35 protein-coding genes, 2 pseudogenes and 1 riboswitch are annotated in these 41,186 nt (G+C 51.7%); of the genes and pseudogenes, 17 read left to right on the forward strand and 20 right to left on the reverse strand.

Annotation, left to right across the window (positions count from 1 at the left end):
* Positions 1 to 1,505 (reverse strand): Ig-like domain-containing protein (locus DW47_RS16485; RefSeq protein ID WP_241430755.1); only part of this gene is annotated, 1,505 nt, incomplete at its 3' end.
* A gap of 12 nt (positions 1,506 to 1,517) precedes the next feature.
* Positions 1,518 to 1,898, reverse strand: a pseudogene (locus DW47_RS17910) (BapA/Bap/LapF family prefix-like domain-containing protein); the annotation flags it as partial.
* Between the two features lie 915 nt (positions 1,899 to 2,813).
* On the opposite strand from DW47_RS17910, the gene DW47_RS0113020 reads away from it, so the two are divergent.
* The 6 genes from DW47_RS0113020 (at position 2,814) to DW47_RS0113045 (ending at position 8,876) form a co-directional block, all read left to right on the forward strand.
* Positions 2,814 to 3,485 carry a YecA/YgfB family protein gene (locus DW47_RS0113020; RefSeq protein ID WP_029686856.1) on the forward strand — a complete coding sequence of 224 codons (672 nt, stop codon included), beginning with the start codon at positions 2,814 to 2,816 and terminating at the stop codon, positions 3,483 to 3,485.
* 65 nt (positions 3,486 to 3,550) lie between these two features.
* Positions 3,551 to 3,988, forward strand: coding sequence for a hypothetical protein (locus DW47_RS0113025; protein ID WP_029686857.1), 438 nt, complete (start codon positions 3,551 to 3,553; stop codon positions 3,986 to 3,988).
* A 290-nt stretch (positions 3,989 to 4,278) separates the two neighbouring features.
* Complete coding sequence (locus DW47_RS0113030; RefSeq protein WP_029686859.1) at positions 4,279 to 5,349, forward strand: sugar ABC transporter substrate-binding protein; 1,071 nt, start codon at positions 4,279 to 4,281, stop codon at positions 5,347 to 5,349.
* Between the two features lie 12 nt (positions 5,350 to 5,361).
* Complete coding sequence (locus DW47_RS0113035) at positions 5,362 to 6,603, forward strand: LVIVD repeat-containing protein (RefSeq protein WP_029686860.1); 1,242 nt, start codon at positions 5,362 to 5,364, stop codon at positions 6,601 to 6,603.
* A 241-nt stretch (positions 6,604 to 6,844) separates the two neighbouring features.
* Entirely contained in the window at positions 6,845 to 8,113 is a 1,269-nt protein-coding gene (locus DW47_RS0113040) for a flavin-containing monooxygenase (RefSeq protein ID WP_038027578.1), read from the forward strand.
* Positions 8,114 to 8,243: 130 nt separating this feature from the next.
* A complete protein-coding gene (locus tag DW47_RS0113045; protein ID WP_029686862.1) occupies positions 8,244 to 8,876 on the forward strand; it encodes a glutathione S-transferase family protein in 633 nt (210 codons plus the stop codon).
* Between the two features lie 16 nt (positions 8,877 to 8,892).
* Here the strand turns inward: DW47_RS0113045 and DW47_RS0113050 are convergent, their stop codons facing one another.
* The 4 genes from DW47_RS0113050 to DW47_RS0113065 all read right to left on the reverse strand — a co-directional run bounded on the left by DW47_RS0113050 (position 8,893) and on the right by DW47_RS0113065 (position 14,692).
* Positions 8,893 to 9,675 carry a hypothetical protein gene (locus tag DW47_RS0113050; RefSeq protein WP_029686863.1) on the reverse strand — a complete coding sequence of 261 codons (783 nt, stop codon included), beginning with the start codon at positions 9,673 to 9,675 and terminating at the stop codon, positions 8,893 to 8,895.
* Between the two features lie 105 nt (positions 9,676 to 9,780).
* The gene (locus DW47_RS0113055; protein ID WP_029686864.1) at positions 9,781 to 10,509 is read right to left on the reverse strand and encodes an amino acid ABC transporter ATP-binding protein; all 729 of its coding nucleotides are present in this window, start codon (positions 10,507 to 10,509) and stop codon (positions 9,781 to 9,783) included.
* Entirely contained in the window at positions 10,506 to 11,741 is a 1,236-nt protein-coding gene (locus DW47_RS0113060; protein ID WP_029686865.1) for an ArgE/DapE family deacylase, read from the reverse strand. The genes DW47_RS0113055 and DW47_RS0113060 overlap by 4 nt, the downstream gene beginning before the upstream one ends.
* Positions 11,738 to 14,692, reverse strand: a complete 2,955-nt coding sequence (locus tag DW47_RS0113065; protein WP_029686866.1) for an FAD-dependent oxidoreductase — start codon at positions 14,690 to 14,692, stop codon at positions 11,738 to 11,740. The genes DW47_RS0113060 and DW47_RS0113065 overlap by 4 nt, the downstream gene beginning before the upstream one ends.
* Before the next feature lie 90 nt (positions 14,693 to 14,782).
* On the opposite strand from DW47_RS0113065, the gene dapA reads away from it, so the two are divergent.
* From dapA to DW47_RS0113090, 5 genes are read left to right on the forward strand one after another with little or no spacing between them, the layout of a single operon-like run.
* Positions 14,783 to 15,679 (forward strand): 4-hydroxy-tetrahydrodipicolinate synthase, encoded by an 897-nt coding sequence (gene dapA / locus DW47_RS0113070; protein ID WP_029686867.1) that lies wholly within the window; start codon positions 14,783 to 14,785, stop codon positions 15,677 to 15,679.
* A gap of 15 nt (positions 15,680 to 15,694) precedes the next feature.
* Positions 15,695 to 16,528: an ABC transporter substrate-binding protein gene (locus DW47_RS0113075; RefSeq protein ID WP_029686868.1), complete on the forward strand. Its 834-nt coding sequence runs from the start codon at positions 15,695 to 15,697 to the stop codon at positions 16,526 to 16,528.
* An 18-nt stretch (positions 16,529 to 16,546) separates the two neighbouring features.
* Entirely contained in the window at positions 16,547 to 17,293 is a 747-nt protein-coding gene (locus DW47_RS0113080) for an amino acid ABC transporter permease (RefSeq protein WP_051150961.1), read from the forward strand.
* Positions 17,290 to 18,705 (forward strand): dihydropyrimidinase, encoded by a 1,416-nt coding sequence (hydA, locus tag DW47_RS0113085; RefSeq protein ID WP_029686871.1) that lies wholly within the window; start codon positions 17,290 to 17,292, stop codon positions 18,703 to 18,705. The genes DW47_RS0113080 and hydA overlap by 4 nt, the downstream gene beginning before the upstream one ends.
* A 45-nt stretch (positions 18,706 to 18,750) precedes the next feature.
* The gene (locus tag DW47_RS0113090; protein ID WP_029686872.1) at positions 18,751 to 19,431 is read left to right on the forward strand and encodes a GntR family transcriptional regulator; all 681 of its coding nucleotides are present in this window, start codon (positions 18,751 to 18,753) and stop codon (positions 19,429 to 19,431) included.
* A 36-nt stretch (positions 19,432 to 19,467) separates the two neighbouring features.
* On the opposite strand, the gene otnK is transcribed toward DW47_RS0113090, so the two are convergent.
* The 8 genes from otnK to rpsU form a co-directional block, all read right to left on the reverse strand.
* Complete coding sequence (gene otnK, locus DW47_RS0113095; protein ID WP_029686873.1) at positions 19,468 to 20,739, reverse strand: 3-oxo-tetronate kinase; 1,272 nt, start codon at positions 20,737 to 20,739, stop codon at positions 19,468 to 19,470.
* A gap of 72 nt (positions 20,740 to 20,811) precedes the next feature.
* Positions 20,812 to 21,510 carry a molybdate ABC transporter substrate-binding protein gene (locus DW47_RS0113100; protein WP_029686875.1) on the reverse strand — a complete coding sequence of 233 codons (699 nt, stop codon included), beginning with the start codon at positions 21,508 to 21,510 and terminating at the stop codon, positions 20,812 to 20,814.
* A 39-nt stretch (positions 21,511 to 21,549) separates the two neighbouring features.
* Positions 21,550 to 22,464 (reverse strand): AEC family transporter, encoded by a 915-nt coding sequence (locus tag DW47_RS0113105; protein WP_029686877.1) that lies wholly within the window; start codon positions 22,462 to 22,464, stop codon positions 21,550 to 21,552.
* Positions 22,465 to 22,501: 37 nt separating this feature from the next.
* Positions 22,502 to 23,140 carry a 3-oxo-tetronate 4-phosphate decarboxylase gene (gene otnC / locus DW47_RS0113110; protein ID WP_029686879.1) on the reverse strand — a complete coding sequence of 213 codons (639 nt, stop codon included), beginning with the start codon at positions 23,138 to 23,140 and terminating at the stop codon, positions 22,502 to 22,504.
* Positions 23,124 to 23,936: a DeoR/GlpR family DNA-binding transcription regulator gene (locus tag DW47_RS0113115; protein WP_241430757.1), complete on the reverse strand. Its 813-nt coding sequence runs from the start codon at positions 23,934 to 23,936 to the stop codon at positions 23,124 to 23,126. Before DW47_RS0113115 ends, otnC begins: the two co-directional genes overlap by 17 nt.
* 352 nt (positions 23,937 to 24,288) lie before the next feature.
* A complete protein-coding gene (rpoD, locus tag DW47_RS0113120) occupies positions 24,289 to 26,133 on the reverse strand; it encodes an RNA polymerase sigma factor RpoD (protein ID WP_029686881.1) in 1,845 nt (614 codons plus the stop codon).
* Between the two features lie 265 nt (positions 26,134 to 26,398).
* On the reverse strand, positions 26,399 to 28,144 hold the full coding sequence (gene dnaG, locus DW47_RS0113125) for a DNA primase (RefSeq protein WP_029686882.1): 1,746 nt from the start codon (positions 28,142 to 28,144) through the stop codon (positions 26,399 to 26,401).
* Positions 28,145 to 28,258: 114 nt separating this feature from the next.
* Entirely contained in the window at positions 28,259 to 28,474 is a 216-nt protein-coding gene (gene rpsU / locus DW47_RS0113130) for a 30S ribosomal protein S21 (protein WP_001144069.1), read from the reverse strand.
* Positions 28,475 to 28,757: 283 nt separating this feature from the next.
* Between rpsU and tsaD the strand changes: the two genes are divergently transcribed.
* Positions 28,758 to 29,777 carry a tRNA (adenosine(37)-N6)-threonylcarbamoyltransferase complex transferase subunit TsaD gene (tsaD, locus tag DW47_RS0113135; protein ID WP_029686883.1) on the forward strand — a complete coding sequence of 340 codons (1,020 nt, stop codon included), beginning with the start codon at positions 28,758 to 28,760 and terminating at the stop codon, positions 29,775 to 29,777.
* A 44-nt stretch (positions 29,778 to 29,821) separates the two neighbouring features.
* Here tsaD and plsY read toward each other — a convergent pair whose 3' ends face one another.
* Positions 29,822 to 30,421, reverse strand: coding sequence for a glycerol-3-phosphate 1-O-acyltransferase PlsY (plsY, locus tag DW47_RS0113140; RefSeq protein ID WP_029686884.1), 600 nt, complete (start codon positions 30,419 to 30,421; stop codon positions 29,822 to 29,824).
* Between the two features lie 104 nt (positions 30,422 to 30,525).
* On the opposite strand from plsY, the gene folB reads away from it, so the two are divergent.
* On the forward strand, positions 30,526 to 30,885 hold the full coding sequence (gene folB, locus DW47_RS0113145) for a bifunctional dihydroneopterin aldolase/7,8-dihydroneopterin epimerase (protein WP_029686885.1): 360 nt from the start codon (positions 30,526 to 30,528) through the stop codon (positions 30,883 to 30,885).
* A gap of 41 nt (positions 30,886 to 30,926) precedes the next feature.
* Here the strand turns inward: folB and DW47_RS0113150 are convergent, their stop codons facing one another.
* Entirely contained in the window at positions 30,927 to 32,156 is a 1,230-nt protein-coding gene (locus DW47_RS0113150; RefSeq protein ID WP_029686886.1) for a multifunctional CCA addition/repair protein, read from the reverse strand.
* 68 nt (positions 32,157 to 32,224) lie between these two features.
* Positions 32,225 to 32,848 carry a TIGR04211 family SH3 domain-containing protein gene (locus DW47_RS0113155; protein ID WP_029686887.1) on the reverse strand — a complete coding sequence of 208 codons (624 nt, stop codon included), beginning with the start codon at positions 32,846 to 32,848 and terminating at the stop codon, positions 32,225 to 32,227.
* Between the two features lie 198 nt (positions 32,849 to 33,046).
* Here DW47_RS0113155 and DW47_RS0113165 point away from each other — a divergent pair, with 198 nt between their 5' ends.
* From DW47_RS0113165 to hldE, 3 genes are all read left to right on the forward strand, one after another.
* Positions 33,047 to 34,363: a CYTH domain-containing protein gene (locus DW47_RS0113165; RefSeq protein WP_029686888.1), complete on the forward strand. Its 1,317-nt coding sequence runs from the start codon at positions 33,047 to 33,049 to the stop codon at positions 34,361 to 34,363.
* Between the two features lie 39 nt (positions 34,364 to 34,402).
* The gene (glnE, locus tag DW47_RS0113170; RefSeq protein ID WP_029686889.1) at positions 34,403 to 37,261 is read left to right on the forward strand and encodes a bifunctional [glutamate--ammonia ligase]-adenylyl-L-tyrosine phosphorylase/[glutamate--ammonia-ligase] adenylyltransferase; all 2,859 of its coding nucleotides are present in this window, start codon (positions 34,403 to 34,405) and stop codon (positions 37,259 to 37,261) included.
* Between the two features lie 72 nt (positions 37,262 to 37,333).
* Positions 37,334 to 38,764, forward strand: a complete 1,431-nt coding sequence (gene hldE / locus DW47_RS0113175) for a bifunctional D-glycero-beta-D-manno-heptose-7-phosphate kinase/D-glycero-beta-D-manno-heptose 1-phosphate adenylyltransferase HldE (RefSeq protein ID WP_029686890.1) — start codon at positions 37,334 to 37,336, stop codon at positions 38,762 to 38,764.
* Positions 38,765 to 38,827: 63 nt separating this feature from the next.
* Here the strand turns inward: hldE and ubiK are convergent, their stop codons facing one another.
* Positions 38,828 to 39,121, reverse strand: a complete 294-nt coding sequence (gene ubiK, locus DW47_RS0113180; RefSeq protein WP_029686891.1) for a ubiquinone biosynthesis accessory factor UbiK — start codon at positions 39,119 to 39,121, stop codon at positions 38,828 to 38,830.
* A gap of 187 nt (positions 39,122 to 39,308) precedes the next feature.
* Positions 39,309 to 39,457: riboswitch (FMN riboswitch) on the forward strand.
* 98 nt (positions 39,458 to 39,555) lie between these two features.
* Between ubiK and ribB the strand changes: the two genes are divergently transcribed.
* Positions 39,556 to 40,212: a 3,4-dihydroxy-2-butanone-4-phosphate synthase gene (gene ribB, locus DW47_RS0113185; protein WP_029686892.1), complete on the forward strand. Its 657-nt coding sequence runs from the start codon at positions 39,556 to 39,558 to the stop codon at positions 40,210 to 40,212.
* Between the two features lie 87 nt (positions 40,213 to 40,299).
* On the opposite strand, the gene DW47_RS0113190 is transcribed toward ribB, so the two are convergent.
* Both DW47_RS0113190 and DW47_RS17620 read right to left on the reverse strand, forming a co-directional pair.
* Complete coding sequence (locus DW47_RS0113190; RefSeq protein ID WP_029686893.1) at positions 40,300 to 40,968, reverse strand: DUF2931 family protein; 669 nt, start codon at positions 40,966 to 40,968, stop codon at positions 40,300 to 40,302.
* Between the two features lie 32 nt (positions 40,969 to 41,000).
* Positions 41,001 to 41,186: pseudogene (locus DW47_RS17620) on the reverse strand (DUF2931 family protein); the annotation flags it as partial.

The following is a 41,186-nucleotide window of genomic DNA, read 5'->3' on the forward strand; positions in this document are numbered from 1 at the left end:
GCCAGTGCTGGCAGAGTGGCACTCCAGTTGCCGTCTTTGTCGGCGGTGGCGGTGCCAATGACCTTGCCGTTATCCAGAATGGTGACGGTATCGCCCGCTTCAGCACTACCTTTAAGGATCGGCGTGCTGTCATTGCTGGTTTTGCCACTCAGATCATCACCGGCCGCATCCGTCAGGGTGATCCCTGAAGCCGCCGCCGGAGCGGTGGTATCAGTGGTCAGGGTAATGGCCGCAGAAGGCTGGCTGGTATTCCCGGCCGCATCGGTGACGGTGGTGGTGAAACTGTGCGCACCGTCGGCAAGGGTCGGCAGAGTAGTACTCCAGTTGCCGTCTTTGTCGGCGGTAGCCGTGCCAATCACCTTACCGTTATCCAGAATGGTGACGGTATCTCCCGCCCCAGCATGGCCTTTAAGTACTGGCGTACTGTCGTTGCTCGCTTTACCACTCAGATCATCGCCCGCCGTATTGGTCAGGGTGATCCCTGAAGCGGCAGCCGGAGCGGTGGTATCGGTAGTCAGGGTAATGGCCGCGGAAGGCTGGCTAGTATTACCCGCGGCATCGGTCACGGTGGTGGTGAGGCTGTGGCTGCCATCCGCCAAGGTCGGCAGGGTAGCGCTCCAGTTACCGTCTTTATCCGCGGTAGCCGTGCCAATGACCTTGCCGTTATCCAGAATGGTGACGGTATCGCCCGCCTCAGCGCTACCTTTAAGGATCGGCGTGCTGTCATTACTGGTTTTGCCACTCAGATCATCACCGGCCGTATCGGTCAGGGTGATCCCAGAAGCCGCCGCCGGAGCAGTGGTGTCGGTGGTCAGGGTAATGGCTGCGGAAGGCTGGCTGGTATTACCGGCCGCATCGGTGACGGTGGTGGTGAGGCTGTGCGCACCGTCTGCCAGTGCTGGCAGAGTGGCACTCCAGTTGCCGTCTTTGTCGGCGGTGGCGGTGCCAATGACTTTGCCGTTATCCAGAATGGTGACGGTATCGCCCGCCTCAGCGCTACCTTTAAGGATCGGCGTGCTGTCATTACTGGTTTTGCCACTCAGATCATCACCGGCCGCATCCGTCAGGGTGATCCCAGAAGCCGCCGCCGGAGCGGTGGTATCAGTGGTCAGGGTAATGGCCGCAGAAGGCTGGCTGGTATTCCCGGCCGCATCGGTGACGGTGGTGGTGAAACTGTGCGCACCGTCGGCAAGGGTCGGCAGAGTAGTACTCCAGTTGCCGTCTTTGTCGGCGGTAGCCGTGCCAATCACCTTACCGTTATCCAGAATGGTGACGGTATCTCCCGCCCCAGCATGGCCTTTAAGTACTGGCGTACTGTCGTTGCTGGTTTTGCCTTCGATATTATTCCCTGACGCATCAACGAGATTAAGATCACTTGCAGTTTCCGGGGAAGAAGAGTTTGACTGGCTGGAATTAGTCGTGCCGGAATGATGGTTGTTGGCCCCAACCATCATTGCCCCACCCCCCAGTAATACGGCGCCAGCTAACAATGCTGTATCAAACATCGTTGAACTTCCGGAGGCCGGAATGGCATCAAGGCTGGATATTTGAGAAAAATGAGGACTGTTTCCACTACTGTCCAGCCACCATAAAGCGCCGTGATTATCTTCTAGCACTAGATCACTGTGCTGACCATTATCTGCGACAACATAAAAATTTTTTACTGTCAGATGCTCGCCCGAGGTTGTAACGATGAGGAGATCATTACCCTGCCTACTTAGTGATGCTATTTGTTCACGGCTAAGATGAAGCAGAACAGTGCTTTGAGTTGAAAGCGTGACATTTGATGAGTTCAGAGTGAGTTTCTCACCAGTGCTTTTTATCGTAATAGAGATATTATCCATAGTAATAACAGTACCTGTAAAATATTCATAGAACTGAATATGACCAGGCATCATGCTTTTTACGCATATAAAATACGAAAAAAGCAATGACAGCTTCTGGTCTGTAATGTTTACCTGGAGTAAAAATTATTGTTTAAAAATCGATCTGAACAAAAATGACACGGTATTCGTTAATCAGTCACTGGTTTATCTGATTTAATTTTTTATAAATTATAGTGTAGTGAAACTTATATGATGGTGGGTTTTGTTAGCAAGTTCTTTTGGAAAACTCACTTTTCAGCATAATCCTATACTCTTTTTTTTGTTGTTTTTTTTCATAAAAAACAACAGGATACTAAATTGTTTCATAATGTTACTGCCATTTGTTGATCTAAATCAACACGTGAAAAAATTTTCAGTGGTAAAATTAGATTGGCATATATAATGCATGTAGGTATGTAATTTGTTGATTTATATGGCCTTTTGTTTTATTTGCACTCACTCCCACCGACCATAGTCACTATAGTAATTATTCTTAACTGTTAATTTTTTTAACTGCTTTAGGGGGGATGCCCCTTTGTTATGGGCCTATGGTAGTCTCTATGGAGGAGTGTAAATTCTCACTCAGTTTAGGAGGGAAAGCAGTACGTTAGGAGCAGTAATAAAAAACTTTGTGCAGAATTTTTTTCGAACCATATTTGATAATTAACATTTCATTTTTTTCGATATAATTACCTCTGTTTATTATTTTAAGAACACCCTGTACCTCGGTCAGTAATTAATCCTGTGCGTATTATATGTGCGTTCAGATAAGTAAACACTGATGGTGATATATTAGAGTGAGTATATAATAGTCTTACTTTTAATAGGGTTTAAAGAACTATAAATACCTTTTAACCCTTCAAGTTATTATTTTCTAGTTTACCACCAGTAAGGTAACAGGCTGTTATAATCGGTGATTAACCGGCAGCAGAAAACAGGAGTAGGAAAATGGCAGAAGGTCCGTTAACAGAAAAAGAGCTGGAATGGCTGGATGAGGTATTTGCACAGTACGGTGATGAGGCCTCTGTGCTGGATGTCTCTGGGCTAGATGGCTATTTGACCGCTATTCTCTCCGGGCCGCAGATACCGGAACCGGAGCGCTGGCTAGTCGAAGTATGGGGTGGAGAGAGAAAGCTGCCTCGCTGGCGTTCTGAACGGGAAATGGACCGCTTTATGGCGCTGACCTTCCAGCATATGGACGATATTGATCAGCGACTGTCACAGTATCAGGATCAGTTCGAACCGTTGTTTGGTAGCCAGGAAGTGGAAGGCGACGAGTACATCGTGACCGAAGAGTGGTGTTACGGTTACCTGCGCGGTGTTTCGGTGGCTGGCTGGCCAGCATTACCTGAGCATATTCAGTCAGCCTTCGAAACCATTGCCTTACATGGGCGGGAAGAAAACCTGCAGCAGCTGGAAATTCTAACCCCGGGTGAGTACCAGAAATCGGTCGATGCTATCACTCCGGCAGCACTGGCCTTGTATAACTACTGGTTGGAGAACCGCAGCGAGACTGAAACGGCCGTCAATGTTCCCTTTGTCGCCGAGGTCACCGCTGGACGGAACGACCCTTGTCCTTGTGGCAGCGGTAAAAAATATAAACAGTGCTGCCTGCACTGATAACACGACGGGGCCATCGTGGCTCCGTCAGACTGAAAATCGCCATTACCTCACGGAGTCCCTCTATGACGGTCTGCTTTTTTTCGATTACGGCCCATGCGGTGAGCTTTCACACTGCGCAGCAGCAGTTGCTCTGTGAACTGAACGGCGGCTATGAGGATGCTGGTGCTGGGATAATGGCCGCTGGGCAAGTCGATAACTATCAGTTGGAAATGCTGATTTATCGCATTGAAGAAATTCTAGAATCTCAAGGTGAACAATTACCTGCCGGTGCCGAAGCGATCAGCAACGACCCCTTGATCCATCAAGTGTGTGAACAGTATTTGGGCGGAGAAAAAGTCATCAGCCAGCAGAGTATTGAAACAGCGTTTAATCAGCTGGCAGACCGTCTCTCTTATGCCCCAATAGCACTATCAGCGTCACAGATCCCTGTATTCTGTTATTTCGTCTTCCTGCGTGAAATGTCCCATCACCTGCATATTCTCAGTTTACAGGCCGGTTAATTCCCCCAGTCTCTGGGTTACGGCGGCACTCTGCCGCTGTGATCACCGTTATTCGTTACTAAAGAAATTTTTTTGCTAAGTTGTGGCTACCTGTAGCCAGTATCCCTGTGGTTATGTAATATGACGTCCAGACATCCAGACGGATATACGTTTATAGTGTCACTTTTAAGAGATCCCGGGCAGTACTCTGTGGGTAAGAGATGAACCTTCATTGTTCCCAACACAGCTCTCTGGACAGACAGACAATGACAATAATCAGCTTGATCACAGGCGGACAGACAGGACCGATCATGAAAAAAATTGCACTCTCTTTATTAGCACTCAGCCTACTGGGCAGCACTGCGGCATTTGCCGACACAACCACACCGACGCCTCTTCCGGCAGCCTACGCCAATCATCATGGTCCAATCCGTATTGCGGTGATCCGTAACCTTGGGTCTGATGACAACACCACACAGTTTGTGGCAGGCGCGATTAAACAGGCCAGAAAACTGGGCTTTAAGGTCAGCACTTTTCTGAGTAACGGTGACGATGCCCGTTTCCAGGATTTCGTAAACCAAGCCATTACCCAGAAATATGATGGGATTATTCTGTCACAGGGCCGGGCGCCTTATTCCGAGAGCCTGGTGAAACAGATCACCAAAGCTGGCATTGCGGTATCGGTATTTGATACCGCGGTTCCGGACACTATCCCCGGTGTGACCGTCACCCGTCAAGATGACGCCTCACTGACCGATATGTCCTTTGGACAACTGATTAAAGACTTCCATGGTAAAGCCAATATCGTCAAATTATGGGTGGCTGGCTTCCCACCGATGGATCGTCGTGAGAAAGAGTATCAAAAGCTGCTGAAAGAGAACCCAGGCATCAAACAGCTGGAATCTCTGGGGGCGGTTTCGACCGATGTTCAGGGTGATACCGCCAACAAAGTCGGCGCGATCTTGGCGAAATACCCGAAAGGGAAGATTGATGCCATCTGGGGGTCATGGGATGCCTTCAGCCAAGGGGCTTACAAAGCGCTACAGGAAAATGGCCGTACCGAAATCAAACTGTATAGCATTGATATCTCTAACCAAGATCTGCAGATGATGCACAGCAAAAACAGCCCTTGGCAGATGACGGCCGCCGTCGACCCGCAGATGATCGGCGCGACCAACGTCCGTCTGGTGGCACTGAAAATTGCTGGGGAAACGACTCCCGCGACCTATGAGTTTAAAGCCTCTTCGGTCTCTCAGGCCCTGCTTAATAAGCAGAGCGGTGATGTGAACATGGCTAGCCTATCGAAAATCATCCCTGGCTGGGGCCAGAGTAACGACTTCGTTGCCCCGTGGTTTGCCACCCTGGAAGCTAAAGCCAAATAAGGGGGAGTCGCCATGAGCGGGCTACCTCAGCCTGAATACAGCCGCAATATGCGGCTGATTGGCCACAGTGATCAAGGCGGTCGTCCCGACGGCGTTCAGCTGATGGTCCACCGTGGCTACGCCTATATCGGTCATATGGTCTCTGCCGGATTTTCGGTGGTGGATGTGCGTGATCCCTGTCATCCAAAGACGGTGAATTACGTGGCTGCGCCGCCAGGCACTTGGAATATTCATCTGCAGGCCCACGATGATCTGTTGTTGGTGATCAACGCCCGCGATCTGTTTGCGGATGCGCGCTTTGCCGACGAAAAAGTCTATTACACTCGCCAGGTGGGGGATACCGTCCGCGATGTGCAGGACAAAAGCTGGAGTGCTGGGCTGCGTATCTTTGATATATCGACCCCTGATCAGCCACGGGAAATCAGTTTTCTGTCGCTGGACGGGATCGGTATCCATCGTATCTGGTATGTCGGCGGGCGTTGGGCGTATGTGTCAGCTCTGATTGACGGTTTCACCGACTATATTTTTCTGACTATCGATTTGGCGGATCCTCTTCAGCCGCAGGTAGCAGGGAAATGGTGGTTACCGGGCATGAATCAGCAGGCCGGAGAAACGCCAGATTGGCCGGAAGGTAAGCGTTATGCCTTACATCACGCAATCATCAGCGGTGATACCGCCTATGGGTGCTGGCGCGATGGTGGCCTGACCTTATTGGATATTAAGGATCGTAGTCAGCCGAAACTGATTAGCCAGCGTAATTGGAGTCCACCATTTGGTGGCGGTACCCATACCGCGCTGCCCTTGCCGGACCGTGACTTACTGGTGGTGCTGGATGAAGCAGTACTCGATCAGCAGCAGGACGGTGAGAAGCTGATCTGGCTGTTTGATATCCGTGATCCGAGTAATCCTGTCAGTATCTCGACATTTCCTCAGCCAGAAGAGGCGGATTATCTTGCCAAGGGGGCCCATTTCGGACCGCATAATCTGCATGAAAACCGCCCAGGCAGTTTTATCAGTTCTACGCTGATCTTCGCCACCTATCAGAATGCTGGTGTCAGGGCCTATGATATCAGCAACCCATATCGCCCGGTGGAAACCGGCGCACTGGTACCGGCAGCCCCACAGAAAATGATGGACACCCGTCCCGGACGCCCACAGGTTATCCAGTCCTGTGATGTGTTTGTCGATGCCGAGGGGATTATCTACAGCACTGATTATAACGGTGGTCTGTCGGTGATCGAATACCTAGGCTAACGCATAGCCGGTCATTCGACCGGCTATGTTTTGTTTATCGGTCGACCATCCACCTCATTCCACTCGCTTGCTACAAGGCTTACCGTCGCATGCCGTATTACGGCCTATCCTCACTAATTTATCGCCACTAACCAGTTTTTAAGTATTTTACTAAATCTGGCAGCATCCTTACCTTGAAGTCATTGATGATTTTTTGGTGCGCAGGCAGGCCTGTGCCATAACCCCGACAGGGATAGAGCTGATGACGACTGAAATACTGAAAACCGATACGCTAGTAGTAGGGGCAGGACAGGCCGGAGTGGCGATGAGTGAACACTTGTCGGCACTGAATATTCCTCATCTGGTACTGGAGCGTAACCGTATTGCCGGTCACTGGCGTAGCCGCCGCTGGGACAGCCTAGTGGCGAATGGCCCGGCCTGGCATGATCGTTTTCCGAATATGACGTTTGCCGACGTTAGTCCTGATGGCTTTGCGCCAAAAGAGAGTGTGGCCGATTACTTTGAGGCTTATGCCGCAAAATTTAATGCGCCAATCCGCACCGGTGTCGAGGTCAAAAAAGTCACTCGTCATCAGGGGCGTCCTGGCTTCACCGTCGAAACCTCTGAAGGAACCATAGAGGCACTGCGTATCGTGGCGGCCACTGGGCCTTTCCAAAAACCGGTGATCCCGCCAGTGATCCCGGCCGATATTGGTCTGACGCAGATCCACTCTGCGGATTACCATAATCCTCAGCAATTACCGGAAGGTGGGGTGCTGGTGGTCGGGGCTGGCTCCTCCGGTGTTCAGATTGCTGAAGAGTTATGCCGGGCCGGTAAGCCGGTATGGTTATCGGTCGGTGCTCATGATCGCCCGCCGCGCGCCTATCGTGGTCGTGATTTCTGCTGGTGGCTTGGGGTGCTGGGAGAGTGGGATGCCACCACCACCAAGCCCGGCAAAGAGCATGTCACGATCGCCGTCAGCGGTGCCAACGGTGGTTATACCATCGATTTCCGTAAACTGGCGAATGAAGGGGTGCACCTGGTCGGTCTGACGCAGGGCTATTCGGAAGGTACGGTAAGCTTTGCCGATGATCTGACGCAGAATGTGACGAACGGCGATGCCAGTTATCTGGGCATGTTACAGGCGGCAGATCAATATATTGCCCGCAACGGCTTGGATCTTCCAGAAGAGCCGGAAGCTCATGAGATCTTACCGGATCCCGCCTGTATGACCAATCCAACGTTATCCCTTAACCTGAAACAAGCGGGGATCACGTCCATTGTTTGGGCTACCGGCTATGCCACTGATTTCAGTTGGTTAGAGGTGGATACCTTTGATGCGCAGGGGAAACCAATCCAACAGCGAGGGATCTCTGCAGAGCAGGGTGTCTATTTCCTCGGGTTACCCTGGCTTTCCCGTCGTGGCTCAACCTTTATCTGGGGAGTCTGGCACGATGCCAAATATATCGCTGACCAGATCGCTATTCAGCGTCAGTATCTGAATTATCAGCCTCAGGGGCACGGCGAGTAATTTGCTGGGCGGTCTTTCAGAGAATAGGGGGCCGCCCAGATGATCACACAGAAGGTTAACGCCATTATGCTACAGTAAAAGTGTTTGCGGTTGCCTGTTGCCTCCGCCTGTCTTTTTTAATGGAAACCCTATGGTTACTCTGCATCATTTAAACGAATCCCGTTCTTTCCGTGTCCTCTGGCTGTTGCTGGAAGCAGATATTCCTCATCAGGTGATTTGGTATCAGCGTGATGCGGTGACTCACTTGGCACCTCCTGCCCTGAAGCAGATCCATCCGTTAGGGAAATCACCGGTCATTGAACTGGATGGTCGGGTGATTTCTGAGTCTGGGGCGATTGTTGAACTGTTGATTGAACGTTTTGCGCCACAGCTGCGTCCTGCTGCCGACACTGCGGCTTATGCGCAATACTATGAATGGATCCATTTTGCCGAAAGTTCGGCGATGGTGCCGGTTCTGATGCGGCTATTTAACAGCTTCGAAACCGCTGCCGGAACAGAATTACGCTGGTTGGAAAACTACGCCAATAACGAGTTCAGCAAAGTGTTTGATTACGTCGATCAGCAATTAAGCGATCGCCGCTATATTGCCGGTGAGCAACTGACCGGTGCAGACTTTATGATTGGCTGGGTACTGCTGTTATTACAGAAACGCGGCATGATCGATAATCGCTATCCGTCCATCCATCGTTATCTGCAGACCCTGTTGGCACTGCCTTCTCTACAGAAAGCCTTGGCGCAAGATAACGGTCCAGAGACCGAGTAATAGAACCTCCCGCCGCTTAATTAGCCGGCGGGGTGACGGTATTCAGGGCTGCCATTTGCTGACAGAGTTTCTCACGAGCCTGATCCAACATCTGCGGATTGGTGCGTGAAGACAAGCTATCGCGGCTTTTCCGCCCTAAGAAATAGTGGATCCGTTCGCTATTAGCGCCAGAAGGGTGGGGCAGGCCGCTGAGTATCCGGCGGCGGTCAATCAGCTGACGTTCGGCTAACATCTCAATCCCTTGGGTCGGCACCGGTCCGAGCGGCACAAACAGCGCATCGGGTAGCTGCTGTGCTTCTTGGGCAAAACCCCGTTCAATACTCTCTGCTAATAACGCGGAATGGCGGAACGACGGCGTATTATTGTAGTTTTTTCCCTGCACAAATAACGGTTGCGTAAACAGCGAAGTAAAATGCACCCGCGACAGATGGTGCGTGAACAGTTCAGCACAACTATCAATCTTCAGCCAGTCAGCCAGCCCGATAGCATCCAGTAACTGAGTAAGATTACGACGAATAGCGCCGCTGAACGCGCCATGTTGCTTGGCCTGATATAGCGCCTGCTCATCGCTGTCCCCCCGTAATAAGGCAGCCTGTGCAGCGGTCACCGCATTCAGCCACTGCTGATAGCCTGGGGTAATTCCCACCACCACCACCTGCGCCTGTAGGTTGAGATAGTCGAACGGAATATAGTATTCACTGAGTGCGCCCTCCTGATTCAGTAAAAAACGGTCTGGTACCCGGCGCACTGAATCGGGTTGAAAATCAATGATCGTTTGGCGAAACTGACTGAACATCATCAACGGGGGTCCTGGTGCCGAGTATGACGGGATCCTTATTCTAAAACCCCGATAGCGGTGCAGTCACGCCCTGATTATGCAGTGACTGCATGGCTATTGTCAGTACTAGTGGCTGATAATCTGACTCAGGAAATCTCTCGCACGCTGCGTTTTTGGTGCAGTAAAGAAGGCTTCACTTTCTGAATCTTCGATAATTTCACCGCTATCCATAAAAATGATCCGGTCAGCGATCCTGCGAGCAAAGCCCAGTTCGTGAGTCACGCAGCACATGGTCATCCCTTCGGCTGCCAATTCTGCCATCACTGACAGTACCTCGTTGACCATTTCAGGATCTAAGGCCGATGTGGGTTCGTCAAACAGCATCACTTTCGGTTCCATCGCCAATGCTCGGGCAATCGCCACCCTTTGCTGTTGTCCCCCAGAAAGCTGAGCCGGATATTTATGACTGTGTTGATCCATACCGACACGTTTAAGCAGAGCGTGAGCTTTCTCGGTAGCCTGCGCCTTACTGCGTTTCAGTATTTTGATTTGTGGGATCATCAGGTTATCCAGCACACTCAGATGCGGAAATAATTCAAATGATTGAAAGACCATGCCTGCTTTTTGACGCAGCTCAGGCAGATGTGTCTTACTGTCACCGCAGGACAGTCCATCGACGTAAATTTCGCCTTTCTGAAAGGACTCCAAGGCATTGATACATTTGATCAGCGTCGATTTACCCGATCCTGAAGGGCCGCAAATGACCACGACTTCTCCCTGCTTGATCGCCATTGAACAGTTTTTTAGGATCTGAACGGATCCATAATGTTTATCAAGATTTTTAACAGTGATCATAGTTTGCCTCCAAGAAGTGAATTCAGGCTGCTGGCGATAATATGTGTGGCATGGCGTAAGTCTTCAAGACCGACACGCTCGTCTGCACGGTGTCCATTGGCCTCAAGATAGGAGCGCGGTCCTGCGCCGTACATAATCGTGGGAATACCGGCACGACTGTACAGGCGCGCATCGGTATAGAGAGGGAGGCCGACCTGAGGAATGGTCATGCCGAGTCGCTTTTCTGCCTGCTGGCTGAAGATATCCGCGAGGGCTTGGCTGTTCCCTGTGGGGGCAAAGGGTTCAGAGAGTAGAATACGTTCAGCAGTCACTGTGATAGCGGGGTGTTGATCAGCAAAATCTGTTATCAGATCCAAGATCTCCTGCTCAACGAGTTGAGGATCCTCCTCAGGAATAATACGACGATCTAGACGCAGCGAGAAGTTATCAGAGACCACATTGGTATTGATCCCACCCTTGATCAGTCCGATCACTAGGGTTGGCTGGTCGATCCCACTGACTGATGAGTGCTTGTCGCGTAAGGTATCGCGATATTTGTAAATCTCCGCCATTAAAAGATGGCCGGTTTCGATAGCGTCATGGCCAGTATCCGGGAATGCCGCGTGTGCGGACTTTCCGGATACCTTGATTTCAAGGTGCAGGCAGCCGTTGTGGGCGGTGACGACAAAATAGCTGAGAGCGGCACAAACTGCATAATCGGGTCGCGATGCGCCACTTTCGAGCAACCAAGCTGGCCCGGTATGGCCTCCGGTCTCTTCATCGTAAGTGATATGTAATTCAACACTGCCGTTAAGGGGGGCAGCACTGTGTTTTAAGGCCAGCAGCGCATAGGTATAGCTAGCGATATCTGATTTTGACACCGCAGCACCACGACCGTATAACCAGCCATCCTCAATTTCTGCACCATAAGGATCTTTGGTCCAGCCACTGCCGGGGGGAACAACGTCACCGTGGGCGTTAAGCGCCACTACCGGACCCTCGCCAAATTTATAGCGGACGATTAGGTTGGTGGCGCTAATCATTCCAGCTGCGCTCACCCTTTCTGCAGGGACGGTCAGCACGTCGACGTCCAAACCCAGATCGCGTAATAACTCTGCGGTCATTAACGCGTGAGGCGTACAGTCGCCGGGTGGGTTATCGGAAGGTTTACGGACCAGCGCTTGTAACATGGCGACTTCGTCAGCAAAGTGGTCATCAATCCATGTGCTTATTTTCTGACAAACTTCAGTCATGAGTGCGTTTTCCTTCTTGATGAGTCGAAACGACGAATGTGGAAAGGGTCAATATTGATATCAGAGCGTCCGGTCAGGATTTGCTGAGTCAGGTTGTGGGCGACTACCGGTGCTAGGGTATAACCGTTTGAGGTGACTGCGTTCCAGAAGCCCGGCACTCCCGGTAGATCGCCGATGATCGGTGCTCCATCAATATTAATGTTCATGCCCGCCCAGCTGCGAACCATATTAAGCTCACCGAGCGGAGGTAAAACTTTTGATGCCACCCAGAGGTTGCCTTCAATGCTTTCGCGTAAAACCTGATTCATCCGCATCTCAGGGTTGAAGCCAGCACTCCAGCCTCCGCCAATCAGTAAGCTGCCGTGGGCAGTCTGCTTCAAGCTGAGATGTCTTCCGGCATGGGCAATCAGGTGATCAATCAGTACCGGCGCGCGCTCGGTGACAATCATCTGTAAAGGCGCACCTTTTACGGGGATCTTTGCTCCCACCATCTCCCCCAGCGTTTTTGACCACGCGCCGGCAGCATTGATGATCTGCCCAGCAATAATGATCCCACGGCTGGTGGTAACCTTAAAACGGCCATCTCTCTGTCGCTCAATAGCCTGAACATCCGTACCGCGCTTAAAACGGGCTCCGGCCTCACGGGCCAGCCGGTTAACCACATAAGTAGCGCGTAGAGGATTAATTTTTCCTTCGTCGGGACAATATTCGGCCCCGAGTAGGTGAGGAGATAGATGAGGGGAGAGAGCTGCCAGCTCGCGCGCATCCAGAAGCGTGGCATTAATCCCGTAGCGGCGCTCAAGCGCCACTTTCTGCTCGAGTTTCTGCATTTCTTCAGGTGTCTCAGCGACCATTAACCCGCCAGTGATTTTTAACTCCAGCGATTCACCACTTTTCTGTTCCAGTTGTTGCCACAACCGCACCGATTCCGGTCCCAGCGGTAATGTCTGTGCTGCTGGATCGCCGCCGCATTCGGCTCTCTCTCCGAAATCAAAAGATAACAGTTGGACATGCAGGCTGCCGGCATTGGCCCCTGATGCCTGAAGGTTGATATCATCACGCTCAGCCACTAATACCTCTGCGCCAGCAGTTGCCAGATAAAAGGCGAGACAGTTACCCATTACGCCCCCGCCCACTACCAGAAAATCGGTATGTTCAGTGGTAAAAGGAGGTGTTTCTATAGCACGGGCCAGATTAGGCGTAATCGCAGGTTTATGTCCTCCCCATTCCGGTTTCTCGGCAGTCAGAAAACGGACAGGTACCGGCCTTACTGGTAAACGCGGAGCAAAGAATCCTTCTACGGAGAGCCGGCGCTGGGTCATTTCACTGACCAGTTGCGCCACCACACCGGCGCAGGTTCTGCCCTGACAAAGTCCCATCCCGGTACGCAAATTACGCTTCAGTGCTGCGGGTGTATCCAGACCCGATCTAATGGCATTCCGCAATTGCCCAACGGAGATATTTTCACATCGGCAAATGATCGTGTTATCAGGTAATCCAGACAGAGAGACGGGAGGAGCCTGATATATTTTCCATAAGGCATGCTGGAATTGCTCTGCATGATGTAATTGCTTCACGGTAAGCGCAGGACGTGTCACACGGAGCGGAAAACCGAGATTTTGTGCTGCGCGTTGCCCGGCCAGTGTCCCGCGGGCCATCGCGACTCTGGCTCCCCCCAGTTTAGCACCGTCGCCAATCACAAAGACCCCAGGCACACTGCTGGCACCGTCTTGATCTGTCACAATGATCGGTGTACTGAAAGGCAGTGTGTTCAGCTGCTGTTTACAGCCCAGCATTCTCGGGATATCTGTCGAAGGGATAAAACCATGCCCCAAGCACAGGATATCGCACTCAATGCGTCTGGCGCTGCCAGGGCGCATTTTGCCCTCAGTATCAACCGACATTACGGTGACAGCTTCTAGCCGCTTATCACCATGAGCTTCCACCACCGTTTCTCCCCAGAGAAACGGAACGCGTTCATGTTTCAGTATCGTTAAGTAGTGACGGCCCTTTAGCAATAGGTCAGGTGCCGTTTTTAGCATGGTCAGTAGATGCCGGATCTGCCTGATACCGGGCTTTTGTGCACTTTCCAGTACGGCACAAACTTTGCCGCCAGCCTGCAACAGCTCTGCGGCGAATTGTAAGTTTAGCGGACCGTTACCGCTGACCAACACCTTCTGACCGGGAATGACTTGATAGGATTTTGCCAGTGTTTGGCCAGCACCGGTGGTCATGACGCCCGGTAACGTCCAGCCGGGAAATGGGACCGCTCTTTCATAGGCACCAGCAGCAATAATCAGCTGGCGGGGGCGGATAACATGGGGGATCCCCTGAATAGTGGCCGCGATTTCGTCGGCAGAAAAGGCCGCCCACACTATCGCACTCTGAATAATCTCGACACCGGCATCTCGTACATCATCAGCCAGCTTTTTGCCCTCAGCCCATTGAGAGGGTAACTCACCACGATACTGGTGTGACGCCGCCAGAGGTTTAAAAAATTGTCCGCCGGTCTGCGGACGTTCATCAAGCACCTTAACCCGAGCACCACAGCGCGCAGCAGATAAGGCCGCACTCAGACCGGCCGGACCAGCTCCAATCACCAACAGATCGCACTCTGAAATGACCGGAGGTTGAGACGTTACTGGGAGATTACCTGGAGCAGGTGATCGGCGATGTAATGAGGTGGAGATACGCATGTTATCTTCCACCAGCGTCATGCAACTGCGCGGTATACCAGCACCTTCCACCTGAACCACGCACTCGTAACAACTGCCCATCCCGCACCACAATCCTCGATGGCTGCCCTCTTCAGTTTGGCGAATAGCTACCTGATCCTGCCTAGAAAGGGCTGCTGCAACGGTTTCACCTGGGATCGCCATGATCGGCTGATGATCCACGATGAGCGTTACGGTCTGGGGGCTCTGCGAGATATTTGTCGTTTTCAGTTCCATAGTGCTTGTGATCTGCCAGTGCTTGTGTATACATTACGTATACGGTATACATTTCGTATACACAAGCATTTTCTCACGCTGGGAGATCCAATGACGACGTTACGCGGTACGTATACGGTTTTGATTACCCCTTTCACTCCTGATGGTTCAGCAATTGACGTGCCAGCTTTAGAAAATCTGGTAGATTGGCAGATTAATCAGGGAATTCATGGGCTTATACCACTAGGTAGCACCGGTGAGTTTTTATCGATGACCCGTGAAGAACGGCAACTGGTCACCGAGACTGTGATTCGCACCACCAGGGGGCGAGTACCGGTGCTGATGGGGACCGGAGCGGAGTGGACGCCAGAATGTGTGGAGTTAAGTAAAGAGGCAGAGTCTATGGGTGCGGATGGAGTGATGATTATCCCTCCTTTTTACAGCTGCCCTAATGAAGATGAGCTATTTGCCCACTACAAAGCCGTCGGTGAGGCGATTTCGATTCCGATCATGATTTACAACAATCCGGCCACGGCCAATGTCGATCTGCTGCCTGAGACAGTGGCGAGACTCTCTCATATCGACACGGTCAGCTATATCAAAGAATCCACCTTAGAAGTAACCCGGGTTCGCGACATAATTGAACTGTGTGGGGACCGGATGAATGTCTTTGCTGGCATTCTTGGTTATGAATCTTTCTGGCTGGGTGCCTGTGGCTGGGTGGCTGTGGCCTCCAACCTGATCCCCTCACTGTGTGCCGACATGTTTACTCAGGCTGTGGACCTCGAGAATAAAACCCGTTCCTTAGAGATTTACCGCCAGATTTTACCGGTCGTCAAAGCCGTAGGTGGGCCGCACTACGTAGCAGCCAGTAAAGCCGGTTTAACGATGATGGGCCTGAATGTCGGTATCCCGCGAGCACCGCGTCTACCGTTGGCCGCTGGCTTGGAGCAGCAGTTACACCATGAATTAAATAGCCTTGGGTTACTCAACTCTTTTTCCCGTTAATTTTGGAGAAGTCTGATGAATATAAAATTATCCTTACTGGCAACAGCGGCTGTGTTATCCACTGGATTAGCGGTAAATGCAGCTTACGCTGCCGATTGTTCCCCTCCTCAGGGTATTAAGCTGGTGCAGAATGGTGTGCTGGAAATGGCCACCAATCCGACGTTGCCTCCTTTACAGTACGTGGATAACGAAGGCCAGCTAAAAGGCATGCGTATTGAGCTGGGTGAGGACATTGCCAAACGTCTCTGTCTGAAGCCACATTATACCCGTATTGAATTCTCCGCGATGGTACCAGGCTTAAAAGGTGGGCGTTGGGACATGATCAATACCGGCATCTTTTTTACGCCGGAACGCGCCAAACTGATGTCGATGATCCCTTATGAGGAGCAGGCGATCAGTGTCTCTGTCCGTCCATCAGATGCCGCATCTATCAAAAAAATTGAAGACCTGTCTGGCAAAAGTGTCGGTGTGGAAATTGGTGGATTTGAAGAAGCCACCTTGCGTGACATGAGCAAAAAACTGGTCGCCGAGCACCTGAAACCGATCGATATCCATACCTTTGATAACTTCACTATCGCTTTCCAGGCCCTGAGTGCTGGACAAATGAGTGCCGTAGTCACCATTGATGCACTGGCTGCCGACTATCAGAAACGAGGCATGTTTAAGCAAGTGATTTCCGGACTCAATCCGACGCCGGTTGCCATTGCTTTTGCTGATCCGAAATTGGCCCAAGCGGCGGCAACGGTACTTAACCAAATGAAAGCTGATGGTAGTCTGACCACGTTATTCAAAAAATACGGCGTATCAATGACTTCTGGAACATTCAACGTTCAAGGTCCCTCATCTTAAGTCACAAGGAGTAACACTATGGTTCAGGGCTGGAGCTGGGAAGGATATTTTCATTATCTGACCAACCATTATATTTTTATGGGGGCAGTGAATACTGTCTACTTAACTATCGCTGGTATGGCCGGAGGCCTGGTGCTGGGGACAGTACTGGCTTTCGCCAGGTTGTCGCCATGGACCCTAGTGAATCAACTGGCCAGAGTTTATATCTGGATATTTCGCGGAACGCCATTACTGGTCCAGTTAATTATTATCTACACCGGTTTACCGCAAATTGGTATCCGCTTCACAGTGGTTGAAGCGGTGCTTATTGGTCTGATCCTCAATGAAGCCGCTTATCTGGCTGAAATTATCCGCGGTGGTGTTGAATCACTTTCTAAAGCACAGATCAATGCGGCCAAGGCTCTGGGCTTTAATCATTTTGGTGTCGCGCGTTACGTTATTTTCCCGCAAACCATGCGATTAATTTTGCCGGCGCTGGGCAACAGTTTTAATGGATTACTGAAAACAACCTCTGTGGCCTCGGTGATTTCGATGGAGGAGTTACTGCGCCGTACCCAGTTGTTGATTCAAGAAAAATTCATGGTGCTGGAATTGTTTATGGTAGCAGCGACCTACTACTTGATCCTCACCACTCTGTGGGACTTTATTCAGCGCCGTATTGAGCGACATTATGCCAAGGCCTATCAAAGTACTCACTCACCCACAGGAAAAAGTGCTGTTGCAGGCAACGTGGAAAAAATAACCATCAGTGAGGGGCAGCAATGAATTACGACCTTATTATCAAAAATGCGGAGATCATTACTGCGGCTGACCGCTACCATGGAGATATCGCCGTAAAAGAGGGCAAGATCCTGGCAATCGGTCAGGATTTAGTGGGCGACGGGGCTGAGCAGATTATTGATGCTGCGGGGCGCTGGGTCACACCGGGTGGGGTCGATGCTCATTGTCATCTGGACCAGCCTTCCACCGATGGGTCTGTCGGTGCCGATGACTTTTTTACCGGTACACGTTCAGCGGTATGTGGCGGCACCACTACCGTGATCCCGTTTGCCATGCAGTTCAAAGGACAGTCTTTGGCGGAAGCGGTCGCGGACTATCATAAGAGAGCCGGAGATAAGGCCTGCATCGATTACAGCTTTCATGTGATTATCACCGATGCGACGCCTGAAGTGGTTGCTGAAATTCCGGAAATGGTCGCCAAAGGGTATACCTCCTTTAAAATTTATATGACCTATGAAGCGATGAAGTTATCAGACTCACATATCTTGGATGTTCTGGAGGCGACCCGAGAATGTGGAGCCATGGCGATGATCCATGCGGAAAATGATGACTGTATTACTTGGCTGACTAAACGACTGAAGGCAGAAGGTAAGACCTCGCCGCGCTACCATGCTCGCGCCCATTCGGTGATTGGTGAGCGCGAAGCGACCCACCGTGCTATCTCACTGGCGGAATTAGTGGATGTACCGGTGTTAATTGTACACGTGTCCAGCCGAGCAGCTATTGAGCAGATTTACCTAGCTCGGGGCGAAGGCGTAAACATTTTCTCTGAAACCTGCCCTCAATACCTGTTTTTAACCGCGGAAGATCTGGGAATTGATGATGACTTTCACGGGGCGAAATGTATCTGTAGCCCACCCCCACGGGATGCCAAAAGCCAGCAGGCGGTCTGGACAGCGTTGGCTAACGGAACCTTTAGTATCTTCTCCTCTGACCATTGTCCGTTCAATTATGACGAAACCGGTAAGCTACTCCATGGGGAAGGGGCATCTTTTGATAAAGTACCAAATGGTATTGCCGGCCTTGAAACACGGTTACCGTTGCTGATGAGTGAAGGGGTGCGAAAAAAACGTATCAGTCCTGAGCGTTTTGTCGATCTCACCTCTACTCAGCCAGCCCGTCTCTATGGGTTATATCCGCAAAAAGGGACCATCAGCGTCGGGGCTGATGCCGATCTGGTTATTTGGGACTTTAGCGAGACAAAGGTCATTCGTAATGAAGATCTGCACAGTGCTGCCGATTTTACCCCGTATGAAGGGATGTCGCTGAATGCTTGGCCTGCGATAACACTGAGTCACGGTAAGGTACTATGGCAGGATGGTGTGTTTAATAGCGATAGCGGCAAAGGTAACTTTCTCCGCGCTAAAGCCCCTTTTCCGGTGCCTACCGCAGAATAATTCGCTAAAATAAGAATGTTTTAACTGCGCGGACACCTTACGCTAATGACTAATTATCAGGATCATGCCATGGCTGCAATTATGGCGGCCAGGCCGCTGTATATGAAATCAGCCAGTTTGTCAGATCAGGTTTATACGCTGCTTAAGGAATTGATCCTCGAACGAAAAATTCCTGAAAGCAGTGAAATGTCTGAATCTAAACTGGCTGAAGAGCTACAGGTTTCGCGGACACCGATGCGCGAAGCATTAGTCAGGCTGGCAGGGGAAAATTTACTGGTTAGGCGTGGCGCACGCTCTTATGCAGTACGGTCGGTCGATATTAAAGAATATCTGGATACCATGGCGTTACGTGAGTTACTGGAAGCTGAAGCCGTCACCAAAGCGATTGACCGAATCAGCCCAGATACCCTGCAACAGATGATAGACGAGTTGCAGGAACTGATGGTCGGTGAACATGAAGAAAATCTTTTCTGGCGTTTTGATGAGAGGCTTCATAGCACTATTGCGGAATCGACGGGAAATCTAGTACTGGCGCGTATTCTTGAGGGGCTAAGGATTAATGTCCGGCTTTTCCGGTTACACAGCCCGTTACATCGTCAGCAGGAAAATCATTCCGAGCATATGGATCTGCTGGTGGCAATGCTGGAAAAGAACAGTGAGCGTAGCGTGGTATCGATTCGCACACATATTCAGAATCTGCGTAACAATGTAATCAGTTCTTTGTAAGAAAATGGCAGTCGCTCAGTCGGCTGCCATGTTTAACTACTCCGCCAGCGCTTTCAGTGCCCGTGAGAAGAAATCCTCTTCGCCGAAGTTTCCGGATTTTAACGCCAGACCTATCGTTTCCTCGCCGCGTTTGGCTTGTAGAGCAGGGACACCGGTACTGATTTCTGCGCCGATAACCACGGAATCCAGCTTCAGACCGCTGACAATTGCTCCTGAGGTTTCCCCTCCGCCGACCACCAGTCGTCGTACACCGGCTGCCACCAGTTGCGGGGCCAGACTTGCAAAGAACTGCTCAATCGCCTGCGAGACCTTTTCACGGCCATACTTTTTCTGTAGCTGGCTGACACGTTGTGGATCGCCAGAAGTGTAGATCAGCGGTGCCTGCTGCTGGTGATCTGCCACAAAGCTTAGCAGTGCCTGGCTATCAACCTCGCCACGGATAATCTGCTCAGCATCCAATTCATGGACGGCAAACTGTTGGCGATGATAGGCAATCTGTTTCAGGGTGGTGCGGGAACAGCTGCCGACGAGTACCACGCCATCGCCTTTAACGCTGAATTCAGGGGCGGCTTCACCACTTGCTTCGCCACGGCGGATAAAGTTATGTGGCAGGCCGCGGGCAATGGCGGAACCGCCGGTGACAAGCTTTGCCTCGGCACAGGCACTGGCAATCTTGAGCAAGTCTTCATCATTGATGGCATCAGTGACCACCAGACAGGTCTTTTGGTCGGCAAGAGCCTGTAACTGTTGCTTGATCGCTTCGCTGCCTTGTTGTACTTGCTGCCACGCAATAAAGCCGGGGGCATGCTGTGATTGTTCCGCCAGCACGCGACGGATATCTGGGTCTTTCATTGGTGTCAGCGGGTGGTTCTCCATCCCCGAGGCGTTGAGCAGTTGGTCAGCGACAAATAGATGCCCCTGGTAGAGGGTCCGCTTCATCGCGGGAAAGGCTGGGCAGACGACCACACCAGCAGTAGAGAGATGCTCTGCTAAGGCTTCGGCCACTGGGCCGATATTGCCCTCGGCAGTGGAATCAAAGGTGGAGCAGTATTTAAAGACAATCTGCTGGCAGCCTTGTGCCAGTAACCAGTCACAGGCGTGTAAGGACTGAGTTACTGCCTCAGCTACGGGCAGAGAGCGACTTTTTAAGGCAATCACCCCGGCTCCAATGGTCGGGTCTGCGGAGTGATCCGGTACGCCGATGTACAGCGCTGTTTTCAGCCCACCTTCTTCAGGCAGCCCTTTTGCCAAGGTGACACCAATGTCACTGGCACCGGTAAAATCATCTGCTATGACACCTATTAACATATCAGGCTCCATGAAGTTTATGAGATAACGATCGTAGATTAAGAGGCAGGCTCAGCTGCCGGATGTCAGAGATCAGTGGCGGCTTTCTAAACCGAACTTCTGATACGCTTCCGCTGCGCGGGCAGCGGTGACGATGTCAATGAGCTGGCGGCCGTGTTGTTTCCGTGGCGAGTGAGTAAAACAGGCTATCGAAAATGCCGTCACTTTTTGTAAGTCATCCGGTAGGTATCCACTGATCTCTACCCCCGGCACCACCAACAGCTCGCTGATTTGCTGGATGGCTAAATCAGCGTCTCCGGTGATCAGTTTCTCAGCGGTAAAACCTTCCGGGATCGGACAGGCTTTGGCATCGATTTCCTGCTCGATGCCTAGGGTTTTCAGGACGGATTTAAAGTGGATACCACTGGCTCCGCCGATTGAGTAGCAGATAGACCTGCCATTGCGCAGGGTCTCGATCAGTTTTTGCCGATCAGAGGTATCCGGCGCAGGCTCTCCCTTTTTAACCGCAAAGCCGATACGTGATATCACCAGTGGCTGACGAGTGGCTGGGTCGATGATCCCTTGGGCCTCCAATTCATCCATCGCCGGATCGGTAACAATCACCACATCACATTGCTGGCCGTTTTCGATGTTTTTCATTAATACGCTGGTTGGGGTCCAGTGCAGAGAGACATCTCCGTGCTGGCGACGGTAAATATCCAGTAGGCTGTCATCAAATGGCGAACGCACAACCAGAGCACTGTGGACAATCAGGGCATTTGACTCGTTCATAGCAAACTCCTTACTCGCTGTATTCAGGTTGACCGGGGCTTACAGTACCAGCCAGAGTGTCAGAGGAACCGTCACCACCGCCATCAAGGTACTGAGCATAATGGCGAAGGCGGCTTTTTCAGGATGGACATCCAACGCCGAGGCGACGGCGGCAATATTGGCCGGCAGGGGATTACAGGCCAGCATCACCATCACTACATACTCATAATGGGTCAGATGAAAGCGGCTAAAAATCAAAATAATTACCGCTGCATACAATCCCTGTTTCCAGATAATCGATAGGATGGCGAACTTCCAATCCGGCACCAGCTTGTCAAACTTGGCCAGTGACATACCGATAATCATCATGCCAAGGGTGGTATAAGCACCAACAAAACTGTCCACGCCACCTTTCAGTACGCCGGGCAGGGCGAAGTGAAAGGATTTAAGGATCAACGCTAGGACTGCGGCATGCAGCGTCGGCATTTTTAGTACCCGCATAAGGCTGTTTTTTGCCGAATAGCGGCCACGGGCAGTCAGATAATAGGCCGCGGTAAACTCGTAAATACTGGAAGCAACTTTCGCGAAGACGATAATACTGATCGCCGCGGCACCATCTGCAGTCCCTCCTAATAAGCCAATCGCCAGCGGTAAGACAAAATAACCGACATTCCCTTGGCCCCCGGCGGCACCGAATAAATTGGCACGGTTATCTTTCCATAATAGGCGGCCCACAAAATAAGCGAGCGCGGCAGCAATACAAGATACCACGTAAAAGACCACCGAATACATGACGTAACTTACCGATGCAGGTGAATTAAGAATTAATACAAAGCAGACAATCGGTGAAAATATATAAATAAGCAGATTGGCAATGTCTTTGGCATTGATACTGAGTTTTTTACTGGTATACCAACCCAGCATTGCCACCGCAATTAAATATGCCACCCGTGGCATAATGTCGTAGAAAGTCATATTCATTACCCTATAAGATTAGGAATAGAGAAGCGTTCTACCAGCGGCAATTAAAAGTAACCCTTAATTCATCAATACTGTCCTGTGACAGCGGGTGGATATTTTTTTCTGTTTTCAGCCATAGCTTGGCTGTTTCTTCTAATTCTTCGAGAATATAACTGGCGTGGGAGACGCTTCCCCCCCAGACTACCGGCCCAAGACGCTCCAACATGACGCCGCGTACCGAATTTGCTAGCTCAGCGACCTGGTTTGCTACCACCGCCGCCCCAGGACGCTGATAATGGATCAGCGGGATCTTGCCCACTTTCATCACCTGATAGGGGGTGATCGGTGGCAGTATCGCCTCTTCAGACCAGACACCTAACAGTGTCAGTAATACCAGCTCAGTAGAATGGGTATGCAGTACCGCCCCAGCGTTAGCGTTATTGCGGTAGATACCTTGATGCAGCAATAAGGTTTTTGAAGGCTTTAGCCCATTGACCCATTCCCCTTTGTGGTTAACTTTGGCAATCGCTGCTGGGTCAAGGGTACCTAAACAGGCATCGGTCGGGGTAATTAGCCAGCCATCATCTAGGCGCGCGCTGATATTACCGGAGGACCCGACGGTATACCTCCGACGGAATAGGCTCTCGCCAATCAGGCAGATCTCTTCACGGATATTATTTTCGTTTTTCATAATGACTCTCCTCACGGAAAATATCCACAAAGGTGATTTTAGGTGCATTAAGGGCCATTAAACTTTGCCTGCATTCTCCGGAAACGCTGTCAGTAATAATTTCATCTACGCCGTTCAGTGGGCAAACAGTATAAAACCCATACTTTCCGTATTTACTGCTATCGGAGATCAGAATATTTTTATTGGCCAGCGAAATGACGGTCTGTTTTACCACCGCTTTGCCTTCATAGGGGGTGGAAATACCGTGGGTCATATCCCAGGAGCTGGCACTGATAAAGGCAAGGTCAATATTTAAGGCTTTAATAAAATTAGCGGCGCTTAATCCAACACAGGAATAATTTCGTTTATCCACTCGGCCCCCTACATGAAACAGATCAATCGCCGGGTTGGACATTAATAACTGAGTAATCGAAAAATCATTAGTCACTACAGTCAGATGAAAATTTGCTGGAATGGCTCGTGCAATTTCAAAGGTGGTAGTGCCAGCATCAAGATAAATAATGGTGCCTTCCGCGATACGCTGTAGGGCACATCTGCCGAGCTCTTTTTTCAGCTTATGGTTCAGGTAAGACTTGTCCTGATAGGGCAGTTCCTGATGTAGCAGCTCACAGAGTTTTATGCCGCCATTCACCCGCTGTACTTTACCTTCCTGCTCAAGGATGCGTACGTCACGCCGAATAGTCATATGTGAGACGTTGATCAGCGCCGCCAGTGCATCATACTGTGCAACCCTGTTTTCGTGCACATAGCGGTAGATGTAATCGCGACGTTCGTTTGCACTCAGTACCATAGCCATAATAAGCCCGTAGATGTCATATGTATGTTTCTTTAGTGTTAATAGTGTAGTGCGGTTCATTTAACATTAAAAGTTGCTACCTCACAGTTCTGGTAATAGACAATACCGACAGATACATATTTAAGATTATGTTATTAAAGGATTTTTGTTGCTATTTAAGGTAGGGGTATTTTCACAAAAAAATGTGAAATTTCATCTCTTAACGTTTTTTGTGAAAGCGACGAGGGATTACGGAGGTAAAAACTATAAGTCAGACTTTGGATAAGAGCTGGCAGCCAGCTCAGCGTAATATGGCACAGCAAAAAAAAACCTCATCAGATGATGAGGTTTTTTATATCAGGCTGAGAAACGATTATTCGTCCAAGAAGCTACGCAGGACTTCTGAGCGGCTTGGGTGACGTAATTTACGCAGTGCTTTGGCTTCGATCTGACGGATACGCTCACGGGTAACGTCGAACTGTTTGCCCACTTCTTCCAGAGTATGGTCAGTGTTCATATCGATACCAAAACGCATACGCAGAACCTTGGCTTCACGGGCGGTCAGACCAGCCAGAACATCGTGGGTCGCAGAGCGCAGGCTTTCGGAGGTCGCAGAATCCAGCGGCAGCTCCAGCGTAGTATCTTCGATAAAATCGCCCAGATGTGAATCTTCGTCATCACCGATTGGCGTCTCCATGGAGATCGGCTCTTTGGCGATTTTCAGCACCTTGCGAATTTTATCTTCCGGCATCAGCATACGTTCAGCCAGCTCTTCCGGTGACGGCTCACGTCCCATCTCCTGCAACATCTGACGCGAAATACGGTTCAGTTTGTTGATAGTCTCGATCATATGGACCGGGATACGGATGGTACGCGCTTGGTCAGCGATAGAACGGGTGATTGCCTGACGGATCCACCAGGTCGCATAGGTTGAGAATTTATAACCGCGACGGTATTCAAACTTATCGACGGCTTTCATCAGACCAATATTACCTTCTTGGATCAGATCCAGGAACTGCAGACCACGGTTGGTGTATTTCTTCGCAATCGAAATTACCAGACGCAGGTTAGCTTCAACCATTTCTTTCTTCGCACGGCGCGCTTTGGCTTCACCGATAGACATACGACGGTTGATATCTTTAACCTGCTCGATGGTCAGGCCAGTCTCTTCTTCGATCTGTGCCAGTTTCTGCAGACCACGATGCACATCATCTTCCACTTCAACCAGTTTTTCAGACCATGGCTTTTTCAGCGCCAGTGCGGCCTTGAACCAAGTATCATTGGTTTCGTTGCCGGTGAACAGGGTGATGAAGTTCTTCTTCGGCATTTTGCAGATTTCAACACACAGTTTCATGATGGTACGTTCCTGACCACGGACGCGGTCCATCATTTCACGCATGTTGTTGACCAGGTAATCAAACTGTTTTGGCACTAAGCGGAACTGTTTGAACACCTCAGACAGATTTTGGATTTCTGCCATCGCATCGGCGTGACTGCGACTTTTGCTCTTGATGACGGTACGGGTGACCTCGTACTGAGTACGTAACTCAGCAAACTTTTCACGGGCCAGTTCAGGATCGATAGAGTTATCATCGTCTGAGCTGTCGTCATCACCGTCTTCATCTTCGTCTTCGTCGTCATCACGGTCTTCTTGAGACAGCTCTGATCCCACGTGAGTGGCGGTCGGTGCCAGATCTTCTTCGGCATTTGGGTCAACAAACCCGGTGATGATATCGGAGAGACGGGCTTCTCCAGCTTCCACTTTATCGTACTGCTCAAGCAGATAAGTGATCGCTTCCGGATATTCTGCTACTGAGCACTGAACCTGGTTAATACCGTCTTCAATACGTTTGGCAATGTCGATTTCGCCTTCACGGGTCAGCAGTTCCACAGTACCCATCTCACGCATATACATGCGTACTGGGTCTGTGGTGCGGCCAATTTCCGATTCTACGCTGGATAATACCTGCGCAGCAGCTTCAGCAGCATCTTCATCAGTATCCGAACTGTTTTCATTCAGCATCAGATCATCAGCATCAGGGGCTTCTTCTACCACCTGAATACCCATGTCGTTGATCATCTGAATGATATCTTCAATCTGATCGGAGTCGACAATATCTTCCGGCAGATGGTCATTGACCTCAGCATAGGTCAGATAGCCTTGCTCCTTACCACGGGTGACAAGTAGCTTCAGCTGTGACTGCGGGTTTTGCTCCATAAGACGGTATCCACACTTCTGTTAATGAGATTGGTGTTGGCCGGGGCGAACCGGCAATAACAGTAAAGGCGTTCAATGGCTGCGGCCTTCATCGCAGCAATGGGCATCTGCCCTCAGTAATCGGCAATTAAGCCGCGAGTAATCTTTTTGTTTTCACCACAGGTTCATTATAGAAGAACCTTGCAGAGTCTGTGATGGGTGGTGATTTTTTCAACAGATTTTTTCGTTAGCTCTGCAAAATATTTCATGGTTGTGACGTCGGACACTATTTTTTAGCCAGTGCTGTCACCAGTGATTGCAGCTCACGCCGCTCATCGCTGTTCAGCCCGCGCGTCCGGTCGTGGGCAATCAGTTGTTCCAGTCGCTGTTCCAGCGCTGAATTGATAATGCTGGTCAGTGAGTCGGCAAACACGGCCGTCACTTCTTCATCCACTATCATGTGGTTCCAGATCGCCAGTGTTTCAAGGGACTGACCGGTTTTTGTATCGCGATAATTCTCCAGTAACTGCGCCGTGGTCATGCCCGGGTGCTCATTACAGTGTTGCACCAGTTCCGCAAACAGTGGCAGACCGGCCATCCCGGTCTCCATCAGGCCATCCAGCGGCGGTACATATTGCGCCAGCTCCGGATGCTGCAACAGTAGGGCAATCAGAATACGCATGGTGGTGCGTTTCATCACCGGTGCCACAGTCACTGTTGCGCCCTCTGCTTTGGCCGGGACCAGTTTTTCAAGCTGTCGGTCATCAAGAATGCCGAGCTTATTGCCCAGCACCTGACGCAGATAGATACGCAGTGTTTCGCCGGGAACTTGACTGATCAGTGGCAACGCTAAGTTACTCAGTCTGGCTTTCCCTTCGCGGCTGCTCAGGTCGGTCTGCGGCAGTAAGCTTTCAAACAAAAAGTCTGAGAGCGGCATTGCCTGCACCATCCGCTGCTCGAAAGCCTGTTTTCCCTCTTTGCGGATCAAGGTATCCGGGTCTTCACCGTCCGGGAGAAACATAAAACGCAGTTGCCGGCCATCGGTCATATAGGGCAGGGCAGTTTCTAGGGCACGCCATGCGGCATCCCGTCCGGCCCTGTCGCCGTCATAACAGCAAATCACTGTATCGGTGTTTCTGAACAGCAACTGGATATGTTCACTGGTAGTTGAGGTACCGAGGGATGCCACAGCATAATCGACACCAAACTGAGCCAGTGCTACAACGTCCATGTAGCCTTCAACGACCAGCAGTCTGGCGGGTTGAGGGTGATTACGAGTCACCTCATAAAGGCCATATAACTGACGTCCTTTATGGAAAATTGGGGTTTCCGGTGAGTTAAGGTATTTCGGGGTATTATTACCCAGCACACGGCCACCGAAACCTATCACTCTGCCGCGTTTATCACGGATCGGAAACATGACTCTGTCGCGGAAACGGTCATAACTGCGGCCGTTATCGTTGGTCACCAACATTCCTGCTTCCGTCAGAGAATGTTTGTCGTCCTGCTGTTGCCCGAAACGCTTCAACACATTATCCCAGCCGGGCGGGGCATAGCCCATCGCAAAATGGTCAATCACCTGCTGGCTCAGACCACGGCTATTCAGATATTGTCGTGCAGGCTCTGCGGCGGCGGCGGTCAGTGACTTCTGGTAGAAGCTGTTCAGGCCCTCCATCAACTGATAGAGGCTCTGACGCTGATGACGCTCTATAGGCGTATCACCGCTGCCACTTTCGTAAGGCACTTCCAAACCGTTCATGGTCGCCAATTCTTCGATGGTTTCGACAAACTCGAGCCTGTCAAAGTTCATTAAAAAATCGATAGCATTACCATGAGCACCACAGCCGAAGCAGTGGTAAAACTGTTTGTCACCGTTAACGGTAAAAGACGGGGTTTTTTCGTTATGGAAGGGGCAGCAGGCGTGATAATTTTTGCCTTGCTTTTTTAACTTCACACGGGCATCGATCAGATCGACGATATCTGTGCGCGCAAGCAAGTCATTGATAAATATACGCGGTATTTTCCCAGCCATAGACTCCGGATCTTAGCTCATAAACGGCAACAAGCCGCGCTTCCTTTCGGAAAGCACGGCCTTTTACTTGACTCAGTCTGCGCTTAACACGCGAGGGAGCGGACTCCCGGGGGATTAGTACAGACGAGTGCGGCGTGCGTTTTCGCGAGCCAGTTTCTTGGCATGACGCTTAACAGCAGACGCTTTAGCGCGCTTACGCTCAGTCGTTGGTTTTTCATAAAACTCACGACGACGAACTTCAGCCAGAACGCCTGCTTTTTCGCATGAACGTTTGAAACGACGCAGTGCAACGTCGAATGGCTCGTTTTCACGTACTTTGATTACCGGCATGTAACTCTCACCTCAATAAAATTCGGTTTTTGCAGCTGGCTGCAGCGCCAGCTTATTTCAAAATGGTGCAGTATTTTACTCCAGCAAGCGCTGACTTGTAAAGCACCATGAACAAATTCAAACCAACAGAGCACCTGCCTGCGCTGCGGCTGCCGGTTTTTTTCAGACCGCGGAGTATAGCCTATTCTTTGGCCGGTAAAAAATCTTTTTAATGAAATCCTCCGGCGTAGGTCTGAAAAATAAGCTGTGGTACACTCCTGCGGCGAAATCAGAGGTGAGTGTGATGCGAGTTTTGGGTATTGAAACGTCTTGCGATGAAACCGGAATTGCAATTTATGACGATGAAGCCGGTCTGCTGGCTAATCAGCTATACAGCCAAGTCAGTTTACATGCCGATTACGGCGGGGTAGTGCCTGAACTGGCCTCCCGTGACCATGTGCGTAAAACCGTCCCGCTTATCCAAGCGGCGCTGGCGGAAGCCGGGTTGACGTCCAAAGATATCGATGCTGTGGCCTATACTGCTGGCCCCGGCCTGGTCGGTGCACTGATGGTTGGGGCTACGATCGGGCGCTCATTGGCCTTTGCCTGGCAGGTGCCGGCGATTGCGGTACACCATATGGAAGGGCATCTGTTGGCCCCGATGCTGGAAGATAACCCGCCAGAATTCCCGTTTGTCGCGCTGTTGGTTTCTGGCGGTCATACCCAGTTAATCAGTGTTACTGGCATCGGTGAATACCAACTTCTCGGTGAATCGATTGATGATGCTGCCGGCGAAGCCTTTGATAAAACAGCTAAATTACTGGGCTTGGATTATCCAGGTGGTCCGCTGCTGTCGAAAATGGCAATGCAGGGCGTGGCGGGGCGCTTTACTTTTCCACGGCCAATGACCGATCGCCCGGGATTAGATTTCAGCTTCTCCGGCCTGAAAACTTTCGCGGCCAACACTATCCGTAATCATGACGACGATGAGCAGACCCGCGCTGACATTGCGCGTGCTTTTGAAGATGCGGTGGTGGATACGCTGATGATTAAGTGTAAGCGTGCTTTGCAACAGACCGGTTTTAAACGGCTGGTGATTGCCGGTGGTGTCAGTGCCAACCGTACCTTGCGCGCACGAATGGCTGAGATGATGCAGCAGTCCGGGGGAGAGGTGTTTTATGCCCGTCCGGCATTCTGTACCGATAACGGCGCGATGATCGCCTATGCGGGGATGATCCGTGCCAAAGGAGGCAGCGCCACCGATTTAGGGATCACCGTGCGCCCACGCTGGCCGCTCTCCGAATTGCCGCCATTAGCCCCTTAACATTGTGCCTGACGGTGAGTCTGCACAAACTCGCCGTCAGTCGGTCAACGGCGTTTTTTGCGCTTCCACAGTCGCGACTCTTTGCCACGCCACAGTCGCTGAATATTATCGTGGTGGCGCAGAAGGATCAGGCAGGACAGCATCGACACCGGAAAGGTAAACTGCGGTTTAAACCACCACACATAAAAGGGCGCAATCAGGGCACTGATAATCGCCCCCAGCGAAGAATAGCCACTCAACAGCACCGTCAGTAACCAGGTGCCAATCATCAATCCACTGAGATCCCAGCCGATCGGAGCGATAGCCCCTAGCGCGGTTGCTACCCCTTTACCGCCACGAAACTGAAAAAACAGCGGATAAATATGACCGAGGCAAGCCGCGATAGCCACCAGCCCGAGGGCGAACGGCGGCAGATACAGACGGTAAGCCAGCCATACCGGCAGCATACCTTTGATAATATCGAAAATCAGTACCGCAACCGCCGCCAATCGGCCGCCGACACGCAATACATTTGTGGCTCCCGGGTTGCCAGACCCGCCATTTCTCGGGTCGGGATAACCGCATGCACGGCACAGCAGAACGGCGCCGGACACGGAACCACACAGATAGGCAAAAAGGATCATTCCTGCGGCGATTACTGTCATAATACCATTATACCCTGTCCATTATCCGGTCCTTGAGTTCGGATAATACGCATAAAGTGACGGAAGTGGTATCCGATCACGGCAAAAATACAGAGAGTGTCACGATGGATATAGTGTTTATTGAGCAGTTAACCGTGTTTACGACAATTGGGGCGTTTGACTGGGAACAGACTATTCAGCAGAAATTAGTGCTGGATATTGAGATGGCGTGGGATAATCGTCAGGCCGCCGCCAGCGATGATGTCAACGACTGCCTGAGCTACGCAGACGTCTCAGAAGCGGTCTTGCAGCATTTGCAAGGAGGACGCTTTGCATTGGTTGAGCGGGTGGCCGAGGAAGTGGCCTCGTTGTTAATCAGCCGTTTTGGCCTTGAAGGGGTGCGCATCAAAGTCAGTAAGCCAGGGGCGGTTGCTCAAGCGGCGCAGGTCGGTGTGCGTATTGAACGCGGCACACTGCCGCGCTAAGGGAGAAGACACTGCAGAGGTCACCCTCTGCAGAGAGGGCTTTAGGCGTCCAGCGGCGGATAACCGTCGGTTAACGCCGCGATGCGTCTGCGGGTCAGCTCTTGCCGGATGTCCGGCCCGCGAAAGCCTGCCGCAATCACTTCTGCCACCGGGACTGCGGCGGCAGTCTCAAACCGCTGTTGGGTCAGGGCTGCCTGGGGGTAAGGCTGACGGGTCAGCCCTTGACGCCCACGGGCATCGGCTTCGCTGGCCAATATCAGTTGGCTGACCCGCTCTGGGCGACGCCAAGCATCAATACTGTCAAACAGTCCGATAATCCGCTCTGCGGGTTGTCGGTCAATGGTATGGATCACATCATGGAACTCGGTGATCACCCGGGCAGTATCTCGGTAAGGATTCGGGGTTTTGAGGCGTTGGCAGAGGGCGGTGACCAGTGGTACACCGGCAACCCCGTGTCCTGGATGGGAGGGCCATACCTCTGGCGGTGTTAGGGCTTTGCCGGCATCGTGGAACAAGGCGGCAAAACGGATCACCGGATCGCGGGTTAACTCACAGGCAATTTCCAAGGTCATCAGACTGTGGATACCGGTATCGATTTCGGGGTGCCATTTCGCCGGGGCCGGGACACCAAACAGATTATCCAGCTCCGGAAACAACACCTTCAAGGCGCCACACTGCCGCAGCACACTGAAATAGACCCACGGATTATCCCCGCTCAGAACTTTCTCGGTCTCTTTCCATACCCGTTCCGCTGTCAGGTGATCAAGTTCACCGCTGGTAGAAAGTTGTTGCATCAGCGCTAGGGTTTCTGGAGCGATAGTAAAGCCCTGCCGATGGAAACGGGCGGCAAAACGCGCCACCCGCAATACCCGCAGTGGGTCATCGACAAAGGCTGGCGAGACATGGCGTAACAACCGCTGTTCCAAGTCACGCTGGCCGTGCCAAGGGTCAATAATCTGCCCGTTGCTGTCCTCTGCCATCGCATTGATGGTCAAATCACGACGTTGCAGATCTTCTTCAAGGGTAATATCCGGTGAGAAGCGGGTGGTAAACCCAGTATAGCCATGTCCGGATTTACGCTCGGTTCGTGCCAGCGCATACTCTTCATGACTGTCAGGGTGTAAAAAGACCGGGAAATCACGACCCGCCTGCTGATAGCCTTTATCCAGCAAGTCTTGTGGCGTGGCACCCACTACCACCCAGTCGCGGTCTTTTACCGGCAGATTAAGCAGAGCATCACGGACGGCACCGCCCACCAGATATGTTTTCACGCCATTGTTCCTTAATGCCTAAGCGACTGACAGATCCTGAATGCCGAACAATGTCCGGCCAGTCAGGATCACTGCATCCAGCGATCGTTTTTCTTACGGCGTGGGATCATGTGCGGCAGTAACAGTCCCAGCAACAGGCCGATACCCAGTACCCCGCCGCCGTACATAAACCACTGCATGATAATGGCACGCTGTTTATCATCTAACTGAACATTGGCGGCATTCACTTTCTTCTGCGCGACGGTCAGCTGATCTTTCAGCGCCTGGTTTTCCTGTTTGAGCGCATTGATGGCATTATCACTGCCAGCCACTTTTTTCTGCATATCTGCCGTGCGCTGGTTCCAGCTGTTATCAATGTTAGCCAGCTTGCTGGTTAACTCGTTAACCTGCTGCTGTAGCTGAGGCACCTGAGTACGCAGGCTCGGGGTATCGCTCAATTGCGACAGCGGGATCCAATTGGTGCGGCCTTGGCCGTCACGGATCTGCGCATAATGGGTATCTTGGTTAGTTTGCAAGACCGTGACCGGATCGCCAGCGTTCAGTTTACCAACCAGTCGATACTGATCACCGGGACCACTGCGGACCCAGGTGGAAAGTTCATCGGAAATATAGCGCGTGGTATCCGCATGGACCAGTGGCGAAAGGCCAGTGAAAGCCAGCAGAAATACCGCAGTTCGTGTAAGTTTATTCATTCGACGTCGTTTTTGCATATTATAGGGGTCAGTAAATACCGCTATCCGGAGCGCGGCCTGACGGAAAACCATGAGAACTGTCCTGTTCCCGACGATAGTTAAGCCTAACAAATCAGAGACAGTGCGTCTTTACTCGATTACTCTGAAAGCGGGGTCATTTCCCGCTTTACTGATCGCCAATCTGAACTCAGAGAACCTATGACCATTGAAACAGAACTAAAGTTCATTGCCAGCAAACAAGCTGCCGAAGTACTCAGCGATACCCTCAGCCGCTGGCCGAACCAGCACAGTGCACCACAGGCGCTGGCTAACATTTATTTTGAAACTTCTGATAACCAGCTGCGCCGCTGGGATATGGGGCTGCGTATCCGTGGAGTAAATCAGCAGTATGAAATGACGCTGAAAACCCGGGGCCAGACTATTGGCGGCCTGCATCAGCGTCCGGAATATAATATCGACCTCAGTGGACCGCAACTGGATATCCGCCTGCTGCCCGCCGACATCTGGCCACAGGGCACCGATGTAGAGGCTTTACAGCAGCAACTGGCTCCTCTGTTTCAGACAGATTTTGTCCGCGAAAAATGGCTGGTTAGCTACCATGCCAGTGAAATTGAGGTGGCTTTCGACCAAGGCGCAGTGATCGCCGGTGAGCTGCAAACGCCACTGTTTGAAGTGGAGCTAGAGCTGAAACAGGGCAGCCGTCAGGATCTGATGGCATTTGCCTTTGAATTGGTGCGTGAAGGCGGTTTACGCCCGGGCAGCCTTAGTAAAGCCGCCCGTGGTTATCATCTGGCAAAAGGTAACCCGCAGCGGGCCATTGAGCCTTTCCCACGGCTGCAGGTGGCTAAGAAATTGACCTGCGCTCAGGGGCTGCAGGAGATGCTGTCCCAGTTACTCTCCAGTTGGCAATACCATGAGGAGCTGTGGCTGGCGGGTAACCGCGAGGCAGGGCGCAGTATCAGCGAAATTCTGCTGGCATTACGTGAAGTCTTTACCCTGTATGGCGGGATGTTGCCGCGTAAGGCCAGTGGCCGCTTACGTGAGCTACTGCTGACCTTAGAGCAGGCGATGGAAGGGGCTGACCCGCAACAATTCTGCTATACCCCTTTATGGGCAGAGACCCAGTTAGCACTTACTCACTGGCTGATTGAGGAACCCTGGAAGCAGGTATTGGAAGAGAAACACCGTAAAAAACTGGACGGTTCTTTCAAACGTTTCTGTGATGTGATGCTGGGCCGAGTGGTTGCAGAGTTAAAACAGACCACCGCCGAGTTTAATCAGCCCTCTGAATATCAAGACAAAGCGCAACGTATCCATAAGCAATTACTGGCAGTTTGTCTGCTAGGGGGCGCTTATCCGCTCAGTGACGTGGATGCGTGGCTGGAACCTTGGTGGCAGATACTGAAAAAAATCACATCTGGCCAGACCCATGAACTGGCGTGGCAGCTACGCGCGCTGCATCGTCAGGTGCCATTCTGGCTAAACGGAAATGAACCGGCCAGAAGCGGAGACTGATCCGCTGGCCGCCGCTGACTCAGACTGACAGGAAAATGTATGTTGCCATTACCGGAGTTAATGCAGGAACAAGCCAATAAACTGGCCCTGACAGAGGCTTTTCCGCTGATCCCACTGGGAGAGCAAGCTGCACTGGCGTTCAGTGATTTTATCAGTGACCACCTGCAGCAGCATCCGCAGTGGCAACAGCATTTGCAACTACAGCCGCCACATCCTGAAGAATGGCAGCAATACCGGCATTGGCTGCAGGAGGCCCTCGAAGGGGTAGAGGAGGAAGCCGCGTTGATGCGCGTCCTGCGCCATTTCCGCAGCCATATGTTGGTACGAATTGCCCTGATGCAGGCGTTGGCATTGGCCAGTACCGCCCAGAGCCTGCAACAGCTCAGTGAATTAGCGGAGGTGCTGATCGTCGCCGCCCGTGACCGGGTCTATCAAGCGTGCTGCCGAGAATGGGGCACGCCCTGCAATGCCAGCGGCGAGCCGCAACAGTTGTATATCCTGGGCATGGGGAAGCTCGGTGGTCGCGAACTGAATTTTTCTTCCGATATCGATCTGATTTTTACCTGGCCGGAGAGCGGCTCCACCCGCGGTGGACGGCGGGAGCTGGACAATACCCAATTTTTTACGCGCATGGGGCAGCGGCTGATTAAGGTGCTGGACCAACAGACCATTGATGGCTTTGTCTACCGGGTGGATATGCGGTTACGGCCATTCGGTGACAGCGGGCCGCTGGTATTAAGTTTTGCCGCTATGGAAGATTACTATCAGGAGCAAGGGCGCGACTGGGAGCGCTATGCGATGGTTAAAGCGCGGATTATGGGTGAGCCGGACCAACACGGCTATGCGGAGTTGCAGCAGATGCTACGTCCGTTTGTCTACCGTCGCTATATTGATTTCAGTGTCATCCAGTCGTTGCGGTCAATGAAAAGTATGATTGCCCGTGAAGTGCGGCGGCGCGGCCTGACCGATAATATCAAGCTTGGCGCAGGCGGTATTCGTGAATGTGAATTTATCGTTCAGGTATTCCAACTGATCCGCGGTGGACGTGAGCGCTCACTACAGCAACGTTCTTGGCTGGCAGCCCTAGCGGCCATCGATGAGCTAGGACTATTACCGGCTAACGAGGTGACCGAACTACGTGAGGCGTGGCTGTGGCTGCGCCGGTTGGAAAACCTGTTACAGAGCTTAAACGATCAACAGACCCAGACGCTGCCTAACGAGCCACTGGATCAGGCCCGTTTGGCCTGGGCGATGGGGTTGCCGCATTGGCAGGCGTTACGTGGACAACTTGAAACCCATATGGCGCGGGTCCGACACATTTTTGAACAGTTGATCGGTGAAGAGGGGCCGGAGGCCAGCACCACCGACGATCACAGTGATTTTAGTGAACTGTGGCTGGGGGATTATACCGCCGAGGAAGTGGCCGTCCTGACGCCGCAACTGAGTGAGCCACAATGTCACCAGCTACTGACGGTGCTGCATCATTTTCGCGAAGATGTGAACCGTCGTACTGTCGGGCCGCGAGGCCGCTTAGCCCTCGACCAGTTAATGCCGCGGCTGCTGGCGGAATTGGCCGGGCAACCGCATGCCGGTGATATACTGCAACAGCTGATCCCGTTGCTGACGGGGATCTTGACCCGCAGTACTTACTTGGAACTGCTGACCGAACATCCCGGTGCACTGGCCCACCTGATCCGCCTATGCGCCGCCTCGCCGATGGTGGCAGAGCAGTTGGCCCGCTATCCGTTACTGCTGGATGAACTTCTTGATCCGGCTACGTTGTATCAACCCACCGCGACCGATGCCTATCGTGACGAACTGCGTCAGTACCTGATGCGCATCCCTGTCGAAGATGAAGAGCAGCAACTGGAAGCATTACGCCAGTTTAAACAAACTCAGCAACTGCGTATTGCCGCCGCCGATATTGCCCGTACCCTGCCAGTAATGAAAGTGAGTGATCACCTCACATGGTTAGCAGAGGCTATCCTCGATACGGTGGTTGGGCAGGCTTGGCACAAGATGGTGCAGCGTTATGGCCGGCCTTCGCACTTGAGCGATCCTCAGCAGCGGGGGTTTGCAGTGGTGGGTTATGGCAAGTTGGGTGGGCTGGAGCTCGGCTACAGCTCTGACCTCGACTTGGTCTTTCTCCACGATTGTCCTGAAGACGCCTACACGGATGGTGAGCGCAGTATTGACGGACGGCAGTTTTACCTGCGGTTGGCACAGCGGATTATGCACCTGTTCAGCACCCGCACTGCCTCGGGGATCCTTTACGAAGTGGATGCTCGACTGCGGCCTTCCGGTGCAGCCGGTATGCTGGTCAGTACTTTCAGTGCCTATCGTCAGTATCAGCAGCAGGAGGCCTGGACCTGGGAGCATCAGGCGTTGGTACGGGCGCGTATTGTCTACGGTGAGCCGGCGTTGGCGGCACAGTTCAATGAGATCCGCCATGATATCCTCTGCCAGCCCCGTGACGCGGAGATTCTTCAACAACAGGTGCGCGATATGCGCAACAAAATGCGTCATCATTTAGCCAATAAACATAAGCAACGCTGGGATATCAAAGCGGACCCGGGGGGCATTACCGATATTGAATTTATCGCCCAGTATCTGGTACTGGCGCACAGTGCCAACACGCCAGCATTGACTCGCTGGCCGGATAATGTCCGTATTTTCGCTGCCATGGCGCAGGCACAGATTATGTCGCAGGCGGAAGCGGATGATCTGACCTTAACCTACGTTACCCTGCGTGATGCTCTGCATCATTTGGCGTTACAGTCGCTGCCGGGCCATGTCGATGAACAGGTTTTTCTGCCGCAGCGTGACATCGTCAGTCACAGTTGGCAGCACTGGTTGGAGCAGCCACCGCAATCAGGGCAGATTCAGACGGGCGGATAACAGCCAGTTGCGGATGTTTGTGGTATTATCTGCCAAAATTTCCTCTGGTTTCTGCTGTCTGGAGTCGTTTGAATGAAAGTAACGCTGCCTAATTTTGGCCGTGCGGGTGTATTGGTGGTCGGTGACGTGATGCTGGATCGTTACTGGTACGGACCAACACAACGTATTTCACCTGAAGCCCCAGTACCGGTGGTAAAGGTCGAAACCATCGAAGAACGTCCTGGCGGAGCGGCCAACGTCGCCATGAACATTGCCGCGTTAGGCACCGCTTCTCGTCTTATTGGCCTGACCGGTGACGATGAAGCTGCGGCTAGTTTGAATCGGACGCTGCAAGATGTGAAGGTCGATTGTGACTTTGTGCAGGTCAGCACTCACCCAACCATCACCAAGCTGCGGATCTTATCGCGCAATCAACAACTGATTCGCTTGGATTTTGAAGAAGGGTTTGAGGATATCGATCCGACTCCGCTTCACCAGCGGATGCAGGCTGCCCTCAGTACCGCCGGTGCAGTGGTGCTCTCTGATTATGCCAAAGGTGCTTTGTCCAGCGTTCAGACCATGATCGGTCTGGCCCGTGACGCCGGTTTACCGGTATTGATCGACCCGAAAGGGACCGATTTTGAACGCTATCGCGGCGCGACACTGCTAACGCCTAACCTGTCTGAATTTGAAGCGGTGGCCGGTAAATGCCGCAGTGTGGAACAGATCGTCGAACGCGGTATGGCACTGATGGCCCAATACGATCTCTCAGCTCTGCTGGTGACCCGTTCTGAAAACGGAATGACCTTATTGCAGCCAGGTAAAGCGCCGGTCCATTTACCGACCCTGGCGCAGGAAGTCTATGATGTCACCGGTGCCGGGGATACGGTCATCGGTGTGCTGGCTGCGTCACTGGCGGCAGGTTGCTCGTTAGAAGATGCGTGTTTCCTAGCGAATGCTGGAGCAGGTGTAGTGGTTGGTAAGCTCGGGACTTCCACGGTCAGCCCAGTGGAACTGGAAAATGCCATCCATGCTCGTCCGGAAACCGGATTTGGCGTGATGGATGAACAGCAGCTTAAACGTGCGGTGGAGCAAGCGCGTGCCCGCGGTGAGAAAGTGGTGATGACCAACGGCTGCTTCGATATTCTGCACGCCGGACATGTCTCTTATCTGGCGAATGCCCGTCAGTTAGGTGATCGCCTGATTGTGGCGGTGAACAGCGATGCCTCAACCCGGCGATTGAAAGGTGAGACCCGTCCGGTGAATACCCTGGCCAACCGTATGACGGTGCTGAGCGCCTTGGAAGCCGTGGATTGGGTCGTGCCGTTTGAGGAAGATACGCCGCAACGTTTGATCAGTGAAGTGCTGCCAGACTTGTTAGTCAAAGGCGGTGATTACCGTCCAGAGCAAGTCGCGGGTGGGGAAGAGGTGATTGCCAACGGCGGTGACGTTCGTATTCTCAATTTTGAGGACGGCATCTCCACCACCAATATCATTAATACCATTAAGCGCCACTCCTCCTGATCGTCATAGCGGTCACGGAAAGAAAAAAGGGAGCCATGTGGCTCCCTTTTTTATCATTAGTGATTACTCGGCTTTGTCTGACTCGATAGGCGGCGTCACTACCACCGGCTTATCGGTGGCCGGTGCATCCAGCGTGTCCAGACGCTGCTCCAGTGCGGTCAGTTTTTCGCGGGTACGCAGCAGAACCTGGGTCTGAATATCGAATTCTTCGCGGCTGACTAAATCCATGCGGCCTAGTTGTGCCTGGAGTACCTGACGGATTTTCTTCTCAACGTCATCGCCTAATGTCTTGATCCCCTGCGGCATCGCATCGTGCACCTGACGGGCGAGTTGTTCAATTTTCTTTGTATCAATCATGACTGTTTCCTGTAGTGGACAATGGACGCCCGAAAGCGGATTCAGCGCCACCCGTGGCTGGCCTGGATAGGATCAAGTGTAATGCTTGAACGGCCAACGGGAAACCAGAAATTAAAAGCAAAAAAAGTTAATTGTTTTTGCAAGTCCTTTGATTGCCGTTTACTGAGATTGGGGATATAGTGAATTTGCTTATTCTCAGGGCGGGGCGAAATTCCCCACCGGCGGTAAATCAGTGTTCACTGAAAGCCCGCGAGCGCTTTAGCCTCTGGCTAAAGGTCAGCAGATCCGGTGTAATTCCGGGGCCGACGGTTAAAGTCCGGACGGGAGAGGGTAACGGTCCTTGCGGGCTGATCACCGATATATTTGTGTCTTACTGACATACCTCCTTTGCAGCCCTGATTCTGGTAACATTTATAAATCAAAGGATTTTTACCATGAATCAGACTCTTCTTTCTGAATTCGGCACGCCTGAACAGCGTGTAGAACGTGCTCTGGCGGCATTGCGTGATAAACGTGGTGTCATGGTTCTTGATGACGAAGACCGCGAAAATGAAGCGGATATGATCTTCGCCGCAGAAACCATGACCGTCGAGCAAATGGCCCTCACTATTCGTCACGGTAGCGGCATTGTCTGCCTGTGCATGAGCGAACAGCGTCGTCGTCAACTGGATCTACCGATGATGGTTGATAATAACACCAGTGCTTACGGGACCGGTTTTACGGTGACGATTGAAGCAGCTCAAGGGGTGACGACTGGCGTCTCAGCTCAGGATCGTATTACCACGGTTCGCGCGGCGATTGCGCCGGATGCGCAGCCTTCTGATTTGAACCGTCCCGGCCATGTTTTCCCATTGCGGGCCCGTGACGGCGGGGTACTGACCCGTGGTGGACATACTGAAGCGACCACCGATTTGGTACGTCTGGCCGGTTTTACTCCGATGGGCGTGCTCTGTGAGCTGACCAATGATGATGGCACCATGGCCCGCGCACCGGAAGCGATACGTTTCGCCAAACAGCATAATATGCCGGTAGTAACGATCGATGATCTGGTTGCATGGCGACAGGTTCACGATAACCGCCAAGCGGTCTAAAACTGCTTGTCTAAACTGATTGAAAAGCTGACTAAGGTCAGCTTTTTTATTAGCACACTGCCCACGCGTAGAGAGCCTTAGCGTTCTTTACCAGTTCCCGTAGGGATACTTTTTACCTTCAATAAAATCCTTAATGAACGGATCGTATCCATCTGGAATGCTGTAGTTAAACTTAATCCGTGAAGGGAATTTGTTGCAGACCGAGAGTTTATCCCCTGATGTTGTGGTGATGCTGAGCGGGGTAACCGGCAGGTTATCGCTGGCAGTGCTGTTCTGCAGCCAGATACGGACTTTACCTTCTGGTGCCAGACCAAACAGTAATATTTTATACCAAGAGGTATTGCCTCTCCGGTCTTTTCCGGTCGGTGTCGACATCTGTGTCTGCAGTTCAGGGGAAAAATCAATCACAGTCTGATAGGTTTTTCTGTCGATAATAGAATCCCAACAGAACAGCATTTGCGCCGGGGCGTGTCGAATTTTATTACGCTGAACCATTCTTCTTGTCCTCAAGCTCCAGTTATTTACAGTTCCTGAGTTTTCCTGAGTACTATCCAGTGTCCGATAGGTGTAGACCACTTTTTTACTGTCAATAATCAGTGCCCTGGTGACGATTGCCGGTAACCCCTTAGGGGTGAAAAAAGCAAAACCCGCTTCCCCATAGGGCATAGTTCCGGTTTGCTCAGGGGTCTGTGGCTCTCCGGCACGGCAGCCGCTAAGGGTTATCAGTAATAGCAGTAAAATAGGTTTTTTTAGCATCATCCATTCCTTTTAATGCTGCCGTGTGTGGTTTACCAATTGCCATAGGGATACTTTTTCCCTTTGATGAAGTCCTGAGTATCTTTTCCATACTCATAGCCATTAGAAAAACGGGTTATCCCTTTACAAATATCTAATTTATCTCCTGAGACGGTTTTCAGGATGGAGGGCGTAACGCGATAATTAGGTTCAGAACCACTTCCTTGCAACCAGACAGC

The organism is Tatumella saanichensis, assembly GCF_000439375.1.
Lineage (GTDB): Bacteria > Pseudomonadota > Gammaproteobacteria > Enterobacterales > Enterobacteriaceae > Tatumella > Tatumella saanichensis.

Bases quoted from the DNA above. Each gene is read 5' to 3' on its own strand.
- DW47_RS0113025 (WP_029686857.1), top strand. From the start codon at position 3,551: ATGACGGTCTGCTTTTTTTCGATTACGGCCCATGCGGTGAGCTTTCAC.
- DW47_RS0113065 (WP_029686866.1), bottom strand. From the start codon at position 14,692: ATGGAACTGAAAACGACAAATATCTCGCAGAGCCCCCAGACCGTAACG.
- folB (WP_029686885.1), top strand. From the start codon at position 30,526: ATGGATATAGTGTTTATTGAGCAGTTAACCGTGTTTACGACAATTGGG.
- ribB (WP_029686892.1), top strand. From the start codon at position 39,556: ATGAATCAGACTCTTCTTTCTGAATTCGGCACGCCTGAACAGCGTGTA.
- tsaD (WP_029686883.1), top strand. From the start codon at position 28,758: ATGCGAGTTTTGGGTATTGAAACGTCTTGCGATGAAACCGGAATTGCA.
- plsY (WP_029686884.1), bottom strand. From the start codon at position 30,421: ATGACAGTAATCGCCGCAGGAATGATCCTTTTTGCCTATCTGTGTGGT.
- DW47_RS0113060 (WP_029686865.1), bottom strand. From the start codon at position 11,741: ATGACTGAAGTTTGTCAGAAAATAAGCACATGGATTGATGACCACTTT.
- DW47_RS0113115 (WP_241430757.1), bottom strand. From the start codon at position 23,936: ATGGCTATGGTACTGAGTGCAAACGAACGTCGCGATTACATCTACCGC.
- rpoD (WP_029686881.1), bottom strand. From the start codon at position 26,133: ATGGAGCAAAACCCGCAGTCACAGCTGAAGCTACTTGTCACCCGTGGT.
- DW47_RS0113045 (WP_029686862.1), top strand. From the start codon at position 8,244: ATGGTTACTCTGCATCATTTAAACGAATCCCGTTCTTTCCGTGTCCTC.
- rpsU (WP_001144069.1), bottom strand. From the start codon at position 28,474: ATGCCGGTAATCAAAGTACGTGAAAACGAGCCATTCGACGTTGCACTG.
- hldE (WP_029686890.1), top strand. From the start codon at position 37,334: ATGAAAGTAACGCTGCCTAATTTTGGCCGTGCGGGTGTATTGGTGGTC.
- DW47_RS0113155 (WP_029686887.1), bottom strand. From the start codon at position 32,848: ATGAATAAACTTACACGAACTGCGGTATTTCTGCTGGCTTTCACTGGC.
- DW47_RS0113080 (WP_051150961.1), top strand. From the start codon at position 16,547: ATGGTTCAGGGCTGGAGCTGGGAAGGATATTTTCATTATCTGACCAAC.
- dnaG (WP_029686882.1), bottom strand. From the start codon at position 28,144: ATGGCTGGGAAAATACCGCGTATATTTATCAATGACTTGCTTGCGCGC.
- DW47_RS0113030 (WP_029686859.1), top strand. From the start codon at position 4,279: ATGAAAAAAATTGCACTCTCTTTATTAGCACTCAGCCTACTGGGCAGC.
- DW47_RS0113190 (WP_029686893.1), bottom strand. From the start codon at position 40,968: ATGCTAAAAAAACCTATTTTACTGCTATTACTGATAACCCTTAGCGGC.
- otnC (WP_029686879.1), bottom strand. From the start codon at position 23,140: ATGAAAAACGAAAATAATATCCGTGAAGAGATCTGCCTGATTGGCGAG.
- dapA (WP_029686867.1), top strand. From the start codon at position 14,783: ATGACGACGTTACGCGGTACGTATACGGTTTTGATTACCCCTTTCACT.
- DW47_RS0113035 (WP_029686860.1), top strand. From the start codon at position 5,362: ATGAGCGGGCTACCTCAGCCTGAATACAGCCGCAATATGCGGCTGATT.
- DW47_RS0113165 (WP_029686888.1), top strand. From the start codon at position 33,047: ATGACCATTGAAACAGAACTAAAGTTCATTGCCAGCAAACAAGCTGCC.
- DW47_RS0113040 (WP_038027578.1), top strand. From the start codon at position 6,845: ATGACGACTGAAATACTGAAAACCGATACGCTAGTAGTAGGGGCAGGA.
- DW47_RS0113075 (WP_029686868.1), top strand. From the start codon at position 15,695: ATGAATATAAAATTATCCTTACTGGCAACAGCGGCTGTGTTATCCACT.
- glnE (WP_029686889.1), top strand. From the start codon at position 34,403: ATGTTGCCATTACCGGAGTTAATGCAGGAACAAGCCAATAAACTGGCC.
- DW47_RS0113055 (WP_029686864.1), bottom strand. From the start codon at position 10,509: ATGATCACTGTTAAAAATCTTGATAAACATTATGGATCCGTTCAGATC.
- hydA (WP_029686871.1), top strand. From the start codon at position 17,290: ATGAATTACGACCTTATTATCAAAAATGCGGAGATCATTACTGCGGCT.
- DW47_RS0113020 (WP_029686856.1), top strand. From the start codon at position 2,814: ATGGCAGAAGGTCCGTTAACAGAAAAAGAGCTGGAATGGCTGGATGAG.
- DW47_RS0113105 (WP_029686877.1), bottom strand. From the start codon at position 22,464: ATGACTTTCTACGACATTATGCCACGGGTGGCATATTTAATTGCGGTG.
- otnK (WP_029686873.1), bottom strand. From the start codon at position 20,739: ATGTTAATAGGTGTCATAGCAGATGATTTTACCGGTGCCAGTGACATT.
- ubiK (WP_029686891.1), bottom strand. From the start codon at position 39,121: ATGATTGATACAAAGAAAATTGAACAACTCGCCCGTCAGGTGCACGAT.
- DW47_RS0113100 (WP_029686875.1), bottom strand. From the start codon at position 21,510: ATGAACGAGTCAAATGCCCTGATTGTCCACAGTGCTCTGGTTGTGCGT.
- DW47_RS0113090 (WP_029686872.1), top strand. From the start codon at position 18,751: ATGACTAATTATCAGGATCATGCCATGGCTGCAATTATGGCGGCCAGG.
- DW47_RS0113050 (WP_029686863.1), bottom strand. From the start codon at position 9,675: ATGATGTTCAGTCAGTTTCGCCAAACGATCATTGATTTTCAACCCGAT.